A 57,107-nucleotide genomic window follows, 5' to 3' on the forward strand; every position below is an offset into this window, starting at 1 on the left:
CTACCGGCCCGAAAGACTCCGTTCCGCGGACGAGCCTCTACACGGACCGACGGCTCGGTCAGCCGAGCGAGAAGTGACTCAGCGGAACATCATCTTCTCGTACAGCGTCCGTCCCGTGACGTGGTCTTTCAGGTCGACCAGATCGATCTCCAGATCCAGGTCGGCGTTGAAGTCGTAATACATCGGATGCGCCCCCGCGTGCAGCAGCGCCGAGAGACCGTGTCGGGGCACGGACATGTCGAGCGACTCGATGAGAGTCGGGTTCGTCACGGTCATCGCGATGCGGCCGCGATCGCTCTCCCACGTCCACTCGAGTCGCTCGGGGTACGACTGGTGTCCAGGGCCCGGGACATCCCCGCTCGTCACCAAGCGCAACGGCAGCAGGTCGTCCGTGATGACGGTGTCGCCCTTCGCGAGAAAAAAGGTCGGGATGTTCATCTCGCCGAGCCCCAGCAGGCCCTTCGTCGTCATCCGCACGTACACGATCGTGTACTCGCCGACGTGGGCACGGCCCCAGAACCAGTGGTCGAGGAACGACCCCATGAGGTGGTTGCCCCAGTTGTGGTCGTGGTAGGCGCTCCCCGTCGTCTCAGTCGTCGTGCCGCCCTCGGTGATGCGGGCGGTCACCGTGCCATAGGGCACCGGGACAACCCAGGCGAGGTAGTGGGTGCGCTTCGAGTCGAAGTAGGTGATCCCGGCGCCGGGCCGCCATGACGGCGCCGCCCGGGTGATCGTCACATCGGCGACGATGTCTTCGACCTCGAGGTGCATGTCGTAGGTGTCGAGGTCACCGGTCACGGAGCTCTTGCCGATCCGCACGTCGCAGCGGTCGGTCGCGGCACTGAACTGGTCGGCCGGGAACGACGGCGCAAGGTGGCGGCGCGTGCCGTCCGGAAGCTGTCGGATCACGAGCAGCGTCGGCGTGAGCGGACCGGATGGGTCGGTGTGCGGCTTGTTCGAGAAGGTCACGACGAGCGTGGAGCCGTCGTCGAGCTGGCAGTCGAAGTACCACCACTCGAAGGTGCTGTCCGCGGTCGCTGCGGCGCGGTATCCGTCCTCCCAGACCGCGACGGTATCGCCGAGGCCGAGCGCGGCCATGTTCTCTTTCTGGGATACGGCAAGGCTGTCGCGAAAGGCGACGGTGTCGGGAAGGTTGTGGGCCATGGTCATCCTCTATTCGGGTTCGGATGCGTGAACGACCACAAGCTATCGTTCGACGCCGACGCGGTAAAGATCCGACGCGGGGCGGGACGCCTCCGTTTCGCCGAGGCAGCAAGATGGACCTGTGAAGCTCGCGATCATCGGCGCCGTCTTGCTCGGCGTCGGTGCCGTGGCCGTCATGACCGGTGTGCTGCCTGCCTCAGACGCGTTCGAGATCTTCGACCGTGTGTGGCCGATCCTGCTGTTCGTGATGGCCGTCACGGTAGTCGCCGAACTAGCTTCCATCGCCGGAGTATTCGATATCGCGGCATCCGTCCTCGCGCGCCTCGGTCGGGGGCGGACGTGGGTGCTCTGGTTCCTCGTCGTTGCGCTCGCCGTCGTCGCAACCGCGTTCCTGTCACTCGACACGACGGCGGTGCTGCTGACCCCGGTCATCATTTCGATCGCCCGTGCGCGGCGCCTGGATCCCCTGCCGTTCGCTTTTGCAACGGTGTGGTTGGCGAATACCGCTTCGCTCGTCCTGCCGGTCTCGAACCTCACCAACCTGCTGGCCGTGCACCGGCTGGGCGAGGCCGACACGGTCACCTTCGTCGCGCTTCTCGGACCTTCGGCTCTGGTTGCGATCGTCGCATCCGTCGTGCTGTTGGGTCTGTGCTTCTTCCGAGGCCTCCGTGGACGGTACGGCGATGCTCCCCCACCCCGCGTTCACGATCGTCCACTCTTGATCACGGCAGGAATCGTCGTCGCCGTGTTACTTCCCCTGCTGGTCTCGGGACTCGAGCCCTGGATTCCGGCGGTCGCGGCAGCCGTCGTTCTCAGCGCGATCTTTTTGTGGCGATCGCCGCGGACGATGCGGGTGGGACTCGTGCCATGGCAGCTCGTGCTGTTCGCCTCAGGTCTGTTCCTGACCGTCGGTGCCATCGAGGCGTTGGGCTCGGCGGCGGTTTTCGGCGCGCTGACGGGTACCGGCGAGGACTTGTTCTCGCTCTGGCGGGTCGCTGGCATCGGGATGCTCGGGGCGAACGTCATCAACAACCTGCCCGCGTATCTCGCGCTCGAGTCCGCCGCCGGATCCCCCGTGCGCCTTGCCGCGCTCTTGATCGGCGTCAACGCCGGTCCGTTGATCACGCCGTGGGCGTCACTCGCGACCTTGCTCTGGCACCAGCGACTGCACGCGCTCGGGGTGGACGTGCCCTGGCGCCGCTACGTCGTGCTCGGCCTGGTGGGCGCGCCGGTCAGCGTGGGGCTCGCAGTCATCCCGCTCGCCCTCCGCTAACCGGCCGCATCACCACCCCGCTCGGCTTTCGTCCGACTCCGGCGTCGACCTGTCACGAAACGTCGTATCTTCGGCCTCGATAGAGCAGTTTCTGCCAGCTCGACGACCCCGGCGGGTCGCGGCGACATGTGCGTAGAAAGCGAAAACCCCGGCTGAACCGGGGTTTTCTGAAGTGCGCGATACTGGGATCGAATTAGTACAGGCCGAGCCCTCTCGAGCCCCGTGATTCCGGCGCGTCGCCAGTCATAGAGCGGGATCGCGGCCCCTCGTGTTAAGGTCAGTAGTGGACAGGATGAGACACGATTACCCGTCCGCTATCGCACGTTATCGCACGACGAGAGGCCGGATAGTGGCGACACCGAAGAAGCGCAAGGCCACGCGAGCCGCTGCCGGCTACGTCCGCAAGCTGCCGAGCGGCCGCTACCAGGCGAGCCACGTTCACGACGGCGTGCGCTATACGGCGCCGATGACGTACGACGCGAAGGTCGACGCCGAAGCGTGGATCCGCGGCCGGCTTACCGACGTCGCCCGCGGCGCGTGGTCCCCTGGCATGGTCGAGCAAGCCGCCGCCGCTAAGAAGGCCGCGTCGACGACGCTCGCGGAGTACGTCGAGACGTGGCTCGCCCTCAAGAGCCGCCGTCCCCGCACCGTCGAGGAATACCGTCGCCTTATCCGCGGCCCGCTCGCCGAGTTAGCGCCGCTCCCCCTCTCCGCTATCTCGGTCGATACGGTGAAACAGTGGTGGGGCGTGCAGCTTGCCGGCGGGAAGGTCACCCAGGCGTCGCGCGCTTATTCGCTTCTCTCGACCGTTCTAAGCGAGGCGGTCGACGACGGCCGGATCTCGGTCAACCCATGCCGCGTGAAGGGCGCTCAGACGGAGCGGACCGGGAAGAAGGTCACGCCGCCGACGGATGAGCAATTCGCCGCGATCGTCGCCGCGACCCCGGAGCATCTGCGCGCGCTCGTCTACCTCGCCGCCGACGCGGGTCTGCGATGGGGCGAGGCGACGGAACTTCGCCGCTCCGACGTCGTCGTCGAGGCCGACCGCGTGCTCGTGACCGTCGCCCGCGCCGTCGTGAAGGTTCGGGGCGAGTTCATTCCCGGCCCCACGAAGACGGAGGCCGGCGTGCGCTCGATCTACGTCTACGGCGACGCGGCCGCGGCGATCGCCCGCCATGTCGACGCCGATCGCTTCCGGTTCAACCCCGGCGCGCTGCTCTTTCCCGCCTCGGACGGCGTCTCGCACCTGTCGCAGTCGACGTTCCACACTCCGACGTGGAACAACGCCCGGACGGCTGCCGGACGGCCGGACATGCCATTCCACGCCCTCCGGCACTACGCCGGCACCCGCTACGCCCAGGCCGGCGCCACGCCCCGCGAGACGATGACGCGCCTCGGCCACACGAGCCTCGCCGTCGCCCTCCGCTATCAGCACGCGACGGACCGCGACGCCGAGATCGCCGCGCGCATGGCGAAGCGCCCCGCCGGTACTGCCTGACGGCGCGGCGGCGTCGACGGGCGGTTCCGAGGGTACGCTTAGAACGCCCCCCGAAAGGCCCGCTAGAAGGGGTGCCCAGTGACGAAGCCGATGGATCGTGAGGTCGTCGCCGCGAAGGTGGCGATCGAAGAGGAATGGGCCTACGACCGCCGCGCCGAGCGCCTGTCCTGGCGACAGATGCGCGATCGCTCGGCGCTCCCCGTCGAGCGTGGCGGCCTCGGCTACCCGCTCGGCATCGCGACGCTGCAGGCACGCGCCGATGCCTACTTCGAGCAGATCCGCGGAACGCTGCGCGTCGGCGTCGACGAGCGACGCGCCCGGCAGGAGGGCGAGATCGACGAACTGATCCGGCTTGCGATCGGCGATATCAAGGTCGCCCGCGCTGCCGGCGACGTCAAGGCATCCGCCGACGCCGAGCTCCGCCTGCTGCGCTACCAGGAGCGCGAAGCGAAGATCTTCGGCACGGACGCTCCGACGAAGCTCGAGGCGACGGTCGACGTCGTCGACGACCGCGCCGTCACGGCGGAACTCAACTCGGCGTTGCTGAGTCTCGGCGGCGACGTCCTGCCCGTCGCGGACGACAGCGGCGACTACTACTTCGAGGCTCGCACGCCGCAGATGCTGATCGACGCCCTACCGAAGGCGATCCGGAAGCGCGCGAAGCGCCTCGGCGCTCACTAATCACGACGAATCGCCCCGCTTAGCTATCCGAGCCGAGCGGGGCGTTCCCCGGTGCGTGGTCGCTACAGTCGCGTCCACGTCCAGCGGCCGACCGCGACGGCGGGCACGTGTGCGACGCACCCTATGCAGTACGTTCCACCGTCCCGTCTCGGCTCGGGGTGATCCTCAACCCAGCGCTGCCCCTCGCGCTCGTCCTCCGCGTGTTCGTCGCAGAGTAGGAAGAGGCATCCGCACGGCAGGAAGTGCAGCGCCCACTTCGCGACGCTCCCGTGCGAGCATTCGTCGCCGTTGCCGTACTGGTCGCAGAGCGGCGGCGACAGTGTGCTGAGAAGCTCGTCGACGAGCGGGTCGGTTGAGGCCGCCCTGTCGATCCCTGTCGCCGCGCTCATCGTCGCCCGTCCCTCGTCGCGCGACGCGCTGCCTCACGCGCGACTACTTCCGCGGCTCGACTCTCGAGGGTCGGGTCGACCGCGCCGGGGGCGGCCGGTCGCTCACGCCCGCCCCCGGTGATGCGCGCCATGATGCGCTCGTAGATGCGTCGGTGCCGTGACTCGAGCTTGTCGGCTGCCGCGTGAACCTCGGCGAGTGTGACGGGCTTAGTCCGCGACTGTCGACCGCGGGCATACTCCGGTTTGAGCGGACTCATTCTCGACCCTCCCGCGCCGCGCGACGCCTCGCCGCTGCCTGCCGCGCTGTGCGCTCTCGCTCCCGGTCACGTCGCCGGTCCGGGCTTCCGATGACCTCGGCGCCCGTCCAGCGACGGTGTTCGATCGCGGCCTTCCTCGCTTCCGGGTACTCGTGGAACGGGCCAAGGACGAGGCCGCAGACGCAGGCCGCGATCGTGCCAGTCTCCGGTGAGTAGTCCAGCGTCACGACGTGCACGGTCATCGGAGGAAGAGGATCGAGCCGGCGACGGATGCGCGTCCGATCGTGTAGGCGCCGGGGAAGCTCACGAGAGCGTGTACGTCGACCGTCGCGCCAGGCGCGAGCCCCTCGACGACGACGGCGCTCGTCGCCTGCACGCCGCCGTACTTCTGCCCGTCGACGCTTCCCCACTGGTTATAGAACGTGCCGCCCGATGCGGCGACGATCGCTGCGCACATGAAGAGCGTCGAGACGCCCGCGGCCTCGTTCGAGCGGAGCGTCGCCGAGGCGGTCACGTGGACGAGCGCCCGCGTATAGCCGGCGGGGACCGGAGTAGCGACTGCGGCGACGGCCGACGCTACCGCAGTGATCGGCGCCGGGTCTTCCCGACGGTAGATCGTGACCGGCTTCACGAGTTGCTGCAACCTCGCAACAGTCGCCGACAGATTCTCGCCCGAGGGCGCCTCGAGCGTGCGGAGTCGGGCCTCGTAGCCGTCGAGGGTGTCGATCAGCCAGCCGAGTTCAGAAGGGATCGCGCCCTGTCGCGTGTTACGCATCGGCCGTGTTCCTCTCGATATCGGCGGCGAACGAGGCAGAGAGTCGCACGAGCGACGCCTCCAGACGCTCGATTGCGGCCATGAGATCGGCGCGACTCCGTTCCGTGAGGAGCGCAGCCGGCGCGGCGCTCACGAGAGGCCGCCATTCGTCCGCTCGTCGAGCTCGAGCGCATACATGCGGGCGTTGTACTCGGCCTCCGTTTCGCGGATCTCCACCTCGTCGCGACGTGCGCGCGGGGCGCTGCTCTCTTCCGACTGCCAGCGACGAGACGGTCCCGTCACGACGCGGCGACGGCCGGACGTGCGACCCTCTAGGCGCCTAGCCTGAGCCTCCGACGTCGAGGTGACGACTTCGCCCTCCTCGTCGCGATCATCCGTGGGCGCTGCGCGCCTCGTCCGCGGGGTAAGGATCTGGTCAGCCTGTCGCTCTGACGTGGTGCGACCTCGTCGAGCCAGCTCGGCGGCGATCGCGTCGACTTTCGCCTGCAGCTTTCGTTCACTAGTCACGGTCGGTTTCCTTTCGTAGGGGTGATCGGTTCTTCGGGGTCGAGGCGGCCGTGTTTCGTGAGCCAGGCAACGGCCGCCGCCCGGTTCGCTGCGAGGGTGTGGCCGTGGTCGTAGAGGTCGCAATAGTCGGCGGCCGCGCACTCGGGGAAGAGTCGCGAGTGGGCGTCGGGGAGATCCCGGCACTTCCCGCAGACGATCGCACCCGCGGCCGCCTCGCGCTCTTCCGGCGACGAGACGGGCGGGAGCGCGGAGAGAGGCGTGAGGATCGTGTGCCACGCCCTCGCCGGGATGTCGCGACCGCAGAGGACGCACGAGAAAGGCGGATGCGCGTAGGGGTTCGTGGAGGTCATCGCTTCGCCCTCTCAGACGCCCGGCGGATCTCGTGATAGGTCGTCGTCAGCGAGTCCCACTCGTCCGCCTCGTCGTCCGTGAACGGGCGATCGAGGATCAGGAGCTCGCGAATCCGAGCGACCGTCGCCTCCGGATTCTGCTCGGCTTCGATCGACTGCCAGAGAACGCGGCGGATGATCGGCCTCGAGGGATAAAGGCGGTCAAGGTGATCCATGCACCCGGCGTAGTACTCCACGTCCGAGCCGTAGTCTGCCCGGCGGGGGTGCGGCGTGTCAGCCACGAGACACCCCCTCGGAGAGCCGCAGGCGGGCGACGTCGACCAGCACGCACAAGAGCGGCGCCGTCGACTCTTCGCGACGCTCAAGGGCGCTGAGCGCCTGCAGCGTGACCTCGTCGAGAAGCGCGGCGGGCTCGCGCATCGCCTCGGGGTCGACACCCTCGAAGTCCCGGTCGATCTCGTCGCCGATCACGATTCGTCCCCGTCCTCGAACTCGTCGAAGTCGTCGTCGTCGTCCTCGTCCGGTTCGCCGTCAATATCCGCCGCAGGGTCGTCAGCTTCGGCGACGAGACGTGCGGCCTTGTCCCGTTTCTTGAGGTCGTCCAGGATGCGCTTCGCGAAGCCGAGGGCCGTGCCCAGCGACTCGCGGGCGACGCTCAGGTGCACTTCGGGTGCGCCGTTGAGAACGAAGTCGTCGCTTGTTTCTTTGCGCGCCTTCATCTGCCGCGGGTTGAACTCGTCGCCGGCGACAACGGCCGGCAGAGCGCCCATGATCGCGAGCGAGTCCGCGAGGGAGGCTCCGGCGCGGCGGATGACGCCGACGGCCGTCGCAAGCGACGCCACGGCCGCCTTCGCCTCCTCCCGCGCGTGATCGGCGAGTGCCGGTGCGTGCTCGGCGAGCGCTTCCAGGTAGGCCGTCTGGGCGCGAGGCATGTTCGCGAGGGCGGCGACGTAGTCAAGCTCCGTGTCCTCGGCGCGCTCGGCGAGTGCCTGACGCTTCTTCCGCAGTTTGCCCTTGTCGAGCTTCTTCCCCGCGGCGCCGGCCTGCTGCGCTTGCTCCCGCGCATCGTTGCCGAAGCGCTCGAGATCGGACTGAGCGTCGGTGCGCTCCTTGGACGCGGCCCGAAGTTCGCCGAGCGCCGCTTCGAGCGCGCGGCCGGCGGCGGCGAGAGGCGCGATCGAGCACGTCGCGGGGTCGAGATAGTTGATACGGACGCGGCTGCCGTAGTTGTCATATGCCGCGGTCTTGTGAGTGGTCACGATGGGTTACTCCTTGTTTTCGATGGGGAACAGATTCGGGGCTTCGTGGCGCTTGCGGGCTTCTTCGAGGGCGAGGCGAGCGCGGTCGGAACCCCACCCCTTGCCCTGTGAGGCGACGAGCGCGGCCTGCAACTTCGAGCGGCTGGCCGGGAACGGCTTGAGGCTCAGGACGTGGACGACGTCGGCCTCGAACTGCTCGTCGGCTCGGTCGTCGTCGTCGCGCCCCTTCCAGAATTCCCACGTCGACGAGCCGCCTCGGGAGTCGAGAGAGAAGACAGCGGCCCTCGGGCTCTTGCCGGAAGGTGAGACGGCGCGGAGCGCTCCGGGCCGATCCTTGAGAATCGTGAGCGCCGCGGCGCCGCCTACGCCCGGAACGAAAGGCTCGACGAGCGAGACGCCGTACTGAATCCCGCTCAGCGCGCCGAGCTTCTGACCGGCCCCGGTCGCGTAGCCGCCGGGCGTCTCAACCTTGTTGACGTGGTCATTCTGGAAGACGGCCGCGCCAGCCTCGGCGAGTCGCTTCGGCACGATGCCATGCCACCGGCGATATTCGGCGTTGACGTCGGGGTTTAGCCCGTGGAGAGCCATGGACGGGGCAACGGCGTCGAGGCTGGCGAACGTCGGACCCCACGACGCCGCCTCGGCGACGATGCGTTCGACGTGCTCTGCGCTGCGAGCGATGACGAGGCGGAATCGCTGGGGGTCCGCCAGCGTGTCCGGGTCTGCTCCGAACGCGACATAGAGAGCCGTTAGGTCGCTCGCTCCGTTGTCGTCGGTGTCGATGTGAAGGACGCGCCCGCCCGCGTTGAGCTCGTCGCACGCCATGGCGACGAGGATCAGCGTCTTACCCCGCTCAGGCGGCCCTATGAGCGCGTGAGTCTTCCCTCGGTAGCCGAGGCGCACACCGTCGTTCCGGACGCCCCCGGCGTCTGTCTCGCGCCTCTCAGTACCACCGGCGAGGATCGAGGCGATATCGGCATAGTCCGGTCCCTCGTCGGCTGCGCCGCCGTCGCCCTCTTCCTCATCGAGTTCACGACGAGCGTCGCGGCGGATGCGCTGCTTCTCCTTCTCTGAGTCGAGCTCCGCGCGGCGGAACGCGGCGTCGGGCTGCCAGAGGTAGGAACGTTGCGGACCGCGGCGCCCCTTCGTGTAAGCCTTGTCGGCTTTTTTGCGGAGCGCTTTCCGCTCGTCCTTCGTCAACCTCGGTGCGGAGTCGAAGAGGAAGTCCAGCGCTTGCGCCCTCGTGTAGACCTCCGACGGAACGCTCGCGGCCATGTCACGCGCTGCGGCCGGAATCTCGTCCGGGTCGTGCCTGACCATCTCGGCGAGTTTGGCGGCGCTCTCGAGGGCACGCTCACGGCTCGTTGCAATGTGCTCGACGCCGTCGATGAGCTTGCGGTTCACGCCGGCGAGCATCAGGCGCGCTCCTGGCGACGGAGGGCGGCGACGAGGGCCGTCTCGGCGTCGTCCGCCTGGCGGTCGTGCTCGGCGGCGATCTGACGATCACGGGCGGCACGGGCGCGGAGACGCACGACCTCGGCTTCGAGATGGGTGATGAGAAGGTCGTCGGTATCGGCGGCCGCGGTCGAGAGCGTCGAGATCTGCGCGGCCTCGTCGGCTGCAAGACGGAAGAGGCGACGGCGCCAGGCGCGCGGAGACTCCCCCGCGCCCCGCTGCAAGCCGATCTCAGCGGCGCGGAGTTCCATGAGACGCTCTTCGTCGCTGCCGGCGGGAAACGAGCGCCGGCGGCCGTCTACAGGCGCGGGCCGAGGCGGGCGATTCGCCCAGCTCTTGAGAGCGGCGGCCCGCGCTTCCTCGGTCGTCTGGAACGGCATTACCGGGCGGCTCTCGCGACACTGAGCGGACGCCCGGCGATCGAGTCGAGGTCAACGCGGATGCGACGCGCCGAGACGCGTTCGGCGTGGATGCGACCCGCCGCGATCTCGCGACGGATTGTCTTCGTCGAGACGGTCGCTTCGGCGGCGGCGTCTTCGATGGTGCCCCAGCGACGAGGGCGCTGAGCGGGAGGTGTGGGAGCCACGGCGACGGACCTTTGAATCGTAGAGATTCGCGATGTCTCGCTGAGAAGGCTTCCGGTCTTTCACTCGGACAAAAGCGCTGAGCGCCCACCCGCTAGGGTGCATCTTCTCCGCCTATTGGCTGCCCATCGCATCTACGGCGCTGGTCGGTTGTGAGGTTGTGCATCCACATTAACACGCGCCCCGCGGGGACGCATACCTCCTCGTCGGCGCGGCGTGTCGGGGCGCTTCTCTCTTTGCGACGCTCCGCCGTGATTCCGTCCGGCCTGGCGCTTGACCTCTGACCTCGTACAAGTACGAGGGGTCAGTCAGGTCAGGCTGCGCCCCTGACCTCGGGTCAGGTGAGGTCAGACCTAGGTCAGATAGGGAGTGACGATCGAAGCGGCGGATCGAGGGGCGCTGATCGTCGCTAATGTGCAGATACCTCGCGCGCCTGATCCCTACGAGTCCGGGCGTCCGGTGACCGTCGCCAGCCACTCGAGAAGGCGTCGCCGGCCCCGGTATCTGTCGCCGCTATCGCACGTAGATCGCACGCGAGTCGCTAGGGCATGAAAAAACCCCGTGTTACCGGGGCTTTTCTTGTGCGCGATACTGGGATCGAACCAGTGACCTCTTCCGTGTCAGGGAAGCGCGCTACCGCTGCGCCAATCGCGCCTGTGCAAGGCAATTCAGTTGTGAATGGAGTGCTTGGAGGTGGCGACGGGATTCGAACCCGTGTAAACGGCTTTGCAGGCCGGTGCCTAGCCGCTCGGCCACGCCACCGTGTGGTTTGACCCCACGTGCCGTGCGCTCCCCCGGATTTCTCCGGGACAGAACACTGCACTCGAGCGGATGACGAGACTCGAACTCGCGACCCCAACCTTGGCAAGGTTGTGCGCTACCAACTGCGCTACATCCGCGTGGGCCCCATCGTGCGGGGCGCCTCAATGACTTTAGCTGATCGTTGACGCCTCGACAAACCAGCACGGTCCCACGCGTGTCGCCGCGCGATTCGCACCGCGTGGGCCGGGTGCGCGTGCCGTTGCGACTGCCGCGATCCGGTATCATCGTGAACCGGCCCTCAGGGTCTTGGGCGATTGGCGCAGTTGGTAGCGCGCTTCCTTCACACGGAAGAGGTCGTCGGTTCGAGTCCGGCATCGCCCACACAATCAGCACCGCTCGGCCCCCGGTTCGCCGGGGGTTTTTGCGTTCGCATCCGAGGTAATCGCTACAACCGAGCGCCGGCCTCTCGCTCGAGGGAGGAACGACGGCCATACACGCCGGACGCCCGCCCCGAGAGCACAGCTGCCGCTACGCTCAAGGCCGCCGCGGCAATGTACGCAAGGGCTTGCGTGTAGCCAGTTCCCGGCGGCACATCCCAGTGCCCTCCGGCGAACCCGAGCCACAGCAGGTACTCGGTCGCGTAGTTCATCACGATCACGAGCAACAGGGCGCTGGTGGCGAGAACCCGTGCGGCGCCGCGGCGCGCGACAGCAACCGCTGCTGCGCACCATCCGACGGCCAACAACCAGAGCAGCTGCAGGGCGCCGAGGTGGCTCGGCTGATCCATCGCCCGCAGACACAGCTCGGTTGTCTGGTCGCCGGCACATGCGGTCCACGCGCCATAGGTGACGGCAACGCCCACCGCGCCGATCACCAGCAGGCCGAGTGCGGCCGACCATGCAACGACTATCCGGGCCCTCATCGTGGACGTCCTCCCTTGGCTTGGTCGACCGGGACAATCCGTGACTGCCGCGCTGAGCGGCGCCCAGGCTCAGATGCTCGAACCTGCCTCCGCCTGCCTCGCCCCAGACGGAGGCAATTTTGTGACACCCACCGTGAAGAGGGACAGGAGCAGGATCGACAACACCACGACGAAGATCCGTCCCGTGTCGGTGGGGTCATCGACGATGAACAGCACGAGCGCCGCCGTCATGATCACCAGGTAGGCGACGGGCGGGAACCAGACCATCAGGCGCCGGTATCGCCACGGTGCCGTTCCGACGAACAAGGCCCAGCCGGCAGCTGAAATCGCGCCCAGGAACAGAAGGATCGCGACGGGAAGCGCAGGCAGAGAGCCGAGATCGGGGCCGGCACCCCATCTGCCGGGAAGACGGATGTACACCTCACCGGGAACCTGCGATAGCGCGAGCGCCCCGAAAGACGCCAAAAGAACGGCCACCACACCACCGAAGGCGACGAAGAAAGCTCGTGGGACGGTGCGCTGCGTGCGGCGTTCAGGTGTCACTTTTCCTCGATCGGTTGTCACGAGACTACGGGGCGCACGTCTTCGGCGAGAGTCGGTAATTCGGCCGGAGTCGGACAAGAGCTCTCTGGATGCTCCGACGCCGGACGGATCTCCGACACACAGCGACCCGAGAGTTACTTCGGGATCGTCCAGCCATAGCGCGAACGCAACGCCGATGCGACCTTCGCAAAACGAGCGCGGTCCAGCGCTGCCGCCTCGCGACGCATCCCCTGCGCATGGACGACGTAGACCTTTCCGAGGTCGAGCCACGAGGGGCGTCCGCGCGAATCCCACGGCCCCGCTCCCATCGCCAGGTAGCCCGAATCGCCATCGCGCGGTGTGCCCGTCAACCGCACGGCGTAGAACCAGTCCCCCGATGCGGGCGCGATCACCAGCACGGGCCGGTCCTTGCCGCGGCCGTCGTTCTCGACGTAGGGCACCCACGTCCAGACGATCTCGCCGGCGTCGGGCGCTCCGTCCGAATCCGGCGCATACGTCAACACCAGCTTGCGGGGCGGCGCCACGGCCCGCGTCGCGTATCGCCCCGCGCTTCCCGGGCTTGCATCCGCCGTCCGCACATGGCGCGACCCGGTTCGCACCGTGGGACGACGAAAAAGACGCCCGAGGGCACCCAGGATGCCTCTGCGCTCCGTCATTCGGGAACTCTACCGACCGCCGGGCACGCCGAAGGGGCGCCGCGACTTCTCGCGACGCCCCTCCGAATCGTGCTGTGTGTCAGACCCGAATGTCAGGCCTTGGTGTCAGCGAGGACGTAGCCCTCTTCACCGTGCACCATGGTGTCGATACCGGCGATCTCGTCTTCGTTCTTGACGCGGAAGCCCATCGTCTTCTGGATGGCGAAGCCGATGATGTAGGCGAGAACGAACGAGTAGATCATGACGGCGAAGGCAGCGATCGCCTGAACCATCAGCTGCGTTCCGTCGCCACCCATGAACAGGCCGCTGCCGTTGGCGAAGAAGCCGAGGTAGAGCGTTCCGATGAGACCACCGACGAGGTGGATACCCACGACGTCGAGCGAGTCATCGAAGCCCAGCTTGAACTTCAGTTCGACCGCCAGGGCGCAGACCGCACCGGCGACGACGCCGAGCACGATGGCCCAGACGGGATCGAGCGAACCACAGGCCGGGGTGATCGCGACGAGACCCGCGACAGCGCCAGACGCGGCACCGACCGAGGTCGGCTTGCCGTCCTTGATCTTCTCAACCACGAGCCAGGCCAGCAGTGCCGCGGCAGGAGCCGCGATCGTGTTGACGACGACCAGCGCAGCGGTGCCGTCAGCAGCGAGCTCGGAGCCCGCGTTGAATCCGAACCATCCGAACCACAGCAGGCCGGCGCCCAGGAGGACGAACGGCGGGTTGTGAGGGACGTGGACGCCCTTCTGGAAGCCGACACGCTTGCCGAGAACCAGAGCGAGGGCGAGAGCGGCCGCACCGGCGTTGATGTGCACCGCGGTGCCACCGGCGAAGTCGATCACGCCGACTCCGAACCATTCCTGCATACCGAAGGTGGTCCAACCGCCGTAGGTGAAGCCCTCATCGCCGAGGCCGAAGTTGAACACCCAGCTCGCGACCGGGAAGTAGACGATCGTCGCCCAGATGCCCGCGAATACCATCCACGCGCCGAACTTCGCGCGGTCGGCAATAGCTCCCGAGACGAGCGCGACGGTGATGATCGCGAACGTCGCCTGGAACGCAACGAATGCGAGGGGCGGGTAGGCGGCGTCCTCAGGGGTCTCAAGCAGGCTCGAAAGTCCCAGAGCCGACCAGTCGATCGACCACGGTGCGACGATGCCCTCAGCGCCCGGGAAGGCGATGGCGTATCCGAAGAGCACCCAGAGCACGCCGATGAGGCCCAGCGCTCCGAAGCTCATCATCATCATGCTGATGACGCTCTTTGCCTTGACCAGACCGCCATAGAAGAAAGCGAGTCCTGGAGTCATCAACAGAACCATCGCTGCCGATATCAGGATGAATGCGGTGTTTCCTTGATCCATCTCGAAGTGAACCTCTCTGCAGGGACGCAGTTGTAGCGTCGGGTGTCCCCAGTCTGGACAGAGATGGTTACGGCCGCGGTGGAATCGATGTTTCGGGCACGTTACGCAACAGGCCCCCCGGTAAACATCGCGTTTCGCAGATCTTCCAGGAATCGGTGAATCAGCCCCCAGGGGCCCGTGTTTATGCCGCGGTGGAGGCAATAAGGCGCGAAACGGCCCTCAGATACTTCTTTCGGTACCCGCCCGCGAGCATCTCGTCGGGGAAAACCGTGTCGAGAGCGGCGCCGGTCGCGCGGATCGGAAGCTGCGCGTCGTACACGCGGTCGATGAACGCGACGAACCGTAGAGCAGCCGACTGGTCGATGAACGGCGCGACGTTTCGCAGTCCTACGACGTTCACGTTTTCGATCAGGCGTATGTAGCGCGAGGGGTGGACGCGAGCCAGATGCGCCACCAGAGCTTCGAAGTCATCGTCGGACACAACACCGGTGCGCGAAGCATCCGCGACCGCCGACTCGTAGGCGCCCTCGGTGAGAACCTCGGCGTGCCCGTCGAGTTTGCGCTGTCGGTAGTCGACACCGTCGATGCGGATCGTCTGGAAGCTCGCCGCCATCGCATGGATCTCGCGCAGGAAGTCCTGCGCCGCGAAACGCCCCTCCCCCAGAGCGTTCGGCGGTGTGTTGCTCGTCGCGGCGAGTTTGGTGCCGGATGCCACGAGCTCACCGAGCAGGCGCGTCATGACCATGGTGTCGCCCGGATCGTCGAGTTCGAACTCGTCGATGCAGAGCAGGTCCGCACCGCGGAACAGCTCGACGGTGTTCTTGTACCCCATCGCGCCGACGAGCGCCGTGTACTCGATGAACGAACCGAAGTACTTCCGGCGCGCGCGCATCCCGTGATAGATCGCGGCGAGAAGGTGGGTCTTGCCGACACCGAAGCCACCATCGAGATAAACGCCGGGCTTCACGTCGGGGAGCTTCTTCGCTCGCGAGAAGAACCCGCCACGCTTCGGCGTCTCAGCAAGCCCCGCGAAGGCGATCAGCGTTTCTTTGGCCTCTTGCTGGGACGGGTAGTCCGGATCGACCCGATAGGTGTCGAACGTCGCCTCATTGAACTGCGGCGGCGGAACCAGGTGCGAAACCATCTCAGCGCCCGAAAGCGCGGGTTCGCGGTCGGACAGGTGGACGATGCCTGTGGCGGTCGAAGCAGACATCCGGTCCTTGAGGTGTGTGGTGAGAGGCGCCCGCGCGACGGGATGTATCAGACACCGAGACATGTCATATACGGACGTTGGGAATGCACGTCCCCGCGAGCCGTTCTAGGGTTCTTGGGGACGGAATCAACCCTATCCCCGTCACCGCGACCGCCCGCCCCCGAGAAACGGTGGGCGCCCGCACCGAGACACAGGAGACATCAGATGACCACCGAGACCGACGCGTCGAACCCGAAGTTCCAGGAGTATGCGAACCCCGGACGTCTCGTCACCGGCGACTGGCTCGAGTCGCGTCTGGGGCAGCCCGGACTCGTCGTGGTGGAGTCGGACGAAGATGTGCTGCTCTACGAGACCGGCCACATTCCGGGCGCGGTCAAAGTCGACTGGCACACCGAGCTGAACGATCCGGTCGTGCGCGACTACCTCGATGGCGCGGGATTCGCGGAGCTGCTCAGCCGCAAGGGCATCAGCCGTGACGACACGATCGTGATCTACGGCGACAAGAACAACTGGTGGGCGGCCTATGCACTCTGGGTGTTCTCGCTGTTCGGGCACGAGGACGTGCGCCTGCTCGACGGTGGTCGCGATCGCTGGATCGCCGAGGGTCGCCCCATCACGACGGATGCCCCGGCCATCGCGCCGACGGAGTACCCGGTCGTCGAGCGCGACGACTCGACGCTGCGCGCCTACAAGGAAGACGTCCTCGCCCACCTCGGCAATCCGCTCATCGACGTCCGCTCACCGGAGGAGTACTCGGGCGAGCGCACCTCGGCACCCGCGTACCCCGAGGAGGGCGCGCTGCGGGCCGGACACATTCCGTCGGCGCAGAGCGTGCCGTGGGCGAAGGCCGTCGCCGAAGACGGGACTTTCCGCTCCCGCGCCGAGCTCGAGGACGTCTACCTCGCGGGTGCTGGACTGACGCCGGGCGACTCGGTCGTCGCCTACTGCCGCATCGGCGAGCGTTCGAGCCACACCTGGTTCGTCCTCAAGCACCTGCTGGGGTTCGAAGACGTTCGTAACTACGACGGTTCGTGGACCGAGTGGGGCAGCGCCGTGCGTGTGCCGATCGTCACGGGCGCCGAGCCCGGAGAGGTGCCCGCGCGTTCCTGATCGAGTGCCTCCGACGCACGCGTGGCAGACTTTCGGGATGGGCGATGACAACCTTCCCGACACCTTGCCGGAAACACTCGCCGAGATCCGCGAGGACTTTCTCGAGCTTCCCGAATCCGAGCGCCTTCAGCTCCTCCTGGAATTCTCGAACGAGTTGCCCGCGGTGCCGGAGAAGTACGACGGACATCCCGAGCTCGCCGAGCGCGTCGCGGAGTGCCAGTCGCCGGTCTACATCATTCTCGACATCGACGACGACGGACGTGTCGCGATGCACGCGACGGCACCCCGCGAGGCCCCGACGACACGCGGCTTCGCCAGCATCCTCGTGCAGGGCATCACGGGCCTCACACCCGAAGAGATGCTGGCCATCCCCGACGACTTCCCGCAGAGCATCGGGCTCACGCGGGCGGTCTCGCCGCTGCGCATCGCCGGGATGACGGGAATGCTGATCCGCGCCAAGCGCCAGGTGCGCGCCCGACTCGCGGCATGAGCACGCCCGTGCTGGTGACCGAGTTGCTTCCCCGCACCCTGGCGGAAGCGGATGTCTCGACACCCGCCGGGCGCGCGTGGCTCGAGACCGTCTACGCACCCGCAGCGGGCAACCGCGTGCGTCTGAACATGATCACGAGCCTCACGGGGTCCGCCGTTGGTTCGGACGGAACGAGCGAAACCCTCACCAGTCAGGTCGACCGTGCAATTCTCGGAATCATCCGGGCGGCCGCGGATGTCGTGGTGGTCGGCGCATCGACTGTCCGGGCCGAGGGCTACCTCGCACCCCGTTCGGCGGCGCTGGCGATCGTCACCGCGACGGGTCGTCTGGACGGACATCGGCTGGATGCCGAGGACGGTCGCACGGGACGCATCCTGCTGGTCTGCCCGGCCGCGCGCGCATCAGCCGTCGCGTCAGAGCGCGATGCGCAGGGGATCGACGCCGAGATCGTGGCCGTGCCCGGTGGCGACGACCTCGATCCGCGCGCCATTCTCGACGCTCTGCGCGATCACGGTCTCGATCGCGCCGTCTGCGAAGGTGGACCCACCCTCGCCTCACGGTTCGTCGAGGCAGGAATGATCGATGAGCTCTGCGTAACGGTGACGCCCGTCGTGGGGCCCGCCCCGAGCCCGTTCATCCGTGTCACGGATGGCGCCCAGTCATCCGTCGCGGGGATGCTGGTGGACGAGGCCGGTTTCAGCTACCTGCGCCTGCGGCGGTCTTGACGTCCAACGCCTCGACCCAATCGGTGATGGCGTGCGACCAACGCTCCTGGTCGTAGTTCCAGAGCTTGGTGTGCCGGGCCGTATTGAACACCTCGAGCGTTACGAGGTCCGGCCGCGCGAGCGCAAGGGCGTGCGAGCCGCCCGAGGGCACGAACCCGTCCTCGTCGCTATGGAGGACGAGGATCGGATGCCTCAGCTCGTGGGCGCGGCTGACGATGTCGAGTCGATCCAGCGGGATTCGCTCCCCCGGCCCGCGCACGGGTGCTCCCCAGTCGGACGAGAGAGCGCCCAGGGCGAAAGAGATGACGGGCTTCGGAACGTGCAAGAGACCCGCCTGGTAACGCAGCACTTCTGACCAGTCGATTGCGGGCGATTCGAGGATGAGTCCCACGATCTTCTCGCGATGGGCCGAGTTGAGATCGAGTTGAAGCGCGATCTGGCCCCCCATCGACCAGCCCATCAGGATGATCTCTCGCGCACCCCGACGGATGGCGAAGGCGACCGCGGCGTCGACGTCTCGCCATTCGGTCGCCCCGAGTGTGTAGGTGCCCTGCTTGCTGCGCGGCGCCTCGCCGTCGTTGCGATAGGACACCGCAAGCGCCGTGTATCCGAGATCGTGAAAAACGGGAACCGCACGCAGTGCCTCGGACCGTGCCGAACCGCGTCCGTGGATCTGAACGACCCAGCGACCCGTGTCTTCGGCGGCCGGGAAGAGCCAGGCGGGGCACGGTCCGATCGCGGTGCCGATGACCTCGTTCGTGAACGGAAGCTGGAGTTGCTCGGGACGGTCGAAGTACCAGCCGCTGAAGGCGGCGTCGGCATCCAGCCGCGCGTCGCCGTCGATATGGGTGAGCAGCTTGCGGGTGACGGCCGTGTCGGTCTCTGCCAGCACCGTGCCGAGCTTGAGATAGCTCTCGGTTCCCGAGGTGAAGAGGCCGTACCGGCCCGGCAACGACGTGTCGGGGTTACGCGACAGCGTGATCGTCTGGGCCGCCGTGTCGAGCGAAAGGATGCGTGTGTCCGCCAGCCGCGCGGCGGGCGTCACCACGCGGCGCGCCAGCCGAGAGGCGACGAAGGCGGATGCGACCCCCAGCGTGACGAGCGATCCCGTCAGGACCGCCGATACGATCCGGAGGGCTACAGCTATGCGTCCGTTCGCGCGCGCGGCGCGCCTGGGGGTGATCATCGAGGCCCCACTCTAGTCTGTCGACGTGATCGCCGATCCCCCCGACTCCGGCGTCCCGCCGCTATCGCCACTCTTCGAACGCGCTGTGGCGGACGTGCGCGGAACGCTGTTCCGTGACGACCTGACGGTGCGCGAGATACCAGCGCCCCAGGGTCTCGCGCCCGAGGCGATCGCGCTGTCCGGAGATGTGCGTCAGCAGGATCACGCCGCCGACTCTCCGTACGGCACGGGCAGGCTGATCCTTCTGCACGATCCCGCGGAGCCCGCCGCATGGGGCGGACCACTGCGCATCGTGTGTTTCGCACAGGCTCCCCTCGAAACCGACATCGGTATAGATCCGATGTTGGCGGATGTGACGTGGTCGTGGCTCGTCGACGCGCTCGACTCCCGCGACGCGCGTTACGCGGCGGCATCCGGTACCGCCACGAAGATCCTGTCCAAGGGGTTCGGCGGGCTGGAAGACGAGGGCGACGGGGCTCAGATCGAGTTGCGCGCGTCGTGGTCACCCGAACCCGGCGACCTCACCGCGCACATCGAAGCGTGGGCTGAGCTACTCTGCATGCTTGCGGGCCTACCTCCGGGCTCGGAGAACATCGAACTTCTCGCGGCACACAGATTCGCCGCGAACGACAGGGCGGCACGTGACTGAACCGGTGAGTGTAAGCACCCCAACGCCCTCCGTTCACCGTGTGATCGACACACCCGAGGGTCTCGCCGAGGCATCCGCAATGCTCGCGCAGGGTCACGGGCCGGTGGCGGTCGACGTTGAGCGGGCATCGGGGTTTCGATACTCACAGCGCGCCTACCTGATTCAGGTCTTCCGCCGGGATGGCGGACTGCACCTGATCGATCCGCCCGCCGTCGGTGATCTCTCGCCGTTGCAGGATGCCATCGGTTCCGAGGAGTGGGTGCTGCACGCCGCGAGCCAGGACCTCCCCTCGCTGCGCGAGGCAGAACTCGTGCCGCCCCGCATCTTCGACACCGAGCTGGCGTCCCGCCTGCTCGGGCGCGAGCGGGTCGGTCTCGGCGCCGTCGTCGAGGACGTTCTCGGCATCACCCTGGCGAAGGCGCACTCGGCGGCAGACTGGTCGACGAGGCCTCTTCCCGAGACGTGGCTCGAGTACGCGGCACTGGATGTGCTTCACCTGATCGATGTCCGGGATGCCCTCGTGGCGGAGCTGGCCGAGCAGGGCAAGACCGCGATTGCGGAAGAAGAGTTCCAGGCGGTCCTCGATCGTCCCGCGCGCCCACCGCGCGAAGATCCGTGGCGCCGCCTCAGCGGGCTGCACACCGTACGTGGTCGGCGTTCGCTCGCCGTGGCGCGCGAACTGTGGCAGGCCCGTGAAGATTACGCGCAAGAGGTAGACACCTCCCCCGGACGCCTTCTGCCGGATCGCTCGATCGTGGCCGCCGTCATCGCCGATCCGTCCACCAAGCAGGCGTTGGCGGCTCTGAAAGAGTTCACGGGCCGCGCGAGCCGCAACCAGCTCGACCGTTGGTGGGCTGCTTTCGAACGTGGCCGCGCCGAGTCCGTACTGCCGGTTGAACGGGTGCCCGGCGAAGGGCCTCCTCCCCCGCGCGCGTGGGCCGATCGGAACCCCGAGGCCGACGCCCGACTCAAGGCCGCGCGTCCCGCGGTCGAGGAGATCGCAACCGAACTCGGGATGCCCGTCGAGAACCTGCTGACGCCCGATTTGCTGCGCCGCGTCGCCTGGACGCCGCCGGACCCCGCCGACGCGGAAAACATCGGTTCGGCGCTCCGGGCGCTGGGCGCGCGCGCCTGGCAAGTTGAAGAGACTGCACAGGCTATTGCCGAAGCCTTTGTTGCTGCGGCACAACCGCCCGCGGAGCCTGAGGAAGACGCTTCGTAGATTCGGACCAACCGATTCGGGTCGCCTCGGGCACGTTCGTAGGCTGAAGAAAACCCCAAATCTGGAGGCAGTGTGGCCGTGAACTCGGACGTCTATTTCGTCGATGGTGTGCGTACCCCGTTTGGGCGCGCCGGCGAAAAGGGCATGTACTGGAATACTCGCGCCGACGACCTCATCGTGAAGGCGATGATCGGTCTGATGGAGCGCAACCCCGACGTACCGGGTGAGCGCATCGACGACGTGGCCATCGCGGCCACCACCCAGCAGGGCGACCAGGGGCTGACACTCGGTCGTTCCGCCGCGATTCTCGCGGGCCTACCGCAGTCGGTACCCGGATTCGCGATCGACCGCATGTGTGCGGGGGCGATGACGAGCGTCACGACGCTCGCGGGTGGCATCGGCATCGGTATGTACGACCTCGCGATCGCGGGTGGAGTCGAGCACATGGGCCGTCACCCCCTCGGTATCGGCGCCGACCCGAACCCGAGGTTCCTCACGGAGAAGCTTGTGTCGGCAGACGCGCTCAACATGGGTGTGACCGCCGAGCGTATCCACGATCGCTTCCCGCACCTCACCAAAGAGCGCGCGGACCGTTTCGGAATGTTGAGCCAGCACAAGGTACAGGCGGCATACGACGCCGGCGTCATCCAGCCCGACCTCATTCCCGTCGCCATCAAGAACGCGGACGGAGCATGGGGCCTCGCAACCGAGGACGAGGGACGTCGTCCCGAGACCACGATGGAGGGGCTCGCCGCCCTGAAGACCCCCTTCCGTCCCCACGGCCGCGTCACGGCCGGGACGGCATCCCCCCTGACGGATGGCGCGACCGTGAGCCTGCTCGCGGGCGGTGCGGCCGCGAAGGAACTCGGCCTCGAGCCCAAGATGAAGCTCGTGTCTTTCGCTTTCGCCGGCGTGCAGCCCGAAATCATGGGCATCGGGCCGGTCCCCTCGACCGAGAAGGCGCTCAAGAAGGCCGGGCTGACGATCGACGACATCGGCCTGTTCGAATTGAACGAGGCCTTCGCCATCCAGGTCCTCTCGCTCCTCGATCACTTCGGCGTCGCGGACGACGACCCGCGCGTGAACCCCTGGGGTGGTGCGATCGCGGTCGGACACCCGCTCGCGGCATCCGGTGTCCGCCTCATGATCCAGCTCGCCGCGCAATTCAAGACGCGTCCCGACGTGCGATACGGCCTGACGGCCATGTGCGTGGGGCTCGGACAGGGTGGGTCCGTCATCTGGGAGAACCCCTTCTACGACGGCAAGAAGCGGAAGTGATCGGAATGACCAACTACGACTCGATCGATTTCTCCCCCCTCGAGGCGCTCAGCGCCGACGAGGTCGTCACGCGCTCCATCGTCCGCGACGTGCGCCTGGCCAGCGGCAAGGTGCTTGCCCTGATCACGCTCGACAACGGCCGCGATCACACCCGACCCAACACCCTGGGACCCGCTACTCTGGCCGCGCTCGACGAGACCCTCTCCGGTCTCGCGAAGCGTGCGGCAGACGGTGAGATCCAGGCCGTCGGCATCACCGGCAAGTCCTACATCCTGGCAGCCGGCGCAGACCTGTCCGAGGTCTCGAAGCTCCCGTCGCGTGAGATCGCCCTGCTGATCGCTCAGCGGGGGCACCAGACCCTCGGACGCCTGTCCGAGCTCGGAGTGCCGAGCTTCGCATTCGTCAACGGGCTCGCGCTCGGCGGCGGACTCGAGATCGCGCTCAACTCGACGTATCGGACCGTGGATGCCTCGGCCGCAGCGATCGCGCTGCCCGAGGTGTTCCTCGGCCTGATTCCCGGATGGGGTGGCGCGTACCTGCTCCCGAACCTGATCGGTATCGAGAACGCCCTCGAGGTCGTCATCTCCAACCCGCTCAAGCAGAACCGCATGCTCAAGCCGCAGCAGGCGTTCGATCTCGGGATCATGGATGCGATCTTCCCGGCATCCAGCTACCTCGAAAGCTCCCTTCGCTGGGCCGACGGCGTGCTTTCTGGCTCGGTCAAGGTCTCGCGCAAGAACGAGCCGGGCAAGATGGAGCGGCTCACCAAGTGGCCGATCGCCATCAAGATGGCGCGCAACATGCTCGAGAGCCGCATCGGCACCGTGCCCCGCTCGCCCTACGTCGCCCTCGATCTGCTCGACAAGGCGAAGTCCGGCACCAAGGCCGAGGGGTTCGCGCGCGAAGACGAGGCTCTGGCCGACCTGATCGCGGGCGACCAGTTCGCGGCGTCGATGTACGCGTTCGATCTCGTGCAGAAGCGCGCGAAGCGTCCCGTCGGGGCACCGGACAAGGCGCTCGCAAAGCCCGTCACCAAGGTCGGCATCATCGGCGCCGGCCTGATGGCGAGCCAGTTCGCACTGCTCTTCGTGCGCAAGCTTCAGGTCCCGGTTCTGATCACCGACCTCGACCAGGCTCGCGTCGACAAGGGCGTGGCACACATCCACGACGAGATCGGCAAGCTCGAGGCGAAGGGTCGGCTGGACGGCGACGCAGCGAACAAGCTGCGGAGCCTGGTGCGCGGCACGACCGACAAATCCGAGTACGCCGACTGCGACTTCGTGATCGAGGCGGTCTTCGAAGAGGTCGGCGTCAAGCAGCAGGTGTTCGCCGAGATCGAGGCCGTCGTCGCCGACGACGCGATCCTCGCGACCAACACCTCGTCGCTGTCGGTCGCCGAGATCGGGTCGAAGCTGGAGCATCCGGAGCGGTTGGTCGGGTTCCACTTCTTCAACCCGGTCGCTGTCATGCCGCTCATCGAGATCGTCCGGATCGACGCGACCACGGATGCTGCGCTCTCGACCGCTTTCGTCGTGGCGAAGGGCCTCGGCAAGAACGCGGTGCTCACCGCGGACGCGCCCGGCTTCGTCGTCAACCGACTCCTCGCGAAGGTCATGGGTGAGGCCGCACGCGCCGTGTACGAGGGAACGCCTCTGCTCACGGTCGAGAAGGCGTTCGCGCCCCTCGGCCTGCCGATGTCGCCGTTCCAGCTGATCGACCTGGTCGGATGGAAGGTCGCTGCCCACGTACAGGACACGATGGCTGCAGCCTTCCCGGACCGCTACTTCGCTTCGGAGAACTTCCACCAGCTCGCCGCGCTGCCCGAGGTCGTGGAGAAAGACAAGAACGGCAAGGTCACGGGTTGGACGAAGGCCGCCCAGAAGGTGCTCGTCACGGCGTCCTCTCCGGTCTCCGAGGTAGAGATCCTGAACCGGGTGCAGAACGGGCTCGCGCAGGAGATGAAGATCATGCTCGATGAGGGCGTCGTGCCCGAGGTCGAAGACATCGACCTGTGTCTGATCCTGGGTGCCGCCTGGCCCTTCATCGACGGTGGAGCCTCGCCCTACCTGGATCGGGTCGGGGCCTCCGAGAACGCGTTCGGTGCGACATTCCACGAGCCGCCCATCCGCGGCATCGGCTCGCGCTAATCGCGGAAACGGAGAGGGCTCGAACCGTGCAGTTCGGGCCCTCTTCGTCATGGGGCCGGCAGCTCGCTTCGACAGGCTCAGGGAGCGTGAGCGGCCGCACGGTCGCTGAGCTTGTCGAAGCGACCAGCTGTACGCAATGGCGGATCAGGCGCCGCGCGTGTCGTCCCGCTCGCGCAGACGAACGTCGCTGAGCCACACCGGCTGCTCGTCGGGCTGGCGCGCCACGGGGATTCGCGTGCCGAGCACCTGGGACACGACGTCCTGGGCGATCTTCGGTGCGGTGAGCCCCGCATCGGCCAGGATCTGAGCGCGGGATGCGTGCGGGATGAACTCGTCGGGCAGACCGAGCTCGTCGACCGCGGTGTCCACCCCGGCCTCACGCAGCACCTGGCGAATCCGAGTACCGATACCGCCGACGCGGATGCCGTCCTCGATCGTGATGACGAGGCGGTGGCGGGACGCGAATTCGACAACGGACGGCGTAACGGGGACGACCCAGCGCGGATCGATCACCGTCGCCCCGATGCCCTGAGCCGCCAAACGCTCGGCGACGTCCATCGCGATGTGCGCCATGGGTCCGATACCCACGAGCAGAACATCTTCGCTCGCGCCGCGCGCGAGGACATCCGTCCCATCGGCCAGCCGCTCGAGGGCGGGCAGGTCCGCTCCGACCTCACCCTTCGGAAAGCGCACGACCGTGGGGGCGTCGTCGACCGCAACGGCCTCGTCGAGCGTTTCGCGCAGCCGCGCGGCGTCTCGCGGGGCGGCAATGCGGATATGCGGCACGAGCTGCAGCATCGCCAGATCCCAGATGCCGTGGTGGCTCGGGCCGTCGGGGCCCGTCACGCCGGCCCGGTCGAGCACGAAGGTCACGCCCGCACGGTGCAGGCCGACATCCATCATCACCTGATCGAACGCGCGGTTCATGAACGTTGCGTAGATCGCAACCACCGGGTGCAACCCGCCGTACGCGAGCCCCGCCGCCGAGGCGACGGCGTGCTGCTCGGCAATGCCGACGTCGTAGACACGATCGGGATACTTCTGAGCGAACGGCAGCAGCCCGACCGGGCGGAGCATCGCCGCCGTCATCGCGATGACGTCTTCGCGCTCGTCGCCGATCTTGACCAGCTGGTCGGAGAAGACATCCGTCCACGCCGTCGCGGCTTCGCCACCGAGCGTCACACCCGTCAGCGGGTCGATACGACCCACCGCGTGGAACTGGTCAGCCTCGTCGTTGCGAGCAGGCTCGAAGCCCTGCCCCTTTTCGGTGATCGCGTGGACGATGACCGGCGCGCCGTACTCCTTCGCGAGACGCAAAGTCTCGATGAGGGTCTCGAGGTCGTGCCCGTCGACCGGGCCGAGGTACTTGATGTCGAGATTCGAGTACAGCGCCGCGTTGTTGGCGAACCGCGAGAGGAAGCCGTGCGCACCGCCACGGAGACCGCGGTACATAGCGCGACCCGCGGGGCCAAGACGGGAGAAGAACGACCCGGACGAGCGGTACAGCGTCTGGTATGCCTCGTTGGTGCGAACGCGATTCAGATATCGCGCCATGCCGCCGATCGTCGGCGCATACGAGCGACCGTTGTCGTTGACGATGATCACCAGGTTGCGATCGTTGTCGTCGGAGATGTTGTTGAGCGCCTCCCACGTCATGCCGCCCGTCAGGGCACCATCGCCGACGACGGCGACGACATGACGGTCGCGGCGACCCGTGCGCGTCAGAGCCCGCGAGACGCCGTCGGCCCAGCTGAGTGAGCTCGAGGCGTGGGACGATTCGACGACATCGTGCTCGCTCTCGGACCTCTGCGGGTAACCGGCGAGGCCGCCACGGGTGCGAAGCCCGTCGAAATCCTGGCGCCCGGTGAGCAGCTTGTGCACGTAGGACTGGTGGCCCGTGTCGAAGATGATCGGGTCGTTCGGCGAATCGAAGACGCGGTGCAGCGCAACGGTCAACTCAACGACGCCCAGGTTCGGACCGAGGTGCCCACCCGTCCGGGACACGTTCTCGATGAGGAACGTGCGGATCTCGGCCGAGAGTTCGGCGAGCTGTTCGACCGTGAGCGCGTCGAGATCGCGCGGACTCGAAATCGTCTCCAACAGACCCATGCCACTCCCTTCGCGGGCGTGCGCGGCCCTCTCGAAAGTCTAGCTCGGTGCCCGGCGAGCGGACGGGACGCTGGCGGATCGCCGGCCCGCCGCTCGCCGGATGCGCCGGTCAGACCAGCGAACGCAGCACGTACTGGAGGATGCCGCCATTGCGGTAGTAGTCGGCCTCAGCGGGGGTATCGATGCGGACGACGGCCTCGAACTCGACTGTCGCCTTGCCCTCGGCCGAGAATTCGCTCGGAGTCGCCGTGACGGTGACCGTCTTGGGCGTAACGCCCTCGTTCAGCTTCTCGAGCCCGGTGATCGAGACGATCTCGGTGCCGTCGAGCCCCAGCGACTCCCAGCTCTCCCCCGCGGGGAACTGCAGGGGAACGACGCCCATTCCGATCAAGTTCGAGCGGTGGATCCGCTCGAAGCTCTCGGTAATGACGGCCTTGACACCCAGCAGGCTCGTGCCCTTGGCCGCCCAGTCACGCGACGAACCGGACCCGTACTCCTTGCCGCCGAAGATCACCAGGGGCGTGCCCTGAGCGGCGTAGTTCTCGCTGGCGTCGTAGATGAACGACTGCGGGCCGCCGGGCTGCGTGAAGTCACGGGTGTAACCGCCCTCGACGACCGCGCCATCGTTGACGGCGCTGACGAGCGCGTTCTTCAGACGGATGTTCGCGAACGTGCCGCGGATCATGACCTCGTGGTTGCCACGACGCGAGCCGTACGAGTTGAAGTCCTTCTGGCGCACACCGTGCTGCTCGAGGTACTTCGCGGCCGGCGTTCCGATCTTGATGTTTCCGGCCGGGCTGATGTGGTCGGTCGTGACCGAGTCGCCGAGGGTCGCCATGACACGAGCACCCTGGATGTCGCTGACCGGGGTCAGCTCCATCGTCATGCCATCGAAGTACGGCGCCTTGCGAACGTACGTCGAGTCCTCGTCCCATTCGAACACGGGGCCGGTCGGCGTCGGCAGGTTCTTCCAGCGCTCGTCGCCTTCGAAGACCGTCGCATACTGCGTGATGAACTGCTCGCGCGAGATCGAGTGGTCGATGACCTCCTGCACCTCGTCGGGTGCGGGCCAGATGTCCTTCAGGAAGACGTCCTGACCCGACGAGTCCTTGCCGAGGGCGTCGGTCTCGAAGTCGAAGTTCATCGAACCGGCCAGGGCGTACGCCACGACCAGCGGCGGCGACGCGAGGTAGTTCATCTTCACGTCGGGGCTGATGCGGCCCTCGAAGTTGCGGTTGCCCGACAGGACGGCGGTGACGGCCAGGTCGTGGTCGTTGATCGCGGCCGAGACCTCTTCGATGAGTGGGCCCGAGTTGCCGATACAGATCGTGCAGCCATAGCCGACGGTGTAGAAACCCAGCGCCTCGAGCGACTTGTCGAGTCCGGACTTCTCGTAGTAGTCGGTCACAACCTTCGACCCGGGGCCGAGCGTGGTCTTCACCCACGGCTTGCTCTTCAGGCCCTTTTCGACAGCCTTCTGTGCGAGGAGCCCCGCGGCGATCATGACCGACGGGTTGGACGTGTTGGTGCACGACGTGATCGCCGCGAGAGTGACAGCACCGTTGTCGATCATGTAGGGCGAGCCCTCGGCGGGCGTGATGCGAACCGGGTTGGACGCGGCGTGCTGACCCCCGCTGGAGATGTGCACGTCGTGCGTCTCGGTCTCTTCTTCGCCCGGAGCCCCGCCCGGGTCGGAGGCCGGGAACGAGCCCTGTGACTCGAGGTCGACGATCGACTCGGAGGTCGAGGCGGTCGCGTAGTTGAGGATGTCCTTCTGGAACTGCGCCTTCGACTCCGAGAGCAGGATGCGGTCCTGCGGGCGCTTGGGGCCGGCGATCGAGGGGACCACCGTCGACAGGTCGAGTTCCATGTACTCGCTGAACGCGGGCTCGCGGGACGCGTCGTGCCAGAGCGTCTGCTCCTTGGCGTAGGCCTCGACCAGGGCGACCGCCTGCTCGTCGCGGCCGGTCAGGCGCAGGTACTCGATCGTGACGTCGTCGATCGGGAATATCGCCGCGGTGGAACCGAACTCCGGGCTCATGTTTCCGATGGTGGCGCGGTTGGCGAGCGGTACCGAGCCGACACCGTCGCCGTAGAACTCGACGAACTTGCCGACGACACCGTGCTTGCGCAGCATGTCGGTGATCGTGAGGACGACGTCCGTCGCCGTCACGCCGGCCGGGATCTCGCCGGTGAGCTTGAAGCCGACGACGCGCGGGATCAGCATCGACACGGGCTGCCCCAGCATCGCGGCCTCGGCCTCGATGCCACCGACACCCCAGCCGAGCACGCCCAGGCCGTTGACCATCGTGGTGTGGGAGTCCGTACCGACACAGGTGTCGGGGTAGGCGCGCAGCACGCCATCGACCGTGCGGTCGTAGATGACCTTGGCGAGGTGCTCGATGTTGACCTGGTGGACGATTCCGGTTCCGGGAGGAACGACCTTGAAGTCGTGGAACGCCGTCTGGCCCCAGCGGAGGAACTGGTAACGCTCACCGTTGCGCTCGTACTCGATCTCGACGTTGCGCTCCAGCGCGTTCTCGGAGCCGAAGAGGTCGGCGATGACCGAGTGGTCGATGACCATCTCGGCGGGCGAGAGCGGGTTGATCTTGTCGGGGTTTCCGCCGAGCGTCGTGACGGCCTCACGCATGGTGGCGAGGTCGACGATGCAGGGCACACCCGTGAAGTCCTGCATCACGACGCGAGCGGGCGTGAACTGGATCTCGGTGTCGGGCTCGGCCGCGGCGTCCCACGATCCGAGCGCTTCGATCTGCGCACGCGTGACGTTCGCACCGTCCTCGGTGCGAAGCAGGTTCTCGAGCAGCACCTTCAGGCTGAACGGGAGCTTGTCGTACCCCTCGACCGCGTCGAGCCGGAAGATCTCGTAGTCGGTTCCCCCGACCGTCAGAGTGCTTTGCGCTCCGAAGCTGTTGACCGATGCCACGATGCCGTCTCCTTCAGGTAGCTGACCACTCACCGGCCTCCATCTTCCCGGGGCGTTCCGGGCGGGGCTAGCAAGGCGACCCTTACCAGTGTGCGCCGCTGAGCGACAAGGGGGAAGGGGGTCGATTTATCTTGATGTCGAGATAAATCGTACCACCGACTGCGGCGCGAACCCCTGTGTCACACGGGCTCGGAGACGTCTTCTTTCGGCGCGGGTGGATAGAGCGCTCGCACGACCAGATAGCTCACTGCGAGGAGCGGCGCAAACAGGGGAATGCCCATGACGAGCTTGAGCGTGCCGAGAGCCGCGACGTTGTCAGCGAGGTATAGCGGGAACTGCACGAGCAGACGCGCGGCAAAAAGTGCTGCCCATGCGATGGCGAGCCAGAAGAAAGCGCGCCGCTTGCGGCGGTCGCGCCGCCAGGCCGTACCCTCCCCCATCAGGAACCCGACGGCAAGGCCGATGATCGACCATCCCGCGAATGCCGAAATCAAGAAGGCCGCGCCGTAGAGCGCGTTCGTGATGAAGCCCGGGATGAAGTTGTTGCTCGCCTCGCCCGTGAAGATCGCGAACGCCGCCGCAACCACGACCGCGAGCAGGCCACTGACGGCGGAGGTCACGGGCTGGCGCGCGAAGAGCCGCGCAATCGTGAAGAGAGCCGCGATCCCGACGGAGAGGCCGAGAGACCAGAACAGGTCACCGTCGCCCGTCTCGGCATCCATCGTCAGTGTGTAGACGGCAATGAACACCACGCCGGGAACGACGGCTTCGACGATCCCCCGCCATCCGCCCATCGCATGCCACACCACATGGCCGGTCGATCGGTCTGCGCTCGGGTCGAGGCCGGCGCGACGTGCGGCCCCGGCGAGGGCTGAGCCGAGCGCCTCCGAAGCCGGCGGCGGCGTCGTCAGCGCGGGATCCCCGCCCGAAGCAGGATCCCGTGGTGCGGACTGCGGGTCGGTCACGCCGAACCCGGGGTCGCGGGCATCTTCAGCGGAATGAACTCGCGCGGCGGCATCGGCGTTCCGCCACGGACGACGACGATGGACCGGAAGAGGTCCTCGACCTGCGCCGCTGCCTCGATATCGGATGCACCGGCCCCGCCGATCACGCCGCGCAAGAACCACCGAGGCCCATCCACACCCACGAACCGCGCCAGGCGCTTGCCCGACGTTCCCTCCGCGCCGGCGATGACGGGCACTTCGGCTAGCAATTCAGGGCCGAGCGGACCTTCGCGCTCCTCGACACGCCCACCCTGCTGGCGAACCTGCTCGCGGATCTGCGCACGGGTCTCGTGCCACAGGCCGCCGGTGCGGGGCGCCGCAAACGGCTGCACCTGCAACGTCGATCCGGCGTAATCGAGCCCGACCGCGACGATGCGCTTGGACTGCTCTTCGATCTCGAGACGCAGGTTCAAACCCTCGCGCGGCAGCACCTTGATGCCACCCAGGTCGATGTACGGGCGAACGGGATTCGCTTCGGATTCGTCGAATGGGCCGCCGGTCGCACGGTCGGCGGGTGCGGACTTGGCCGCCGGGTCTGCGGTCGTGCCGTCGTCGCTCATGCGCCGACCTCCTGTGCTTGAGGTGCCTGGTAGCCGGTGGAACCGAACCCGCCTTCGCCGCGGACACTCTCGGGGAGTGTCTCGACCGGGATGAAGTTCGCCCGACTCACAGGCATGACGATGAGCTGTGCGATGCGGTCGCCCACGGCGATGTCGTAGGGCTCGGAAGCATCCGTGTTCAACAGAGTCACCTTGATCTCGCCCCGGTATCCGGCATCGACCGTGCCCGGGGAATTGACGATCGTGATGCCGTGCTTGGTAGCCAGGCCGCTGCGCGGCACGACAAAGGCGACATAACCGTCGGGCAACGCGATCGAGACGCCCGTTCCGACGAGGGCACGCTGGCCAGGGGCCAATCGAAGCGAATCAGCAGAGACCAGATCGGCGCCGGCGTCACCGGGGTGAGCGTAGGTCGGAGGTTCTGGAGCGATAATGAGAACGTCCACGGAATCGGTCACTCATCGAGGGTAATGCAGAAGCAACGTACGGAGTATCGCGAGCGGCTCACGCCCTCGCTACTGATTTTGGTGTCCGCCGCGGTCGTCGGTCCGATGGCGGCGCTCGTTCTCGCACCGCTCGACCCGACGCTCGCGCTTATCACCGGTGCCGCCGTCGGGGCACTGATCATCGCCGCGCTCGTCGCCCTATCGCCCGTCGTCGAGGTGCGCGAGGGTGTGCTCCGCGCCGGGCGTGCGCGCATCGGGGTCGAGTGGCTCGGTGCCCCGGTCGCCTTCTTGGGCGACGAAGCGCGAAACGCTCGCGGACCGGGACTCGACCGCGATTCGTGGCTCGTCATCCGGGGCGGGATCGACGGACTCGTGGTCATCCCGCTCGAGGATCCGGACGACCCTGTCGTCTCGTGGGTCATCTCGACCCGCACCCCCGACCGCCTCGCGGCGGCGATCAACCGGGCGCGTGATTACGCGCAGTCGCGGCAGATGAGTCCGACCGAGTCTTCGTGATCGACCTGTGAGCGGTGCTTCACCAGGAAGCAGTTCACGCAGGTGAACTCGTCCTCCTGAGGCGGCAACACGACGACGTCCAACTCGAGGTCCGAGAGGTCGGCGCCCGGCAATTCGAAGCCCGAGGGGTTGTCGGCATCCTCGACATCGACGGCACCGGAAAGCTTGTCGGGAACGCGCTCCTTCAGGGCCTCGATCGACTCACTGTCGTCGTCGGTCTTGCGGGGAGCGTCGTAGTCCGTAGCCATGGGGTTTAGGTCACTTCTTTCATTGCGTGCAGTGGAGCGGTGCCGAACAGGCGGCGCTAGTTTGCATCACCGCAGAGCATTTAGCAAATGCTGCGATTCGACATCCGCTCGGAGGCAAACGGGCGGCGCGCGCTGGATATTCCCGGGACCACCCCGCACGCGTGTAACGATGGCGGAACCGGAAACGCGGAAGAAGGCGTGTCGCATGAAAGAGCTCAAGGTCATCCGCACCGAGGATGAGCGACTGATCGTAGCGACGGACTCGGGCGAGACATTCGCCCTGGTGATCGATGATGTCCTACGCGCTGAGGTTCGTCGCGCCCAATCAGCGCCGGAATCGGGCGCCGCACGACCCAGCCCGCGCGAGATCCAGGCGCAGATTCGCTCGGGTTTGTCGGCGCAGGAGGTGGCGCAGCTTCTCGGCGCTCGACTCGAAGATGTCATTCGCTACGAAGGCCCCGTTCTCGCGGAGCGCGAGCACATCGTCGGTCTCGCCCTCGCTGTGCCCGTTCTGCTGGGCGCGGTCGACGATGCCGAGGCGCAGCCCACGTTCGGCGCCGCGATGCGGGCGAAGCTCGCCGAGGTCGCCGCCGCAGGCGAGCGCTGGTCGAGCTGGAAAGATCCGTCAGGGTGGATCGTCAAACTGCAGTTCCAGGTCGGGGATATCGAGCACGACGCCCGCTGGACCTTTGATCCGCGGCGTAGCGCTCTCTCGCCTCTCAACGCGGACGCCCAACAGCTCTCCCGTCAGGGATCCCTGCCCGAGGGTCTGATCCCGCGGCTGCGCGCGCTCGACTCCGCCCCCTCGATGAAGGACGACACCCGGTTCGACAGTGGCGCGTTTGGTCCCCGTCGCGACCTCGATCCGTCCGCTGCCCCCGCGGCCTCCGAGGCTGCCGTCAATCGCGCTACCGAGACTTCGAACACGAGTGCCGAGACCGCGGACCTGCTCGAGGCGCTCCGGCGTCGACGCGGACAGCGCGAGAGCGCTCCGGGGATGGCCGAAGAGAACGCGGCTCCTGCCGCTCCCGTCGCGCTCTTCGACGCGCTCGAACCCGGTTACGACGAATCAGCCCCGGCCGAGCCGCGCGAAGACACGGTCGTCGCCGACGCTCAGGGTCGCCGACGCGGTCGCAATGCGATGCCGTCGTGGGACGAGATCGTCTTCGGCGCGCGCGGCGACGGCGACCAGTAAGAAGATCAGGTCGGTCAGTTCGGGGCGTACGCACCGAGCCGGATGAGCGGGACGATCCTTTCCGCCGATGTCAGCGAACCGTGCTGCCCGATCATCCTCTGCGACGCCTTATCCGTGAGTCGGTCGTCGTAGTAGGCCACTCGACCTCGCGCCGCGACGAGCACGTCGCCGATCCGCGGCAGCACCCCGGCGTCGACCTCGCCGAAGAGTCCCGCCGCAACGGCCTCGTCGCGCGAGAACACCCACGATCGACTCGACTCCGAGGCGCGCCAACGCTCGAGCATTGATTCTTCGTGGCCAGGCTCGGCGTAGAGATGCAGCATCCGCGGCTCTCCGGCGATGGCGGCGACGCCGTCGACCAGGTCATCGCCCTCCCGCAGCAGAATGTGACCGGTACGGGGTACGTCGACCATCCCGTGGTCGGCCGTGACCAGCACGCCGATGTCGGCGGGCAGGCCTGACGCGAGCGAACGAACCGCGCCATCCGCTTCCTCGAGTGCCGCGATCCACTCGTCGGACTCCCATCCGTACCGGTGTCCCGCCGAATCGAGCTCGGGTGCGTAGGCGTACACGAGACGGTTTTCGCCTGCTGTGGCGTGTTCGAGGGCGAGCGCGAGCCTGTCGGCGAACGACGCCGCAGAGTCGAAGGTCGAGCCGCGGAAGGCCGCACGCGTGAATCCCGAGTGGCGGTACTCTTCACGACTGACGACGAAGCCCTCGACGCCGACGGATGCCGCGGTCTCGAACAACGTCGGCCGGCGCTGCCACACGGCGGGATCGAGACCATCGGACTCCCAGCCCGTCAGCTGGTTCGCGAGCACGTCCGTCCCGGGCACGCGGACGCGATATCCCACGATGCCGTGCGCCCCCGGGTCGCTCCCGGTCATGAGGCTCGTCAACGCGGCGGCGGTGGTGGTCGGGAAGACGGAACGCGCGACATCTTTCTTGCGCATCGCCGATGTCAGAAACCGGCCGTGACCGGCGCGCGCAGCCAGGTTCGCGGCTCCGAGACCATCGATCACGACCATGATCGCGCTGCGTGCGGACGGCAGCGTCGCGGTCCCCGACGAGGACGTGAGCGAGGCCACCACATCCGGCACCAGAGCGGTGAGGCTCCGGGCGTGAGCGGGCTCCGCCGGTAGCATAAGAGACATCGGGGCCAGTCTCGCACACGTGCCAACGGCCCTCGTTCTCGCCCGAAGGACCCCATGCCCGCACCTGTTTCCGAGCCCCCTGCCGAGCGCATCGAAGATGTCGACGTCTCCAGCGAAATGCAGGGATCTTTTCTCGAGTACGCCTATTCGGTGATCTACTCGCGGGCACTGCCCGACGCGCGCGACGGCATGAAGCCGGTCCAGCGCCGCATCGTGTACCAGATGTCCGAGATGGGGCTTCGTCCCGACCGTGGACATGTCAAGAGCGCACGCGTCGTCGGCGAAGTCATGGGAAAGCTCCATCCTCACGGCGACGCGCCCATCTACGACGCTCTCGTGCGTCTCGCTCAACCGTTCTCGCAGCGCGTGCCCATGGTCGACGGGCACGGAAACTTCGGCTCGCTCGATGACGGGCCCGCGGCATCCCGGTACACGGAGGCGCGCCTCGCACCCGCGGCGCTCGCTATGGCCGAGGGCCTCGATGAAGACGTCGTCGATTTCATCCCGAACTACGACAACCAGTTCCAGCAGCCCGAGGTTCTGCCCGCGGCGTACCCGAACCTCTTGGTCAACGGCGCGAGCGGCATCGCCGTCGGCATGGCCACGAACATGGCGCCGCACAACCTCATCGAGGTCGTCGGCGCGGCCATTCATCTGCTCGAGAACCCCGACGCGACGCTCGACGACCTGATGGCCTACGTGCCCGGGCCGGATCTGCCATCCGGTGGTGTCATCGTCGGCCTCGAGGGCGTCCGTGACGCCTACGAGACCGGCCGGGGATCGTTCAAAACCCGAGCCAAGACCTCGATCGAGAGCCTCGGTCCCCGCAAGACGGGCATCGTCGTCACGGAGCTGCCCTACCTCGTCGGTCCCGAGCGCGTGATCGAGAAGATCAAGGATGCTGTTCAGTCGAAGAAGCTGCAGGGCATCAGCGACGTCGCCGATCTGACCGACCGCACACACGGCACGCGCCTCGTGATCGGCATCAAGACCGGATTCGACCCGCAGGCCGTGCTCGATCAGCTGTACCGGCTGACGCCGCTCGAGGACTCGTTCAGCATCAACAACGTCGCCCTCGTGGAGGGGCAGCCCCGCACTCTGGGCCTTCGCGAGTTGTTGCGCGTATACGTCGACCACCGTCTCTCGGTGGTCACCCGCCGCAGCCGCTACCGACTCGATCGTCGCCGCGAGCGTCTGCACCTCGTCGACGGCTTGCTGATCGCGATCCTCGACATCGACGAGGTCATCCAGGTCATCCGGGCATCCGATGATGGCGAGCAGGCGCGCACCCGGCTGATGGAGGTGTTCGACCTCAGTCAGCTCCAGGCCGAGTACATCCTCGAATTGCGCCTGCGCCGCCTGACGAAGTTCTCGCGTATCGAACTCGAGGCCGAGCGCGACCAACTGCTCGCCGAGATCGCGCAACTGGAAGAGCTGCTCGGAAGCGACGCCCTGCTGCGCAAGCAGGTCGCCACCGAACTCGACGCGATCGCCGAGAAGCTCGGCACTCCGCGCCGGACGCTCCTCACGAACGCCGCGCCCGCCGTCGCGCGTCCGTCTCGCAACGCGCCGATCCTCGAGATCGTGGATGCGCCGACGATCGTCGTCCTGTCGACGACCGGCCGCGCCGTGCGCGTGGATCTGTCCGAGGGCACCGAGATCGTCTCGCCGACGCGGCGCAGCAAGCACGACGCGCTGCTGACCGACGTGCGCACGACGGTACGGGGCGAACTCGGGGCGATCACGAACCGCGGGCGGATGCTGCGATTCAGCCCGGTCGACCTGCCCTCGGTGCCCCCGGCATCCGTCCAGCTCGCCGCGGGGGTGGCCCTGCGCGACTACCTCGGTCTCACAGACAAGGCGGAGCGGGTCGTGATGCTCACCCGCCTCGACATCGACACACCTCTCGCTATCGGCACCAGGCAGGGCGTCGTGAAGCGGATCATCCCGTCCGCGCTGCCGCCCAAGCCCGAGATCGAGATCATCGCGCTCAAGCCCGGCGATGGCGTTGTGGGGGCGGCATCCGCGCCCGACGAATCCGAACTCGTCTTCGTGTCGGACGATGCGCGCCTGCTGCGTTTCGCGGCGTCATCGGTGCGTCCACAGGGCGCTTCGGCAGGCGGCATGGCGGGCATGAACATCGGATCGGCCAACGCGATCTTCTTCGGTTCGGTCGGAGAGCCGGAGGCCGTCGTCGTCACCGTCTCGGGCACGGCCGGGGCACTCCCGGGGACCGACGCGGGTCGCGCCAAGGTTTCGGAGTTCGCGGAGTTCCCTGCGAAGGGTCGCGCGACCGGCGGTGTGCGCGCACACGCGTTCCTGAAGGGCGAGGACGAGCTCACGCTCGCGTGGGTGGGTGCCACTCCCCTGCGCGCGGTCGGGACGGATGGCTCGGCTCGTACGCTCCCGGAGCCCGGGGCGAAGCGAGATGCCTCGGGTCAGCCGCTTGACGCGCCCGTCGGCTCGGTCGGCCGCGCCCTCTAGCCCCGGCGGAATACACCACGCTCCCTGAGCCTGTCGAAGGGCGCACCGGAACGCCCTGGGCACAACTGGTCACTTCGACAGGCTCAGTGACCGAACTCAGGCCCTACGACCGGGAAGGGTCAGGCGTCGATGCGGTCGCGCTCGAGGCGTGCGGACGAGTCGATGATGAACTCGCGCCGCGGGGCGACCTCGTTGCCCATGAGCAGCTCGAAGGTACGCCCAGCCGATTCAGCGGCCTCGGCATCCTCGATCCGCACGCGGCGAAGCATCCGGCCGCCGCGATCCATCGTCGTCGTCGCGAGCTGGTCGGCGTCCATCTCACCCAGGCCCTTGTAGCGCTGGATCGGCTCCTGCCAGGTGCGGCCGGCTTTCGAGAGCTTGGCGAGCAGGGCGTTGAGCTCTGTCTCGCTGTACGTGTAGATCATCTCGTTCGGCTTGGTACCGGGATGCTTCACGATCACGCGGTGCAGCGGCGGCACGGCGGCGAACACACGGCCGTCCTCGATGAGCGGGCGCATGTAACGGAAGAAGAGCGTGAGCAGCAGCGTGCGGATGTGCGCGCCATCAACATCGGCGTCGCTCATCAGGATGACCTTGCCGTAGCGCGCCTGCGAGAGGTCGAACGAGCGTCCGGATCCCGCACCGATCACCTGAATGATCGACGCGCACTCGGCGTTGCTCAGCATGTCGCTGATCGATGCCTTCTGGACGTTGAGGATCTTGCCGCGAATGGGAAGCAGGGCCTGGAACTCGCTGTTGCGCGCGAGCTTGGCGGTGCCGAGCGCGGAGTCACCCTCGACGATGAAGAGCTCTGACTGGGCGACGTCGTTCGATCGGCAGTCCACGAGCTTGGCCGGCAGTGATGAGGACTCGAGAGCGTTCTTGCGCCGCTGCGTCTCTTTGTGGGCACGGGCGGACAGACGCGCCTTCATTTCCGAGACGACCTTGTCGAGCAGCAGCGACGTCTGCGCCTTGTCGTCGCGCTTCGTCGACGAGAACAGCGCGCCAAGCTCTTTCCGCACGACCTGTGCGACGATCTGCCGAACGGCGGGGGTCCCGAGGACCTCCTTCGTCTGTCCTTCGAACTGCGGTTCGGGAAGGCTCACCGTCAGGACGGCGGTCATGCCCGCCAAAGCGTCATCCTTGTCGAGCTTGTCGTTTCCGACCTTCAGGCGCCGCGCATTCGCCTCGACCTGCTGACGCATCACCTTCAGTATTTCTTGCTCGAAACCCTGCTGGTGCGTGCCGCCCTTGGGCGTGGCGATGATGTTGACGAACGAGCGGGTGACGGTCTCGTAGCCGGTCCCCCAGCGCAGCGCGATGTCGACGGAGCAGGTGCGCTCGACCTCGGTAGCGACCATGGTTCCGGATGCCTGCAGCACCGGCACCGTCTCGGTGAAGGTCCCGGTGCCGGTCAGTCGCCAGGTGTCCGTGATCGGAGCATCCGGTGCGAGGAACTCGACGAACTCGGAGATTCCGCCATCGAAGCGGTAGGAGACATCCGTCGGCTCGACACCGGCACGCTCGTCGCGTACCGCGATCTCGAGTCCCGGGACCAGGAACGCGGTCTGACGGGCGCGCGTTGCGAGTTCGTCGACCTGGAATGCCGCGTCGGGCGTGAAGATCTGCTTGTCGGCCCAGTAACGAACGCGTGTGCCGGTTACTCCACGGGGAGCCTTGCCGACAACCCGCAATTCGCTGCGCTCGTCGAATGGCGTGAACGGGGCCGACGGGCTCGGCTCTCCCTTGTCTGCGAACAGACCGGGCTCGCCCCGGTGGAACGACATCGCCCAGGTCTTGCCGCCGCGATCGACCTCGACATCCAGACGCTCCGAGAGGGCGTTGACGACGGATGCGCCGACACCGTGCAATCCGCCGGACGCCGCATACGACCCGCCGCCGAACTTGCCGCCGGCGTGCAGCTTGGTGAAGACGACCTCGACACCCGACAGACCGGTACGGGGTTCGACGTCGACCGGGATGCCTCGTCCCTTGTCGCGCACCTCGACGCTGCCGTCACCGTGCAAGACGACATCGATCTTCGAGCCGTTGCCGCCGAGGGTCTCGTCGACCGCGTTGTCGATGATCTCCCACAGGCAGTGCATGAGCCCGGGCGACCCGTTCGAGCCGATGTACATGCCGGGCCGTTTGCGCACGGCTTCGAGCCCTTCGAGGACTTGAAGATGATGCGCAGAATACTCGGACGTCACAATCTCCCAGCGTACAAGCGGGCAAGCCGCCTTCTCCGCCGACACACGGGCACCGATACCGGGTCCGTGGGCCGCCGTACGCGGTCAGCGAAATGTCATCGAATCGGGCCCTCACCGTAACAAACCCGTGGTTGTATGAAGGACTTGCAAGACATTGGCGATCACGAGGAGGCACTGCGATGAACACGCTCATGACACCCACCGAAGAAGCCACGATCGCCTACCGTCTGACGGCCGCGGACCGCTGCGACTCCTGCGGAGCGCAGGCGTACATCGCCGCCGAGGTCAACGGTAGTGAGCTTCTCTTCTGCGCCCACCACGGCCGCAAGTACGAAGACAAGCTCCGCAGCATCTCGACCTCATGGCACGACGAGACAGCTCGTCTGGTCGAGGCCTAAACAGTTCTTTTGCGCTCAGGCCGACAGACCGAGTGCACGACGGACGATCACGTTCGCTTTGGCGGCGTGGTCGTCCGCTGTCGTTAACGGACCCGCCGGAGCCCCGTTCGCGAGCGCCAGTCCCGCATGGGCCGCCGCGAGCTCGAGCAGGTGGTCGGCGAACACGGGATTGCGCGCGAGAACCGGACCGCGGATGCCTGTCCCATAGGCAGTCCCCCGCACGGCACCCTCGAAGCGCGCAGCCCCGCTCTGGACCGTTCCGATATTTCCCGTTCCGGAGGCCACCGTGCCGAGAGGGCGTTCGTCCTCGCCCAGCACGTAGTCACGCAGGTGGTACTCGTAGCCGGTGAGCGCACCCCATTCGCTGTCGACCGAGATCCGGCCGACGTGACGCTCAGACGCGACGCTCCGACCGGTGAAGATACCGATGCCCGACAGCGGGTCCGGTCGGCCAAGCTCGAGCGAACGCGACAGCATCTCCCAGCCCAGTCCGATCGCCAGCAGGACGGTTCCGGACTCGACCCACGCGTTCAGCTCGTCCGCTATCTCGCGCAACCCGGCGAGGACCTCGGGCGCATCGGCATCGAAGCCCGCCCCGATGGTGATCGCGTCAGGACGCAGACCCGAGGCATCCTGGGCGCTGGTGATCGTCGTGACTCGCGCCTCGATCCCGCGCCACCCAGCACGAACGCGAAGGACGTCGGCGCTCTCGGCATCGCCGTGGATATTGAGTCGCTCGGGAAAGAGGGAAACGATCGAGAGCACGTCACTCATCGGATGCCCGCCTTCTTGACCTCTTCGGAGGTCAGTCCGTAGTGGCCGCGGATCTTGCGCATGCTGCGTGAGGTGAAGACCACGGTCTTGACACCGGTCGACGGGGCCGGCAGCGCCAGAAACGCCTCGAACCCGCGGATGAGGTCGACGTCGACGGCGTCGAACGGCACGCCGTCGTAGGCCAACCGGTTCGCCATGGCGTCCGCCTTGGGTCCGGCGACGATATCGACGCGGCCGAGCGCGTGCGTTCGCACGGTCCACAACCAGGAAGTGTCTTCTTCTTCGTCGCCGATTCCGACGAACACGCGTTCGAGTCCCGGCCGCAACGCGTCGATGTTGAGTTGAAAGCTCGCGGTGTTCTGGACCAGGACGCACTCGATCTGCTGTCCGGCGATCTCGACCGTCTCGCCGCGCCCGAAGACCGGGTCGAGTGTCGACAGCGTGGAAGCGGCGAGGGATGCATCGAACGCGTCGCCCATGACCGCGCGCGCCGTCTCGAATGCGGCCGCCGCATCGACGGCGAAATGAACGCCTCGCGCCGGGAGGGTGACCTCCTGGCGGGATCCGCCAATGTCGATCACGGCGTCACGGCCGGACACGGTCTCGACGCGTGTGCCGAGTCCTTCGCCGAGACGCTCCTTCGCAGTGCGCACCGAGCCCAGACCCTGCGGATGCGTCGCCATCACGTCTGCGGAAACACCGAAGCGCCGGATGGATACTCCCGGCGCCGCCTCGGTGAGCGAAGCTGCCACGATCTCGAGCGACGCGTCGTCCGCGTTCAGGACGACGGCCGAACGGGCCCGCAGCGCGATGGCCGTAAGCAGACGTGTGACCCGGTCGGATGACTCGAAACGAGCGATGTCGTCGAGGTTGATGTTCGTCAGGGTGACCACGCGGGCCTCGAAGGTCGACGACATGAGTGCACCGAACGCCTCGTCCATCTCGAGCACGGCGATGTCGGCGTCTACACGCCCCCGCCAGTCGCCCTGATCGAGTACCGCCGACGTGATGCCCTGCGGCAGGTTCGCGGTCGACGAGTTCGTGAACACCCGCATCCCGTGCGCGCGCAGAAGGCCAGCGACCATCTTCGTGGTGGTCGACTTGCCCGCGGTCCCGCTCACGACGACGAGCCCCTGGGGGAAAGACGCCAGCACTCGCGGCAGAAGGGCCGGAGCGATCCTGTTCGTCACGAGGCCGGGGGCACCGCTGCCCTTGCCCCCGCGAACGCGCAGCAACCACTGCACGGCCCGCCCCACGGCGACGCCGATCGCGCTGCGCACGGCCTACTCCAGGTAGTCCCGCAGCGACTGCGACCGCGACGGGTGCCGCAGCTTCGCCATGGTCTTGGACTCGATCTGACGGATCCGCTCGCGCGTCACGCCGAACGTGTCACCGATCTGGTCGAGCGTCTTCGGCATGCCATCGCCCAGGCCGAAGCGCATGCGGATCACGCCGGCCTCGCGCTCGCTGAGCGAGTCCAGGAGCGACTCGAGCTGACGCTGCAGCATCGTGAAGCCCACGGCATCCGCCGGCACGACGGCCTCGGTGTCCTCGATGAGGTCACCGAACTCGCTGTCGCCGTCCTCGCCCAGGGGCGTGTGCAGCGAGATCGGCTCGCGCCCGTACTTCTGAACCTCGATGACCTTCTCGGGGGTCATGTCGAGTTCGCGGCTGAGCTCTTCGGGCGTGGGTTCGCGACCCAGGTCCTGCAGCATCTGGCGCTGCACGCGGGCGAGCTTGTTGATGACCTCGACCATGTGGACGGGGATACGGATCGTGCGGGCCTGGTCGGCCATGGCACGCGTGATCGCCTGACGAATCCACCAGGTGGCGTACGTCGAGAACTTGAAGCCCTTGGTGTAGTCGAACTTCTCGACAGCGCGGATCAGACCGAGGTTGCCCTCCTGGATCAAGTCCAGGAACTGCATGCCACGACCGGTGTAGCGCTTCGCGAGTGAGACGACGAGTCGGAGGTTCGCGCCGAGCAGGTGCGACTTGGCCCGCTGGCCGTCCTTCGCCACCCAGGTCAGGTCGCGACCGAGCTGCGACCGCTTTTCGGTGTCGCTGAGCGCCGAGAGCTTCTCTTCGGCGAACAGGCCCGCCTCGATACGCATCGCGAGCTCGACCTCTTCGGCCGCGTTCAGCAGCGGAACCTTACCGATCTGCTTCAGGTAGTCCTTGACGGGGTCTGCCGTGGCGCCGGTGATCTGGGCCGAGTAGACCGGAACGTCGTCCTCGTCGCTCGACGAGATGACGATCGCGCCCGTGGGCAGGGGCTCGGTGAAGACCGGCTTCTTCTTATTGCCGTCTTCGTCCTCATCGTCGTCGGAGGAGTCATCCGTCGAATCGGATGCTTCGGTCTTGGCAGCCGGAGTCGTGACTGCCTCGTCGTCGTCCGCGACATCCACCTCGACGTCTACCTCTTCGTCGGGCTCGATGTCCTCATCGATGGCGTCTTCGTCGACAGCCTTCGATGCCTTCGCCTTCGCCGACTTGGCCGGCGCAGCCTTGGTTGCAGCCGACTTCGTTGCTGCGGGCTTAGCGGCAGCACTCTTAGCGGCAGCAGTCTTAGCAGCAGGCGCCTTCGCAGGAGCCTTGGTCGCCGCAGCCTTTGCTGCGGGAGCCTTGCGGGCGCGCGGAGCAGCCTTGACCGCCGTGGTCTCCGTCTCTTCGACGGGATCCTTCGTGGAGGTGCGAGAAGGTGTCACAATTCGCCTTTCACCGGCGCATCTCGTCTCAGACATTTGATGCACTCGGTCGTTTGCGGGCACGAGTAAGACCCTTGTCAAGTCCTGAGTGAGGCACTCACGGTTGACAACGGGTCCGATTGTCCATTATGGCACATCGCACGCTCGATGCGAGCCACCCAATGGCACTCTCATGTGAACACGGGAGCGCACCCACGCATTCCCCGGTACGCCGATCAGAGCCCGCGCGTGCCGAGCGGCGAGATCAGGACAGCCCGGTGTGCTTCTCGTCATCGCCCGCGGGACGCGAAGCCAGGTACCGCTCAAGCTCGGCCGCGAGTTCGTCCGCGCTCGGCAGATCGAACTCACCCAGGGACGACGAACGCAACGGCGAGCCGGCCATGTACTGGTCGTAGCGCGACTCGAGGTTCTCGAGCATCGTCGCCAGCTCATCGTTGGCAGAGATCTGCTCGTCGACCTTGGCGAGAAAGCCCAGGTTCTCTTCTCTCAGGTCTTCCGTAGGCAGCGCGATGCCACTCCCGAGTGTGATGCTCTCGAGCGCCGCGATGGCCGCCGCCGGGAACTCCGCATCGGCCAAGTAGTGCGGCACGAGCATCACGAAGCTGGAGGTGTTCACACCCTGCTCCACGAAACGCATCTCGAGCAGGTGCCCCACGGTCGCGGGCACTTGAGTGTGCGGCTGCCAGACCGAGTGAGCCGAGATCAAGTCGGCCCTGTTGCCGCTGACTGTCGTGCCGATCGGGCGGGTATGCGGCACCGGCATGGCGATCGCGTGGACCCAGGTGACGGACTCCACCCCGAGCGAGGTGACGAGTTCGACCACGCCGTGAGTGAACGCGTCCCACGCGAAGTCCGGCTCGTACCCGGTCAACGTCAAGAAGGGCTGGCCGATGAGGTCGTGGGCGAGCGCCAGTTCAAGGCGCGGCGGCACGTAGTCCGTGAGGTGGTCCTGGTCGAAGGAGATCACCGGGCGACGTGCCCGGTAGTCCAGCAGCGCATCATTCGAGAACGTCGCGACGGGCACGTTGTCGACACCGTCGCGCAGGACGTCGATCGATTGGGCGACGGCGCTCCCGGCATCCGTGAAGCCCGTCATAGCAATGACCAGCGGCAGACCGCGGGGCACCTCGGGCGCGTCAGGAGACGTCGCGTAGAGAGGACCGAACGGGGGCATGGGTCCACTCTACGAGCCACCGAAGGGTCGGGCCGCGCTGAGCGGTCGCGCTCACAGCGAACACCGCGACGCCCCGCATGGGTCAGCGGCTGGGCCGCAGACGCCGACCTAGGATGGTCCATATGCCGACGCCGCAGATCTCGTATCTCCCTGCCTCAGCGACAGACATCGATGCGGACGTCTCGCTCCTCTTGCTTCCGCCGCTCGCCGACGACGGCCCGGACCTGAACCCGTGGCCAGGCCTTGCCGACGCGCTGCGCGCGATCGAGTTCTCGGGGGCTCCTGGCTCTTTCGCCCGTGTGCCGCTTGGCGGCGCCGCGGGTGGTGCAGTGGTCGTTGCGGGTGTGGGTTCAGCGGCGCAAGCCGGTGCGTACCGGGATGCCGCGGGCTCAGGCATCCGCGCTCTCGGTCAGATCGAAACGGTCGCCGTGCACGCGCCCGGCGCGCTCGCCGGGACCTGGCGGGCCATTGCAGAAGGCGCGGGCCTCGGCGGCTACACCTTCGCGACCTATAAGAAGAACGGCGGCAAGCGTCGTGCTGCCCGAGTGATCGTCGTGTCGACAGAAGAAGTTTCGGACGACGACGTGCACGCCGCTCAGGTGGTCGTCGACGCGGTCGCTCTCGTCAAAGAACTCGTCGCGATCCCTGCCGACCGGCTCGGCCCGGCCGACCTTGCCGCACGTGCTGTGGCAGAGGTCGCCCACCTACCGGTCGAGGTCACGGTTCTCGACGAGGCAGCACTTGAGGCCGAGGGGTTCGGCGCGATCCTCGGTGTGGGTATTGGTTCTGACCGCCCGCCGCGATTCGTCCGCATGGACTACGCGCCCGCCGAATCCTCGCGCCACATCGCCGTCGTCGGCAAGGGAATCACCTTCGACACCGGCGGACTCTCGCTCAAGCCGGCGGGCTCGATGGTCGGCATGAAATACGACATGTGTGGCGCCGCTGTCGCGCTGTCGGTCGTGCGCGCCGCCGCCGAGCTGGCGCTGCCGGTCCGGGTGACGAGTTATCTCTGCATCGCGGACAACATGCCCTCGGGACGTGCGACACGCCCCGGCGACGTCCTCACAGCGCTCGACGGGACGACGATCGAGGTACTGAATACGGATGCCGAGGGTCGCCTGGTTCTGGCCGACGGCCTCGTCGCCGCATCCCGTGAGCACCCGGACGTCATCGTCGACGTTGCGACCCTCACCGGCGCGATCAGCGTCGCCCTGGGCACGCGCTACGCCGGGGTGATGGGCGATGACGCACCCGTCGCCGAGTACCTCGCCGCGGCCGAGCGAGCGGGCGAGCTCGCCTGGCAACTGCCCTTGCCCGGCTACATGCGCGATGACCTCGACTCCCCCATCGCCGACCTCGTGAACGCGAAGATCGGCGACCCGGCGGGTGGATCACTCTTCGCGGGGTTGTTCCTGCAGCACTTCATCGGCCCGGTCTCGGACGAAGAGAACGCGCCGACCATCCCGTGGGTGCATCTGGACATCGCGGGCGTCGGCATGAACAAGGGCGGCCCCTACGGTTCCACCGATAAGGGACCCACCGGAGCCAGCGTCCGTTCCCTGATCGAATTCGTCGCAGGGGGTGCCCGGTAATGGCGGAACACGTCTTCGACCTGGTTGTCCTCGGGGGCGGTAGCGGCGGTTACTCCGCGGCGATCCGTGCCTCAGAACTCGGCGCGAAGGTCGCGATCGTCGAACGCGACAAGCTCGGTGGCACCTGCCTGCACCGCGGCTGCATCCCCACCAAGGCGCTGCTGCACGCCGCCGAAGTCGCCGACGCCGTGCGGTCCGCGAGTGAGATCGGCGTCGACGCGACGCTGACGGGCATCGACGCCCACGGCCTCCGCGCGTACCGGGAAAAGATCGTCGCCAAGAAGTTCGCCGGGCTCAAGGGATTGATCTCGGCCCGCGGCATCACCGTGATCGACGGCGAGGGTTTCCTGCAAGCGGACCGCGGGGTGCGGGTCGGTGCGGACGTGTACCGCGGCAAGAACGTGCTCGTCGCGACGGGCTCCTATTCGAAGATGATCCCGGGGCTCGAGGCCGGCGGCCGGATCCTGACGAGCGAACACGCTCTTGAGCTGCCCGAAATTCCGCGACGCGTCGTGATCCTCGGCGGCGGTGTGATCGGCGTTGAGTTCGCCAGCCTGTGGCGCTCCTTCGGTGTCGACGTGATGATCGTCGAAGCCCTGCCCCGGCTCGTCCCGCAGGAGGACGAGGCCATGAGCAAGGCCCTCGAGCGGGCGTTTCGCAAGCGGGGAATCGGGATGCGTCTCGGGTCCCGGTTCGCGTCCGCGACACAAACCGACGACGCCGTGGTCGTTCAGCTCGAGGACGGCACGCAGCTCGATGCCGACTATCTGCTCGTGGCGATCGGTCGCGGACCGAGCACCGCGGGCCTCGGTCTCGAAGAGGCGGGTGTCGCGCTCGACGGCGGTTTCGTCGTCGTGAACGACGACCTGCAGACATCCGTCCCCGGCGTGTGGGCGGTGGGCGACATCGTGCGCGGCCTGCAGCTGGCACACCGCAGCTTTGCACAGGGAATCTTCGTGGCGGAGCGGATGGCGGGACTGCCCGCGACCGCGGTGCCCGAGCGCCAAGTCCCGCGCATCACATACAGCGACCCCGAGGTCGCCTCCGTCGGTTCGACTCTCGCCGAGGCGGTCGCCGACCTCGGGAGCGAGAAGGTCACGTCGTTCGATTACAACCTGGCGGGCAACGCGCGCAGTGAGATCATCGGCACCGGGGGTCTGGTTCGGGTCGTCCGTGCCGTCGACGGTCCCGTGATCGGGGTTCACCTGATCGGCGCGCGTGTCGGTGAGTTGATCGCCGAGGCCCAGCTCATCGTCGGCTGGGAAGCCCACCCGGACGACATCGCCCCGTATTTGCACGCCCACCCGACCCAGAGCGAGGCACTCGGCGAGGCGTTCCTCGCGCTCGCGGGCCGACCCTTGCACGCGCTTTAGCAATGCCGGTCCTCGGCTTCACTAAGCTAGACAACGACAGTTTCGTCCTTAAGGAGACATCGTCATGAGCACATCCGTCGTCCTCCCCGCTCTCGGCGAGAGCGTTACCGAGGGTACGGTCACCCGCTGGCTGAAGCAGGTGGGAGACGAGGTCAAGGCCGATGAGGGCTTGCTCGAAATCTCGACCGACAAGGTTGACACCGAGATCCCCTCCCCCGTGAGCGGAATTCTCGAAGAGATTCTGGTGCAGGAGGACGAGACCGTCGAGGTCGGCGGTCTGCTTGCCAAGATCGGCGACGGCAGCGGCCAGCCCTCCGACGACGCAGCGCCCGAGGCATCCGCCCCCGCCGAGGCGCAGGCCCCGGCCGAGGACAAGGTCGTCGAGGCACCGGCAGAGCCCGAGCTCGTCGCTGAGGCCGAACCGGCCGGTAACGCCTCCGCCGAACCCGCCGCGGTTGGTGCATCGAGTGGTTCGAGCACGTCCGTCGTTCTGCCCGAACTCGGCGAGTCGGTCACCGAGGGCACCGTTACGCGCTGGCTCAAGAATGTCGGCGACGACGTCGCCGTAGACGAGCCGCTCCTCGAAATCTCGACGGACAAGGTCGACACCGAGATCCCGTCACCCGTTGCCGGGGTTCTGCAGGAGATCGTCGCCGCCGAGGACGAGACCATCGCGGTCGGTGCGGTACTCGCCAAAATCGGCAGCGGGGCACCCGCCGCAGCATCGGAGCCGGCACCGGCTCCGGCCGCAGAGCCCGTCACCGAGCCCGAAGCTCCCTCCACCGAGAAGCCCGTCGAGGCGGATGTCCCGGCATCCGAGACTCCTGAGCAGGCACCCGCACCTGAGCCCGCTCCGGCTGCTGCCGCTCCGGCTCCCGCAGCGTCGGCTCCCGCAGCATCCGCTCCGGCACCTTCGGCCCCCGCTCCGAGCGCGCCAGCGGCACCGGCTGCGCCCTCGGACTCGTCCGATGACCGCACGTACGTCACGCCTCTGGTGCGTCGTCTCGCTCAGCAGCAGGGCGTGGATCTCGCGTCTGTGACCGGCACGGGTGTCGGAGGGCGCATCCGCAAGGAGGATGTGCTGAAGGCTGCCGAGTCGGCCAGCGCCGCTCCCGCAGCGCCCGCTGCGGAGAAGGCGCCCGCTCTCGAGGTCTCGCCCTTGCGTGGCACGACTCAGAAGATGTCGCGCCTGCGGAAGGTCCTCGCCGAGCGTGCCGTCGCGTCGATGCAGGCCACGGCCCAGCTCACGACCGTCGTCGAGGTCGATGTCACGAGGCTCGCGGGATTCCGCGACAGCGTGAAGGTCGACTTCCAGAAGAAGACGTCGGACAAGTTGTCGTTCCTGCCCTTCTTCGCCCTGGCCGCGGCCGAAGCGCTGCGGGCGTTCCCGATCGTCAACGCCACGGTCGACGGTGACACGATCGTGTACCCGGCGTCCGAGAACCTCTCGATCGCGGTCGACACCGAGCGGGGCCTGCTGACGCCGGTTCTGCGTGATGCAGCCTCGAAGAACATCGCCGAGATCGCTCACGAGATCGCCGATCTTGCCGCCCGCACGCGCGACAACAAGCTGAAGCCGGACGAGCTCGGAGGCGGCACGTTCACGCTGACGAACACCGGTTCGCGCGGCGCCCTGTTCGACACCCCCGTAGTGTTCCTGCCCCAGTCGGCGATCCTCGGCACGGGAATCGTCGTCAAGCGCCCCGGTGTGGTCAAGGTCGATGGTGTCGAGGCGATCGGCGTCCGCTCGGTCGTCTACCTCGCGCTGTCGTACGACCACCGGATCATCGACGGTGCGGACGCTGCTCGATTCCTCGGTGCCGTCAAGGCGCGCCTCGAAGCTGCGGAGTTCGCGGCGGATCTCGGTATCTGATCAAGCCCGACTCTGAGTAGGCACTCGCCGAAACGCCCCGACAGTAATGTCGGGGCGTTTCGCGTTCATGGCGCCTCGACATCCCGCACGTCACGGATCACCCACGACTGACCGGTTCGCACAAGCACTACGAGCTGCGCGGGCACCGTGCCATCCACACCACTGACGCTCAGGATCGCGACTCCCCCGAGGTCGTCCAACAGCTCGACCTTTCGCTCCGCGGCGGGCAGGTCGACCGCGCCCGGCGGCATATCCGGGGCGGCAGACTCCTCGAAGTACTTCGCCTTGCAAGGAACTTCCGTGCAGGCCGCTAGTGCGTCCAGCGCCGACTGCAGGGCGGCCGCGGGATCGCTCTGCGCCGCCGCATCCCCGGTTTCGTCCCCGCCCTCAGTCTCGACGCCGCCCTCTTGCGCGACCGGGTCCGCATCAGCCGGTACCGCCGCCGCAGTGGAAGGCGTCGGCGATCCGGATGCGGCGGGGCGCGCGTTGGCGGCGGGAGCGGAGCCTGTCGGCCAGGCCAGACCCCCGACGACGATCACGCCCGCGATGCCCGCCGCCACCAACCAGGGCCGGGCGATCCTGCGACGCGCGTTTCCTGCCCGCCTGCGCACCGATTCCATCGCGTCCGAAACCATGTCGCCGACACCGGAGTCCACGTGCCGACTGACGAGTCGGCCCAGGAACGAATCCCGTCGTTCCGGCTCGACGATGTCGACTACGCCCGCCCGCCGCGCATTCGCCGCTCGACGTGGGGTCAGCGGCGCGAGAACGAGGGGTTCGGGCGAAGCGATCGCGAACAGGTGCGCCTCGGCCTCTTCCGATGCCCGGCCATCCCGCAGCATGGTGGCGACCTCGCGTAGGCGCCACGACCCGTCGACAATCGGCGTCTCGGCCAGCCGGTCGACGATCAAACCCGCCGCCTCGCCGATGCGGTCACCCGCATCACTCGCTGCGCATACGAACGTCGGGGTTCCGTCCTGCGTCAGCCACCAGTGCCCCCGGAGCTCTTCCCCCCGTGCAGCGTCGCACCCGCGGATGAGACTCACGGCGACCGTGATGACCTCACCCGCCCCCAGATCCACGCCGGCCTGGGCGCGCCGCGCAAGAAACGTGTCGACGCGCTCGACGCACCATGGCAGTACCGCCTCGTGACCTGACGACGTCCGCGAGACGTCGTGAACGGCCAGCACGTGATCGCCACGATCCCGCCACCCCGCCCAACCACGCAGATCCGCCGTGTCGATGAGCTGGACGACGGTCTCGTCCACCCGGGCCAACCACCCGACGAAGGGAGCTTCGGGCTGAGCGACGCGCCGCATCCGGACGACGGCCCCCGTCAGCGGATCATCGATCGGTGGCGGCTCGGTCATCCTCCTACGCTGGCCCGACGGGACGTGCTCAGGCCGTCCGATCTTCCGATCCGTGGTGACCGGAAGGAGGGACCACACTGTGGAGGACGGACGGCGGGGAAGATAGCCAATCACCGCGCGGAACACCGGGCTCTCGGGAAGTAGGCTGGAACGTATGGCAGCACGCAGCGCGGCACCCGAGAAGCGTCCCGGGTTCTTCTCCCAGATCAAGAGTCTCTACACCTTCACACGTCGGTCGGTCGGCTTCCTCCCGTGGTTGCTCACGGGGATCTTCATCGTCACGACAGGGCTCGGCATCGTGGTCGCGTTCCTGATCCAGCCGCAGTGGTGGAACATCCTGCTCTGGGGCATCACCGGCTTCCTCGCGGGTATCCTCGCGTCGCTCATGACGATGACGCGCCTGTCGACCCGCGCGATGTACGACCAGATCGACGGGATGCCCGGCGCCGTGGGCCACGTCATCACCACGTTCCTCGGACGCAGCTGGACGGCTTCCGAGACTCCCGTGGGCGTCAACCCGAAGACTCAGGACGCGGTCTATCGCGCGATCGGCCGCGGCGGTGTCGTGGTCATCGGCGAGGGCTCGCAGGGTCGGCTGCAGCGCCTCGTCAACGAAGAGCGCTCGAAGGTGAACCGCGTCGCCAACGGAGTCCCCGTGCACGTCATCTACATCGGCCACGGGACGGGCGAGGTCCCGATCAAGGACCTGGCCAAGACGATCAAGTCGTTCCCACGCAAGCTCGACAAGGCGACGATGGTCGCCGTCATGAAGCGCGTGGACTCGGTCTCGCAGTCGCTCGCATCGCTCCCGATCCCGAAGGGCATCGACCCGACGAAGGTGCGCGCGCCGCGTCCCCGCTGATCGCGTCGCTCGCCTAGCGGCGGACGAGGATCGTTCCGACCGCCTTGTCGTGCAGACCGCGCTGATCCGCGTCCCAGATCACGGCGGGGATGACGACGATCAGCAGCACGGTCCGGATGATCGGGCGCCAGAGCCCCACCCATCCGCCGCCGACCATTTCGAGCCGCAGGCCGAAGATTCGGTGACCGGGACTCGCCTGCAGCGTGGGCAGGAAGACGATCTGGATCGCTCCGAAGATCGCCAAGATCGCCAGCGCGTCGAACGCGAAGAAACCTGAAATCAGATACGCGGCGCCGTAGTCGATCACGAGGGCCCCGATACGGCGTCCGACGCGGGCGACGGAACCCGCACCATCCCGCGGCAAACCGAGGCGTTGACCGGGATAGGCGTCGGGAGCAGTCGATGTCACCGGACCAGCGTATCCAGCCGCGCGTAACATGCCGGAAACATTAGTGTCATGGTCGAGCAACTCCTCTTCGATAGGTTGCTAGGACAGCCCGCATCGCGGGCGGCAGTTCCCGAATGCCCTACCTCTGGAGCCAGAATGTTCAAAGACTCATCCGAGGTGTTGAAGTTCATCAAGGACGAGGACGTCAAGTTCCTCGACATCCGGTTCACGGATCTTCCTGGTGTTCAGCAGCACTTCAACATCCCCGCTTCCACGGTCGACGAGGAATTCTTCACCATCGGCCAGCTGTTCGACGGCTCCTCCATCCGAGGATTCGCGAACATCCACGAGTCGGACATGCAGCTGATTCCGGACGTGTCGACGGCGTACCTCGACCAGTTCCGCGAGGCGAAGACGCTCATCATGATCTTCGACATCTACAACCCGCGCACCGGCGAGATTTACCACAAGGACCCGCGTCAGGTCGCCAAGAAGGCTGAGAAGTACCTCGCCTCGACCGGCATCGCCGACACCGCGCTCTTCGCCCCCGAGGCCGAGTTCTACATCTTCGACGACGTGCGCTACGAAGTGAAGCAGAACTCCAGCTTCTACAGCGTCGACTCCGAGGAAGGCGCCTGGAACACCGGTCGCGCCGAAGAGGGCGGAAATCTCGCCAACAAGACCCCGTACAAGGGTGGCTACTTCCCGGTCAGCCCCGTCGACAAGACGGCCGACCTGCGCGACGACATCACGCTGAAGCTCATCGAGGCCGGTTTCATCCTCGAGCGCTCGCACCACGAGGTCGGTACGGGCGGTCAGCAGGAGATCAACTACCGCTTCGACACCATGGTGCACTCGGCGGACGACATCCTGAAGTTCAAGTACATCGTCAAGAACACCTCGGAGCAGTGGGGCAAGGTCGCGACCTTCATGCCCAAGCCGCTCTTCGGTGACAACGGTTCGGGCATGCACACGCACCAGTCGCTGTGGCTCGACGGCAAGCCCCTGTTCTACGACGAGAACGGCTACGGCGGCCTGTCCGACATCGCGCGTTGGTACATCGGCGGCCTGCTGGCGCACGCGCCCGCCGTGCTCGCCTTCACCAACCCGACGATCAACTCGTACAAGCGTCTGGTCAAGGGCTACGAGGCCCCAGTCAACCTGGTCTACTCGGCCGGTAACCGCTCGGCAGCCATCCGTATCCCCATCACGGGATCGAACCCCAAGGCCAAGCGCATCGAGTTCCGCGCGCCGGATGCCTCGGGCAACCCGTATCTCGCCTTCGCGGCGCAGATGATGGCCGGCCTCGACGGCATCAAGAACCGCATCGAGCCGCACGAGCCCGTCGACAAGGACCTGTACGAGCTTCCCCCCGAGGAGGCGAAGAACATCCCGCAGGTTCCGAACTCGCTGCTCGATTCCCTCGAGGCGCTTCGCGCCGACCAGGACTTCCTGCTCGCGGGTGGCGTGTTCACGCCCGAGCTGATCGAGACCTGGATCGAGTACAAGATCGAGAACGAGATCAAGCCGATCGCGGCACGTCCGCACCCGTTCGAGTACGAGCTGTACTTCGGCGTGTGATCGGTACCTGACGCGAAGAGGGCCCCGGGATCATCCCGGGGCCCTCTTTGCATGGTCAAGGCGATGTTCCGCTGTCGCAGACCTATGCTCGCGCGGCCCGCACATGTCGATCTGCGACAGCGGAGTACACCCAGCGCAGCTGGTCAGCCGTAGAAGAGCTTCTCGAATACCCGGCGGGCACGACGCGCCGTCCCGAAGTAGTCCTCTTCGACCTGCGTCGCCGCGCGCGGGCCGTAGTCGAGGATGCGTCCGATGCCATCGAGCTGGCGCCGATCCGTCGGCAGCACGTCGCTCGTCTGCCCCGACAGCAGCGTGTTCGCCGAGCGCAGGCGCGTCGACAGGTGCCACGACTCCGCCAGACGGGCGGCGGATGTCTGCGGGATCAATCCCGCCGCTACCGCCGCGTCCAGCGCACCCAGCGTCGATGTTGTGCGCAGCTCGGGGTGCTCGTGCGCGTAACAGAGTTGGGTGAGCTGGACGAGCCACTCGACGTCGCTGAGCGTGCCGGGGCCGAGCTTGAGGTGCCGCGTACGGTCGACGCCCTTCGGCAGCCGCTCTGTCTCGACGCGTGCCTTGATGCGCTTGATCTCGCGCACCCCTTGAGGGTCCGGATGCTCGGGGTAGCGCAGGCGGTCGGCCAGCTCCATGAAGGCGCGGATGAGCTTGACCGAACCGGCAACGCCTCGCGCGCGCAGGAGCGCCTGAGCCTCCCACGACAGCGACCAGCGCGAGTAGTACTCGGCGTAGGAGGTCAGTGAGCGCACGAGCGGGCCGGTGCGTCCCTCGGGGCGCAGATCCGCATCCAGATCCAACGGCGCCCGGAAGTCCTCCGACACCCGACGCAGCTCCGCGACGATCTTGAGCGACAGCTGGTGCGCGCGCTCGGGATCGACCTTCTCGGGACGATAGACGTAGAGCACGTCCGCATCCGATCCGAACCCGAGCTCCGCTCCCCCGAACCGGCCCATCGCGATGATGGCGAAGTCCAGCGAGGCATCCTCCGGCGGCACGACCTCTCGACGCACGGCACGGAGGGTCGCCTGCAGGGTCACGTCGGTGATGGTCGTGAGGCTCGCCGCGAGCTGCTCGATCGTGAGCACACCCAGCACGGCCGCCATCGCGGTGCGAAGGAGCTCCCGGCGGCGCAGTGCACGCACGGCCCGCATGGCGTCGTCGATGGTCTTGTGGCGCGTCTGGATCGCCCGCGCCTCTTCCTGGAGCGCCAGGCCGGAGCGCGGACGCAGGGGCTCGTCGTCATCCAGCCAGGCGACGGACTCGGGGATCCACTCCATCAGCTCGCCGATGTAGCGCGATCCCGACAGGACGCGCGTCAGTCGTTCCGCGGCCCCGGACGAATCGCGGAGCATACGGAGGAACCAGGGGGTATTACCGAGGCGCTCGCTGACGCGCCGGAACGCGAGCAGCCCATAGTCCGGGTCGACGCCATCCGCGAACCACCGGATCATGACGGGCATCAGGTGCCGCTGGATGGTCGCCTTCCGGCTGATGCCGCTCGTCAGGCTGCCGATCGTCCGCAGCGCTCCCGCCGGGTCGCGAAAGCCGATCGCCGCGAGTCTGTCGTGCGCCTGCGCCGTCGAGAGCACGCGCCCGTCTTCGGGCAGGGCTGCAACGGCCGACAACAGCGGCCGATAGAAGAGACGGACATGGATGTCTCGGACCTCGCGCTTGATCTGCTCCCAGACGGCCGCGACGCCCTCCCCGGTATCGGCGAGCCCGGAGGCACGTGCGAGCGTGCGCAGCCCCTCGGGCGTCCGCGGCATGAGGTGCGTGCGCGCGAGGCGCCACAGCTGCAGCCGGTGCTCGAGCAATCGCAGCACCCGATAGTCCTGCGCGAAAGCGGATGCCTCGACGCGTCCGATGTATCCGCCCGTGACCAGTGCATCGAGAGCGGCGAGCGTGCCTCGCTGGCGGATCGAGTCATCCGTCAGCCCGTGCACGAGCTGCAACAGTTGCACGGTGAATTCGACGTCACGGATGCCGCCGGGTCCGAGCTTCAGCTGATAAGGCACGTCTTCCGCGGGGATGTGCTCGGTCACCCGCTCGCGCATGCGCTGCACGGAGTCGACGAAGTTCTCGCGCGCGGCGCTCGTCCACACCTTCGGTTGCACGGCCTCGACGTAATCGCGGCCGAGCTCCGCATCGCCCGCCAGCGGCCGAGCCTTCAGAAGGGCCTGGAACTCCCAACTCTTGGCCCAGCGCTGGTAGTACGAAACGTGCGAATCGAGGCTCCGCACGAGCGCCCCCTGCTTGCCCTCGGGCCGAAGGTTCGGGTCCACCTCCCAGAGCGGCGGCTCGATCTCGGCCTCTTCGATGCCGCGCATGGTCTGCACGGCAAGGCGCGTGGCGATATCGAGCACACGGCTCTCGCTCGTGCGCTCGACGAGCTCCGCGCTGCCCCCGCCGACGAAGATCACGTCCACGTCCGAGACGTAGTTCAGTTCACGCGCGCCGGCCTTGCCCATCCCGATGATGGCCAGGCGTGTCTGAGCGACATCCTCACGGGGAAACAACCCGCCGGGTCCACTGCCGGTCGCCGAGATGCGCGTTCGCGCAACGGCGAGCGATGCCTCGAGGGCCGCGGCCGCGACATCCGCCAACGCCGCGGACACCTCACGGATCGCACCCGGCGGGTCGGGCGAGAGCAGATCGTAGACGGCGATCCGGGCGACGAGTCGCCGGTAGCGGACGCGCAGGGCAACCCAACCATCCGCGTTCTTCTCGGCGAAACCGTCTACCGCACCGACGGACTCCAGCATCTCGTCGCGCAGCTCGTCCGCGGTAGCCAACAGACCGCGTGGCTCGAGGAGGTCCTCGAGCTCATCCGGATGCCGCAGGTAGAACGACGCGTATCCCTCGCTCGCGCCGAGAAGAGCCCACACGGCGCGATGTGCCGATGCGCTCGCCATGACCTCGCGGACCGGGATGGCATTGCGTCGCGCGATCGCGACGAGCCCGCGTACCGCGGCGTCCGGATCACCCGCAGAAGATGCCTCGGTGATCCACGAATCTCGCGGCAGCCCCGTCAGCTCTTCGAGCTCCTCGAGACCGCGCTCGGCGGCATCGAGTTCGGTGAAGCCGAGGCGTGCGAGACCCGTGCGGGACTGAAATCGTTCCAAAGCCATGGGAGCGGACGCCCCCGTCAGAGCATCTCGAGATTGCTCTTCAGCTCGAAGGGCGTGACCTGCGAACGGTATTCCTGCCATTCACGACGCTTGTTCTTCAGCACGTACGTGAAGACCTGCTCGCCGAGGGTCTCGGCAACCAGCTCGCTCTCTTCCATCGCCTGCACGGCGTGGTCGAGGCTCGCGGGCAGGGGCTCATACCCGAGCGCGCGACGCTCGGCGTCGCTGAGTGACCAGACGTTGTCTTCGGCCTCGGGCGGGAGTTCGTACTCCTCTTCGATACCCTTCAGACCGGCCGCGAGCATGAGGGCGTAGGCGAGGTAGGGGTTGGCCGCAGAATCCAGAGCGCGGTATTCGACGCGCGAGGACTGGCTCTTGTTCGGCTTGTAGAGCGGAACGCGCACCAGCGCGGAACGGTTGTTGTGACCCCAGGTGATGAAGCTGGGTGCCTCGTCGCCGCCCCAGAGACGCTTGTACGAGTTGACGAACTGGTTCGTCACCGCGGCGATCTCGTTGGCGTGACGCAGCAGACCGGCGATGAACTG

General features: G+C 67.1%; 54 protein-coding genes and 4 tRNA genes (1 of these 58 running past the window's edge). 20 read left to right on the forward strand and 38 right to left on the reverse strand.

Translation table 11 applies throughout. The features are described from left to right. Positions 1-78: 78 nt before the first annotated feature. On the reverse strand, positions 79-1,164 hold the full coding sequence (locus tag MIC448_RS02645; protein WP_051513011.1) for a hypothetical protein: 1,086 nt from the start codon (positions 1,162-1,164) through the stop codon (positions 79-81). Positions 1,165-1,285: 121 nt separating this feature from the next. On the opposite strand from MIC448_RS02645, the gene MIC448_RS02650 reads away from it, so the two are divergent. The 3 genes from MIC448_RS02650 (at position 1,286) to MIC448_RS02660 (ending at position 4,616) form a co-directional block, all read left to right on the forward strand. Further along, the gene (locus MIC448_RS02650) at positions 1,286-2,437 is read left to right on the forward strand and encodes an SLC13 family permease (RefSeq protein ID WP_036295692.1); all 1,152 of its coding nucleotides are present in this window, start codon (positions 1,286-1,288) and stop codon (positions 2,435-2,437) included. 349 nt (positions 2,438-2,786) lie between these two features. Beyond that, positions 2,787-3,935 (forward strand): tyrosine recombinase XerC, encoded by a 1,149-nt coding sequence (gene xerC / locus MIC448_RS02655; protein ID WP_051513013.1) that lies wholly within the window; start codon positions 2,787-2,789, stop codon positions 3,933-3,935. 78 nt (positions 3,936-4,013) lie between these two features. Further along, positions 4,014-4,616 (forward strand): hypothetical protein, encoded by a 603-nt coding sequence (locus MIC448_RS02660; RefSeq protein WP_100813193.1) that lies wholly within the window; start codon positions 4,014-4,016, stop codon positions 4,614-4,616. Positions 4,617-4,678: 62 nt separating this feature from the next. On the opposite strand, the gene MIC448_RS02665 is transcribed toward MIC448_RS02660, so the two are convergent. The 15 genes from MIC448_RS02665 to MIC448_RS02735 form a co-directional block, all read right to left on the reverse strand. Then, positions 4,679-5,005: a hypothetical protein gene (locus MIC448_RS02665; RefSeq protein ID WP_036295698.1), complete on the reverse strand. Its 327-nt coding sequence runs from the start codon at positions 5,003-5,005 to the stop codon at positions 4,679-4,681. Next, a complete protein-coding gene (locus MIC448_RS02670; RefSeq protein ID WP_036295702.1) occupies positions 5,002-5,262 on the reverse strand; it encodes a hypothetical protein in 261 nt (86 codons plus the stop codon). The genes MIC448_RS02665 and MIC448_RS02670 overlap by 4 nt, the downstream gene beginning before the upstream one ends. A gap of 238 nt (positions 5,263-5,500) precedes the next feature. Further along, on the reverse strand, positions 5,501-6,037 hold the full coding sequence (locus MIC448_RS02675) for a hypothetical protein (protein ID WP_036295708.1): 537 nt from the start codon (positions 6,035-6,037) through the stop codon (positions 5,501-5,503). Beyond that, positions 6,030-6,170, reverse strand: a complete 141-nt coding sequence (locus MIC448_RS02680; RefSeq protein ID WP_158497519.1) for a hypothetical protein — start codon at positions 6,168-6,170, stop codon at positions 6,030-6,032. Before MIC448_RS02680 ends, MIC448_RS02675 begins: the two co-directional genes overlap by 8 nt. Then, positions 6,167-6,544 carry a hypothetical protein gene (locus MIC448_RS02685; RefSeq protein WP_036295710.1) on the reverse strand — a complete coding sequence of 126 codons (378 nt, stop codon included), beginning with the start codon at positions 6,542-6,544 and terminating at the stop codon, positions 6,167-6,169. The genes MIC448_RS02680 and MIC448_RS02685 overlap by 4 nt, the downstream gene beginning before the upstream one ends. Next, positions 6,541-6,894, reverse strand: coding sequence for a hypothetical protein (locus tag MIC448_RS02690; protein WP_036295713.1), 354 nt, complete (start codon positions 6,892-6,894; stop codon positions 6,541-6,543). Before MIC448_RS02690 ends, MIC448_RS02685 begins: the two co-directional genes overlap by 4 nt. Beyond that, positions 6,891-7,175, reverse strand: coding sequence for a hypothetical protein (locus MIC448_RS02695; RefSeq protein WP_036295716.1), 285 nt, complete (start codon positions 7,173-7,175; stop codon positions 6,891-6,893). Before MIC448_RS02695 ends, MIC448_RS02690 begins: the two co-directional genes overlap by 4 nt. Continuing rightward, positions 7,168-7,365 carry a hypothetical protein gene (locus tag MIC448_RS02700; RefSeq protein WP_036295719.1) on the reverse strand — a complete coding sequence of 66 codons (198 nt, stop codon included), beginning with the start codon at positions 7,363-7,365 and terminating at the stop codon, positions 7,168-7,170. The genes MIC448_RS02695 and MIC448_RS02700 overlap by 8 nt, the downstream gene beginning before the upstream one ends. Further along, positions 7,362-8,153 carry a hypothetical protein gene (locus MIC448_RS02705; protein WP_036295722.1) on the reverse strand — a complete coding sequence of 264 codons (792 nt, stop codon included), beginning with the start codon at positions 8,151-8,153 and terminating at the stop codon, positions 7,362-7,364. Before MIC448_RS02705 ends, MIC448_RS02700 begins: the two co-directional genes overlap by 4 nt. 6 nt (positions 8,154-8,159) lie before the next feature. Continuing rightward, the gene (locus MIC448_RS02710) at positions 8,160-9,569 is read right to left on the reverse strand and encodes a hypothetical protein (RefSeq protein ID WP_051513015.1); all 1,410 of its coding nucleotides are present in this window, start codon (positions 9,567-9,569) and stop codon (positions 8,160-8,162) included. Further along, a complete protein-coding gene (locus tag MIC448_RS02715; protein WP_144237968.1) occupies positions 9,569-9,859 on the reverse strand; it encodes a hypothetical protein in 291 nt (96 codons plus the stop codon). Before MIC448_RS02715 ends, MIC448_RS02710 begins: the two co-directional genes overlap by 1 nt. Positions 9,860-9,987: 128 nt before the next feature. After that, positions 9,988-10,194, reverse strand: a complete 207-nt coding sequence (locus MIC448_RS02720; RefSeq protein WP_036295728.1) for a hypothetical protein — start codon at positions 10,192-10,194, stop codon at positions 9,988-9,990. Between the two features lie 580 nt (positions 10,195-10,774). Next, positions 10,775-10,846 (reverse strand) — tRNA-Val (locus MIC448_RS02725). A gap of 34 nt (positions 10,847-10,880) precedes the next feature. After that, positions 10,881-10,954, reverse strand: a tRNA-Cys gene (locus MIC448_RS02730). Between the two features lie 64 nt (positions 10,955-11,018). After that, a tRNA-Gly gene (locus tag MIC448_RS02735) sits at positions 11,019-11,091 on the reverse strand. Positions 11,092-11,262: 171 nt separating this feature from the next. Between MIC448_RS02735 and MIC448_RS02740 the strand changes: the two genes are divergently transcribed. Beyond that, positions 11,263-11,335, forward strand: a tRNA-Val gene (locus tag MIC448_RS02740). A gap of 64 nt (positions 11,336-11,399) precedes the next feature. Here MIC448_RS02740 and MIC448_RS02745 read toward each other — a convergent pair. From MIC448_RS02745 to zapE, 5 genes are all read right to left on the reverse strand, one after another. Continuing rightward, a complete protein-coding gene (locus MIC448_RS02745; RefSeq protein ID WP_036295732.1) occupies positions 11,400-11,876 on the reverse strand; it encodes a hypothetical protein in 477 nt (158 codons plus the stop codon). 69 nt (positions 11,877-11,945) lie between these two features. After that, on the reverse strand, positions 11,946-12,419 hold the full coding sequence (locus MIC448_RS02750) for a hypothetical protein (RefSeq protein ID WP_036295734.1): 474 nt from the start codon (positions 12,417-12,419) through the stop codon (positions 11,946-11,948). A gap of 134 nt (positions 12,420-12,553) precedes the next feature. Further along, positions 12,554-13,075 (reverse strand): type II toxin-antitoxin system PemK/MazF family toxin, encoded by a 522-nt coding sequence (locus MIC448_RS02755; protein ID WP_081766147.1) that lies wholly within the window; start codon positions 13,073-13,075, stop codon positions 12,554-12,556. Between the two features lie 92 nt (positions 13,076-13,167). Next, positions 13,168-14,433: an ammonium transporter gene (locus MIC448_RS02760; protein WP_036295736.1), complete on the reverse strand. Its 1,266-nt coding sequence runs from the start codon at positions 14,431-14,433 to the stop codon at positions 13,168-13,170. Between the two features lie 181 nt (positions 14,434-14,614). Then, positions 14,615-15,646 carry a cell division protein ZapE gene (gene zapE, locus MIC448_RS02765; RefSeq protein WP_036295739.1) on the reverse strand — a complete coding sequence of 344 codons (1,032 nt, stop codon included), beginning with the start codon at positions 15,644-15,646 and terminating at the stop codon, positions 14,615-14,617. Between the two features lie 204 nt (positions 15,647-15,850). Between zapE and MIC448_RS02770 the strand changes: the two genes are divergently transcribed. From MIC448_RS02770 to MIC448_RS02780, 3 genes are read left to right on the forward strand one after another with little or no spacing between them, the layout of a single operon-like run. Continuing rightward, positions 15,851-16,756: a sulfurtransferase gene (locus tag MIC448_RS02770; RefSeq protein WP_036295743.1), complete on the forward strand. Its 906-nt coding sequence runs from the start codon at positions 15,851-15,853 to the stop codon at positions 16,754-16,756. A gap of 37 nt (positions 16,757-16,793) precedes the next feature. Next, on the forward strand, positions 16,794-17,246 hold the full coding sequence (locus tag MIC448_RS02775) for a SufE family protein (protein WP_051513017.1): 453 nt from the start codon (positions 16,794-16,796) through the stop codon (positions 17,244-17,246). Then, positions 17,243-17,971 (forward strand): dihydrofolate reductase family protein, encoded by a 729-nt coding sequence (locus MIC448_RS02780; protein WP_051513019.1) that lies wholly within the window; start codon positions 17,243-17,245, stop codon positions 17,969-17,971. The genes MIC448_RS02775 and MIC448_RS02780 overlap by 4 nt, the downstream gene beginning before the upstream one ends. Here the strand turns inward: MIC448_RS02780 and MIC448_RS02785 are convergent. Beyond that, positions 17,943-19,157, reverse strand: a complete 1,215-nt coding sequence (locus tag MIC448_RS02785; RefSeq protein WP_036295746.1) for a S9 family peptidase — start codon at positions 19,155-19,157, stop codon at positions 17,943-17,945. The two genes, MIC448_RS02780 and MIC448_RS02785, sit on opposite strands and share 29 nt — an antisense overlap. Before the next feature lie 25 nt (positions 19,158-19,182). Here MIC448_RS02785 and MIC448_RS02790 point away from each other — a divergent pair, with 25 nt between their 5' ends. From MIC448_RS02790 to MIC448_RS02805, 4 genes are all read left to right on the forward strand, one after another. Beyond that, positions 19,183-19,806 carry a DUF3000 domain-containing protein gene (locus tag MIC448_RS02790; protein WP_269800286.1) on the forward strand — a complete coding sequence of 208 codons (624 nt, stop codon included), beginning with the start codon at positions 19,183-19,185 and terminating at the stop codon, positions 19,804-19,806. A 40-nt stretch (positions 19,807-19,846) separates the two neighbouring features. After that, complete coding sequence (locus MIC448_RS02795) at positions 19,847-21,028, forward strand: ribonuclease D (RefSeq protein ID WP_279380976.1); 1,182 nt, start codon at positions 19,847-19,849, stop codon at positions 21,026-21,028. Positions 21,029-21,100: 72 nt separating this feature from the next. Then, positions 21,101-22,306 carry a thiolase family protein gene (locus tag MIC448_RS02800; RefSeq protein WP_036295749.1) on the forward strand — a complete coding sequence of 402 codons (1,206 nt, stop codon included), beginning with the start codon at positions 21,101-21,103 and terminating at the stop codon, positions 22,304-22,306. Positions 22,307-22,311: 5 nt separating this feature from the next. Next, a complete protein-coding gene (locus MIC448_RS02805) occupies positions 22,312-24,453 on the forward strand; it encodes a 3-hydroxyacyl-CoA dehydrogenase NAD-binding domain-containing protein (RefSeq protein WP_036295819.1) in 2,142 nt (713 codons plus the stop codon). 144 nt (positions 24,454-24,597) lie between these two features. Here MIC448_RS02805 and dxs read toward each other — a convergent pair whose 3' ends face one another. The 5 genes from dxs to dut all read right to left on the reverse strand — a co-directional run bounded on the left by dxs (position 24,598) and on the right by dut (position 31,528). After that, positions 24,598-26,562: a 1-deoxy-D-xylulose-5-phosphate synthase gene (dxs, locus tag MIC448_RS02810; RefSeq protein WP_036295752.1), complete on the reverse strand. Its 1,965-nt coding sequence runs from the start codon at positions 26,560-26,562 to the stop codon at positions 24,598-24,600. A gap of 109 nt (positions 26,563-26,671) precedes the next feature. Next, positions 26,672-29,506: an aconitate hydratase gene (locus tag MIC448_RS02815; protein ID WP_036295755.1), complete on the reverse strand. Its 2,835-nt coding sequence runs from the start codon at positions 29,504-29,506 to the stop codon at positions 26,672-26,674. 179 nt (positions 29,507-29,685) lie between these two features. Continuing rightward, complete coding sequence (locus tag MIC448_RS02820) at positions 29,686-30,471, reverse strand: DUF3159 domain-containing protein (RefSeq protein WP_036295758.1); 786 nt, start codon at positions 30,469-30,471, stop codon at positions 29,686-29,688. Continuing rightward, positions 30,468-31,070 (reverse strand): DUF3710 domain-containing protein, encoded by a 603-nt coding sequence (locus MIC448_RS02825; protein ID WP_036295761.1) that lies wholly within the window; start codon positions 31,068-31,070, stop codon positions 30,468-30,470. The genes MIC448_RS02820 and MIC448_RS02825 overlap by 4 nt, the downstream gene beginning before the upstream one ends. Next, positions 31,067-31,528 (reverse strand): dUTP diphosphatase, encoded by a 462-nt coding sequence (dut, locus tag MIC448_RS02830; RefSeq protein ID WP_036295764.1) that lies wholly within the window; start codon positions 31,526-31,528, stop codon positions 31,067-31,069. The genes MIC448_RS02825 and dut overlap by 4 nt, the downstream gene beginning before the upstream one ends. A gap of 12 nt (positions 31,529-31,540) precedes the next feature. On the opposite strand from dut, the gene MIC448_RS02835 reads away from it, so the two are divergent. Next, complete coding sequence (locus MIC448_RS02835) at positions 31,541-32,032, forward strand: DUF3093 domain-containing protein (protein ID WP_036295766.1); 492 nt, start codon at positions 31,541-31,543, stop codon at positions 32,030-32,032. Here MIC448_RS02835 and MIC448_RS02840 read toward each other — a convergent pair. Continuing rightward, positions 31,990-32,280, reverse strand: coding sequence for a DUF4193 domain-containing protein (locus MIC448_RS02840; protein ID WP_036295767.1), 291 nt, complete (start codon positions 32,278-32,280; stop codon positions 31,990-31,992). The genes MIC448_RS02835 and MIC448_RS02840 overlap by 43 nt on opposite strands. Before the next feature lie 205 nt (positions 32,281-32,485). Here MIC448_RS02840 and sepH point away from each other — a divergent pair, with 205 nt between their 5' ends. Beyond that, on the forward strand, positions 32,486-33,475 hold the full coding sequence (gene sepH, locus MIC448_RS02845; protein ID WP_036295769.1) for a septation protein SepH: 990 nt from the start codon (positions 32,486-32,488) through the stop codon (positions 33,473-33,475). A gap of 14 nt (positions 33,476-33,489) precedes the next feature. Here the strand turns inward: sepH and MIC448_RS02850 are convergent, their stop codons facing one another. Then, complete coding sequence (locus tag MIC448_RS02850; RefSeq protein ID WP_036295771.1) at positions 33,490-34,629, reverse strand: alkaline phosphatase family protein; 1,140 nt, start codon at positions 34,627-34,629, stop codon at positions 33,490-33,492. Between the two features lie 54 nt (positions 34,630-34,683). Between MIC448_RS02850 and MIC448_RS02855 the strand changes: the two genes are divergently transcribed. Next, positions 34,684-37,113, forward strand: coding sequence for a DNA topoisomerase (ATP-hydrolyzing) subunit A (locus tag MIC448_RS02855; protein ID WP_036295772.1), 2,430 nt, complete (start codon positions 34,684-34,686; stop codon positions 37,111-37,113). A gap of 119 nt (positions 37,114-37,232) precedes the next feature. On the opposite strand, the gene MIC448_RS02860 is transcribed toward MIC448_RS02855, so the two are convergent. Next, complete coding sequence (locus MIC448_RS02860) at positions 37,233-39,323, reverse strand: type IIA DNA topoisomerase subunit B (protein ID WP_081766148.1); 2,091 nt, start codon at positions 39,321-39,323, stop codon at positions 37,233-37,235. A 179-nt stretch (positions 39,324-39,502) separates the two neighbouring features. Between MIC448_RS02860 and MIC448_RS02865 the strand changes: the two genes are divergently transcribed. After that, positions 39,503-39,721 (forward strand): hypothetical protein, encoded by a 219-nt coding sequence (locus MIC448_RS02865; protein WP_036295774.1) that lies wholly within the window; start codon positions 39,503-39,505, stop codon positions 39,719-39,721. 15 nt (positions 39,722-39,736) lie between these two features. Here MIC448_RS02865 and MIC448_RS02870 read toward each other — a convergent pair whose 3' ends face one another. The 4 genes from MIC448_RS02870 to MIC448_RS02885 form a co-directional block, all read right to left on the reverse strand. Beyond that, positions 39,737-40,495 carry a hypothetical protein gene (locus MIC448_RS02870; protein ID WP_036295776.1) on the reverse strand — a complete coding sequence of 253 codons (759 nt, stop codon included), beginning with the start codon at positions 40,493-40,495 and terminating at the stop codon, positions 39,737-39,739. Beyond that, entirely contained in the window at positions 40,492-41,775 is a 1,284-nt protein-coding gene (locus MIC448_RS02875; protein ID WP_051513023.1) for a MurT ligase domain-containing protein, read from the reverse strand. The genes MIC448_RS02870 and MIC448_RS02875 overlap by 4 nt, the downstream gene beginning before the upstream one ends. Positions 41,776-41,778: 3 nt before the next feature. Next, positions 41,779-43,206: an RNA polymerase sigma factor gene (locus MIC448_RS02880; protein ID WP_036295828.1), complete on the reverse strand. Its 1,428-nt coding sequence runs from the start codon at positions 43,204-43,206 to the stop codon at positions 41,779-41,781. 241 nt (positions 43,207-43,447) lie between these two features. Next, entirely contained in the window at positions 43,448-44,377 is a 930-nt protein-coding gene (locus MIC448_RS02885) for a proteasome assembly chaperone family protein (protein WP_036295778.1), read from the reverse strand. Between the two features lie 122 nt (positions 44,378-44,499). On the opposite strand from MIC448_RS02885, the gene MIC448_RS02890 reads away from it, so the two are divergent. The 3 genes from MIC448_RS02890 to sucB all read left to right on the forward strand — a co-directional run bounded on the left by MIC448_RS02890 (position 44,500) and on the right by sucB (position 49,218). After that, on the forward strand, positions 44,500-45,972 hold the full coding sequence (locus tag MIC448_RS02890; RefSeq protein ID WP_036295780.1) for a leucyl aminopeptidase: 1,473 nt from the start codon (positions 44,500-44,502) through the stop codon (positions 45,970-45,972). Beyond that, a complete protein-coding gene (lpdA, locus tag MIC448_RS02895; RefSeq protein ID WP_036295782.1) occupies positions 45,972-47,345 on the forward strand; it encodes a dihydrolipoyl dehydrogenase in 1,374 nt (457 codons plus the stop codon). Before MIC448_RS02890 ends, lpdA begins: the two co-directional genes overlap by 1 nt. Positions 47,346-47,409: 64 nt before the next feature. Continuing rightward, a complete protein-coding gene (gene sucB / locus MIC448_RS02900) occupies positions 47,410-49,218 on the forward strand; it encodes a 2-oxoglutarate dehydrogenase, E2 component, dihydrolipoamide succinyltransferase (protein WP_036295784.1) in 1,809 nt (602 codons plus the stop codon). Between the two features lie 65 nt (positions 49,219-49,283). On the opposite strand, the gene MIC448_RS02905 is transcribed toward sucB, so the two are convergent. Beyond that, positions 49,284-50,588, reverse strand: a complete 1,305-nt coding sequence (locus MIC448_RS02905; RefSeq protein WP_036295786.1) for a hypothetical protein — start codon at positions 50,586-50,588, stop codon at positions 49,284-49,286. A 154-nt stretch (positions 50,589-50,742) separates the two neighbouring features. Here MIC448_RS02905 and MIC448_RS02910 point away from each other — a divergent pair, with 154 nt between their 5' ends. Then, positions 50,743-51,450: a DUF4191 domain-containing protein gene (locus MIC448_RS02910; protein WP_036295787.1), complete on the forward strand. Its 708-nt coding sequence runs from the start codon at positions 50,743-50,745 to the stop codon at positions 51,448-51,450. Positions 51,451-51,463: 13 nt separating this feature from the next. Here the strand turns inward: MIC448_RS02910 and MIC448_RS02915 are convergent, their stop codons facing one another. Next, positions 51,464-51,859, reverse strand: a complete 396-nt coding sequence (locus MIC448_RS02915; protein WP_036295788.1) for a transporter — start codon at positions 51,857-51,859, stop codon at positions 51,464-51,466. Positions 51,860-51,994: 135 nt separating this feature from the next. Here MIC448_RS02915 and glnA (MIC448_RS02920) point away from each other — a divergent pair, with 135 nt between their 5' ends. Then, entirely contained in the window at positions 51,995-53,419 is a 1,425-nt protein-coding gene (gene glnA, locus MIC448_RS02920; protein WP_036295789.1) for a type I glutamate--ammonia ligase, read from the forward strand. 143 nt (positions 53,420-53,562) lie between these two features. Here the strand turns inward: glnA (MIC448_RS02920) and MIC448_RS02925 are convergent, their stop codons facing one another. Both MIC448_RS02925 and glnA (MIC448_RS02930) read right to left on the reverse strand, forming a co-directional pair. Then, entirely contained in the window at positions 53,563-56,562 is a 3,000-nt protein-coding gene (locus MIC448_RS02925; RefSeq protein ID WP_036295790.1) for a bifunctional [glutamine synthetase] adenylyltransferase/[glutamine synthetase]-adenylyl-L-tyrosine phosphorylase, read from the reverse strand. Between the two features lie 17 nt (positions 56,563-56,579). After that, positions 56,580-57,107, reverse strand: the 3' portion of a protein-coding gene (glnA, locus tag MIC448_RS02930) for a type I glutamate--ammonia ligase (protein ID WP_036295791.1). The gene runs 810 nt beyond the window's last position; 528 of the gene's 1,338 nt are visible here — the last part of the coding sequence; its start codon lies beyond the right edge, outside the window; its stop codon occupies positions 56,580-56,582.

This window comes from Microbacterium sp. C448 (genome assembly GCF_000582705.2).
GTDB classification, from domain to species: Bacteria; Actinomycetota; Actinomycetes; order Actinomycetales; family Microbacteriaceae; genus Microbacterium; species Microbacterium lacus_A.

Excerpts from the sequence above, each read along its gene's own strand:
- MIC448_RS02645 (WP_051513011.1), bottom strand. The coding sequence starts at position 1,164 with ATGGCCCACAACCTTCCCGACACCGTCGCCTTTCGCGACAGCCTTGCC.
- MIC448_RS02665 (WP_036295698.1), bottom strand. The coding sequence starts at position 5,005 with ATGAGCGCGGCGACAGGGATCGACAGGGCGGCCTCAACCGACCCGCTC.
- MIC448_RS02670 (WP_036295702.1), bottom strand. The coding sequence starts at position 5,262 with ATGAGTCCGCTCAAACCGGAGTATGCCCGCGGTCGACAGTCGCGGACT.
- MIC448_RS02675 (WP_036295708.1), bottom strand. The coding sequence starts at position 6,037 with ATGCGTAACACGCGACAGGGCGCGATCCCTTCTGAACTCGGCTGGCTG.
- MIC448_RS02690 (WP_036295713.1), bottom strand. The coding sequence starts at position 6,894 with ATGACCTCCACGAACCCCTACGCGCATCCGCCTTTCTCGTGCGTCCTC.
- MIC448_RS02710 (WP_051513015.1), bottom strand. The coding sequence starts at position 9,569 with ATGCTCGCCGGCGTGAACCGCAAGCTCATCGACGGCGTCGAGCACATT.
- MIC448_RS02715 (WP_144237968.1), bottom strand. The coding sequence starts at position 9,859 with ATGGAACTCCGCGCCGCTGAGATCGGCTTGCAGCGGGGCGCGGGGGAG.
- MIC448_RS02745 (WP_036295732.1), bottom strand. The coding sequence starts at position 11,876 with ATGAGGGCCCGGATAGTCGTTGCATGGTCGGCCGCACTCGGCCTGCTG.
- MIC448_RS02755 (WP_081766147.1), bottom strand. The coding sequence starts at position 13,075 with ATGACGGAGCGCAGAGGCATCCTGGGTGCCCTCGGGCGTCTTTTTCGT.
- MIC448_RS02760 (WP_036295736.1), bottom strand. The coding sequence starts at position 14,433 with ATGGATCAAGGAAACACCGCATTCATCCTGATATCGGCAGCGATGGTT.
- zapE (WP_036295739.1), bottom strand. The coding sequence starts at position 15,646 with ATGTCTGCTTCGACCGCCACAGGCATCGTCCACCTGTCCGACCGCGAA.
- MIC448_RS02770 (WP_036295743.1), top strand. The coding sequence starts at position 15,851 with ATGACCACCGAGACCGACGCGTCGAACCCGAAGTTCCAGGAGTATGCG.
- MIC448_RS02775 (WP_051513017.1), top strand. The coding sequence starts at position 16,794 with ATGGGCGATGACAACCTTCCCGACACCTTGCCGGAAACACTCGCCGAG.
- MIC448_RS02780 (WP_051513019.1), top strand. The coding sequence starts at position 17,243 with ATGAGCACGCCCGTGCTGGTGACCGAGTTGCTTCCCCGCACCCTGGCG.
- MIC448_RS02785 (WP_036295746.1), bottom strand. The coding sequence starts at position 19,157 with ATGATCACCCCCAGGCGCGCCGCGCGCGCGAACGGACGCATAGCTGTA.
- MIC448_RS02805 (WP_036295819.1), top strand. The coding sequence starts at position 22,312 with ATGACCAACTACGACTCGATCGATTTCTCCCCCCTCGAGGCGCTCAGC.
- dxs (WP_036295752.1), bottom strand. The coding sequence starts at position 26,562 with ATGGGTCTGTTGGAGACGATTTCGAGTCCGCGCGATCTCGACGCGCTC.
- MIC448_RS02825 (WP_036295761.1), bottom strand. The coding sequence starts at position 31,070 with ATGAGCGACGACGGCACGACCGCAGACCCGGCGGCCAAGTCCGCACCC.
- MIC448_RS02835 (WP_036295766.1), top strand. The coding sequence starts at position 31,541 with ATGCAGAAGCAACGTACGGAGTATCGCGAGCGGCTCACGCCCTCGCTA.
- MIC448_RS02840 (WP_036295767.1), bottom strand. The coding sequence starts at position 32,280 with ATGGCTACGGACTACGACGCTCCCCGCAAGACCGACGACGACAGTGAG.
- sepH (WP_036295769.1), top strand. The coding sequence starts at position 32,486 with ATGAAAGAGCTCAAGGTCATCCGCACCGAGGATGAGCGACTGATCGTA.
- MIC448_RS02850 (WP_036295771.1), bottom strand. The coding sequence starts at position 34,629 with ATGTCTCTTATGCTACCGGCGGAGCCCGCTCACGCCCGGAGCCTCACC.
- MIC448_RS02855 (WP_036295772.1), top strand. The coding sequence starts at position 34,684 with ATGCCCGCACCTGTTTCCGAGCCCCCTGCCGAGCGCATCGAAGATGTC.
- MIC448_RS02865 (WP_036295774.1), top strand. The coding sequence starts at position 39,503 with ATGAACACGCTCATGACACCCACCGAAGAAGCCACGATCGCCTACCGT.
- MIC448_RS02870 (WP_036295776.1), bottom strand. The coding sequence starts at position 40,495 with ATGAGTGACGTGCTCTCGATCGTTTCCCTCTTTCCCGAGCGACTCAAT.
- MIC448_RS02885 (WP_036295778.1), bottom strand. The coding sequence starts at position 44,377 with ATGCCCCCGTTCGGTCCTCTCTACGCGACGTCTCCTGACGCGCCCGAG.
- MIC448_RS02890 (WP_036295780.1), top strand. The coding sequence starts at position 44,500 with ATGCCGACGCCGCAGATCTCGTATCTCCCTGCCTCAGCGACAGACATC.
- lpdA (WP_036295782.1), top strand. The coding sequence starts at position 45,972 with ATGGCGGAACACGTCTTCGACCTGGTTGTCCTCGGGGGCGGTAGCGGC.
- sucB (WP_036295784.1), top strand. The coding sequence starts at position 47,410 with ATGAGCACATCCGTCGTCCTCCCCGCTCTCGGCGAGAGCGTTACCGAG.
- MIC448_RS02905 (WP_036295786.1), bottom strand. The coding sequence starts at position 50,588 with ATGACCGAGCCGCCACCGATCGATGATCCGCTGACGGGGGCCGTCGTC.
- MIC448_RS02910 (WP_036295787.1), top strand. The coding sequence starts at position 50,743 with ATGGCAGCACGCAGCGCGGCACCCGAGAAGCGTCCCGGGTTCTTCTCC.
- glnA (WP_036295789.1), top strand. The coding sequence starts at position 51,995 with ATGTTCAAAGACTCATCCGAGGTGTTGAAGTTCATCAAGGACGAGGAC.
- MIC448_RS02925 (WP_036295790.1), bottom strand. The coding sequence starts at position 56,562 with ATGGCTTTGGAACGATTTCAGTCCCGCACGGGTCTCGCACGCCTCGGC.